Origin of the sequence: Pseudomonas sp. NPDC086112 (assembly GCF_044746425.1) — a bacterium.
In the GTDB taxonomy this organism is placed as follows: domain Bacteria; phylum Pseudomonadota; class Gammaproteobacteria; order Pseudomonadales; family Pseudomonadaceae; genus Aquipseudomonas.
This window is the reverse complement of record NZ_JBIVCD010000020.1, coordinates 35,234-92,904: the sequence shown is the minus strand read 5'-3', so window position 1 is coordinate 92,904 and position 57,671 is coordinate 35,234. Positions and strand designations below refer to the sequence as shown.

The 57,671-nt window shown below is 58.6% G+C and carries 45 protein-coding genes and 1 pseudogene (1 of these 46 cut by a window edge); 17 read left to right on the top strand and 29 right to left on the bottom strand.

Features of this window, described 5'->3' with window-relative positions; translation table 11 throughout:
* Positions 1-12,948: the 5' portion of a hemagglutinin repeat-containing protein gene (locus ACIPLA_RS15975; RefSeq protein ID WP_401174077.1), read on the bottom strand. Its footprint begins 6 nt before the window's first position; 12,948 of the gene's 12,954 nt are visible here — the first part of the coding sequence; it begins with the start codon at positions 12,946-12,948; the stop codon falls past the left edge of the window.
* Between the two features lie 381 nt (positions 12,949-13,329).
* On the opposite strand from ACIPLA_RS15975, the gene ACIPLA_RS15970 reads away from it, so the two are divergent.
* Positions 13,330-13,608 carry a hypothetical protein gene (locus tag ACIPLA_RS15970; RefSeq protein WP_401174074.1) on the top strand — a complete coding sequence of 93 codons (279 nt, stop codon included), beginning with the start codon at positions 13,330-13,332 and terminating at the stop codon, positions 13,606-13,608.
* Positions 13,609-13,743: 135 nt separating this feature from the next.
* On the opposite strand, the gene ACIPLA_RS15965 is transcribed toward ACIPLA_RS15970, so the two are convergent.
* Complete coding sequence (locus tag ACIPLA_RS15965; protein ID WP_008153197.1) at positions 13,744-15,090, bottom strand: DEAD/DEAH box helicase; 1,347 nt, start codon at positions 15,088-15,090, stop codon at positions 13,744-13,746.
* Positions 15,091-15,283: 193 nt separating this feature from the next.
* On the opposite strand from ACIPLA_RS15965, the gene ACIPLA_RS15960 reads away from it, so the two are divergent.
* Positions 15,284-16,582: a mechanosensitive ion channel family protein gene (locus ACIPLA_RS15960; protein ID WP_008069090.1), complete on the top strand. Its 1,299-nt coding sequence runs from the start codon at positions 15,284-15,286 to the stop codon at positions 16,580-16,582.
* A 101-nt stretch (positions 16,583-16,683) separates the two neighbouring features.
* On the opposite strand, the gene ACIPLA_RS15955 is transcribed toward ACIPLA_RS15960, so the two are convergent.
* From ACIPLA_RS15955 to ACIPLA_RS15945, 3 genes are all read right to left on the bottom strand, one after another.
* Complete coding sequence (locus ACIPLA_RS15955) at positions 16,684-17,553, bottom strand: carboxylate/amino acid/amine transporter (RefSeq protein ID WP_401174070.1); 870 nt, start codon at positions 17,551-17,553, stop codon at positions 16,684-16,686.
* Positions 17,554-17,898: 345 nt separating this feature from the next.
* A complete protein-coding gene (locus ACIPLA_RS15950) occupies positions 17,899-18,498 on the bottom strand; it encodes an FMN-dependent NADH-azoreductase (RefSeq protein WP_218397843.1) in 600 nt (199 codons plus the stop codon).
* Positions 18,499-18,727: 229 nt separating this feature from the next.
* Positions 18,728-19,057 carry a 3-phosphoglycerate kinase gene (locus ACIPLA_RS15945; RefSeq protein WP_218397845.1) on the bottom strand — a complete coding sequence of 110 codons (330 nt, stop codon included), beginning with the start codon at positions 19,055-19,057 and terminating at the stop codon, positions 18,728-18,730.
* Between the two features lie 49 nt (positions 19,058-19,106).
* On the opposite strand from ACIPLA_RS15945, the gene ACIPLA_RS15940 reads away from it, so the two are divergent.
* The 4 genes from ACIPLA_RS15940 (at position 19,107) to ACIPLA_RS15925 (ending at position 23,327) form a co-directional block, all read left to right on the top strand.
* Complete coding sequence (locus tag ACIPLA_RS15940; RefSeq protein ID WP_008069097.1) at positions 19,107-20,030, top strand: LysR family transcriptional regulator; 924 nt, start codon at positions 19,107-19,109, stop codon at positions 20,028-20,030.
* A gap of 14 nt (positions 20,031-20,044) precedes the next feature.
* The gene (locus ACIPLA_RS15935) at positions 20,045-20,848 is read left to right on the top strand and encodes an alpha/beta fold hydrolase (protein ID WP_401174065.1); all 804 of its coding nucleotides are present in this window, start codon (positions 20,045-20,047) and stop codon (positions 20,846-20,848) included.
* 3 nt (positions 20,849-20,851) lie between these two features.
* Positions 20,852-21,409, top strand: a complete 558-nt coding sequence (locus ACIPLA_RS15930) for a peptidylprolyl isomerase A (protein ID WP_007902463.1) — start codon at positions 20,852-20,854, stop codon at positions 21,407-21,409.
* Positions 21,410-21,494: 85 nt separating this feature from the next.
* Positions 21,495-23,327, top strand: coding sequence for an ABC transporter ATP-binding protein (locus ACIPLA_RS15925; RefSeq protein WP_401174062.1), 1,833 nt, complete (start codon positions 21,495-21,497; stop codon positions 23,325-23,327).
* A 149-nt stretch (positions 23,328-23,476) separates the two neighbouring features.
* On the opposite strand, the gene ACIPLA_RS15920 is transcribed toward ACIPLA_RS15925, so the two are convergent.
* The 3 genes from ACIPLA_RS15920 to ACIPLA_RS15910 form a co-directional block, all read right to left on the bottom strand.
* Entirely contained in the window at positions 23,477-23,965 is a 489-nt protein-coding gene (locus ACIPLA_RS15920; protein WP_218397853.1) for a GNAT family N-acetyltransferase, read from the bottom strand.
* A gap of 96 nt (positions 23,966-24,061) precedes the next feature.
* A complete protein-coding gene (locus ACIPLA_RS15915; RefSeq protein WP_123501443.1) occupies positions 24,062-24,547 on the bottom strand; it encodes a GyrI-like domain-containing protein in 486 nt (161 codons plus the stop codon).
* A 66-nt stretch (positions 24,548-24,613) separates the two neighbouring features.
* The gene (locus ACIPLA_RS15910) at positions 24,614-25,276 is read right to left on the bottom strand and encodes a LysE family translocator (protein ID WP_401174057.1); all 663 of its coding nucleotides are present in this window, start codon (positions 25,274-25,276) and stop codon (positions 24,614-24,616) included.
* 138 nt (positions 25,277-25,414) lie between these two features.
* Here ACIPLA_RS15910 and alaC point away from each other — a divergent pair, with 138 nt between their 5' ends.
* The gene (gene alaC, locus ACIPLA_RS15905) at positions 25,415-26,635 is read left to right on the top strand and encodes an alanine transaminase (RefSeq protein ID WP_218397859.1); all 1,221 of its coding nucleotides are present in this window, start codon (positions 25,415-25,417) and stop codon (positions 26,633-26,635) included.
* Between the two features lie 75 nt (positions 26,636-26,710).
* On the opposite strand, the gene ACIPLA_RS15900 is transcribed toward alaC, so the two are convergent.
* Positions 26,711-28,063 carry a GntP family permease gene (locus ACIPLA_RS15900; protein WP_218397862.1) on the bottom strand — a complete coding sequence of 451 codons (1,353 nt, stop codon included), beginning with the start codon at positions 28,061-28,063 and terminating at the stop codon, positions 26,711-26,713.
* Positions 28,064-28,146: 83 nt separating this feature from the next.
* Complete coding sequence (locus ACIPLA_RS15895) at positions 28,147-28,680, bottom strand: gluconokinase (RefSeq protein ID WP_007902444.1); 534 nt, start codon at positions 28,678-28,680, stop codon at positions 28,147-28,149.
* A 215-nt stretch (positions 28,681-28,895) separates the two neighbouring features.
* Here ACIPLA_RS15895 and ACIPLA_RS15890 point away from each other — a divergent pair, with 215 nt between their 5' ends.
* The 3 genes from ACIPLA_RS15890 (at position 28,896) to ACIPLA_RS15880 (ending at position 31,414) form a co-directional block, all read left to right on the top strand.
* Positions 28,896-29,927, top strand: coding sequence for a LacI family DNA-binding transcriptional regulator (locus ACIPLA_RS15890; RefSeq protein ID WP_123501447.1), 1,032 nt, complete (start codon positions 28,896-28,898; stop codon positions 29,925-29,927).
* 67 nt (positions 29,928-29,994) lie between these two features.
* Complete coding sequence (locus ACIPLA_RS15885) at positions 29,995-30,627, top strand: glutathione S-transferase family protein (RefSeq protein WP_401174052.1); 633 nt, start codon at positions 29,995-29,997, stop codon at positions 30,625-30,627.
* 43 nt (positions 30,628-30,670) lie between these two features.
* Positions 30,671-31,414: an NAD-dependent epimerase/dehydratase family protein gene (locus ACIPLA_RS15880; protein WP_401174049.1), complete on the top strand. Its 744-nt coding sequence runs from the start codon at positions 30,671-30,673 to the stop codon at positions 31,412-31,414.
* A 251-nt stretch (positions 31,415-31,665) separates the two neighbouring features.
* On the opposite strand, the gene ACIPLA_RS15875 is transcribed toward ACIPLA_RS15880, so the two are convergent.
* From ACIPLA_RS15875 to ACIPLA_RS15860, 4 genes are all read right to left on the bottom strand, one after another.
* A complete protein-coding gene (locus ACIPLA_RS15875; RefSeq protein ID WP_218397867.1) occupies positions 31,666-32,679 on the bottom strand; it encodes an ABC transporter substrate-binding protein in 1,014 nt (337 codons plus the stop codon).
* On the bottom strand, positions 32,676-33,224 hold the full coding sequence (locus tag ACIPLA_RS15870; RefSeq protein ID WP_401174045.1) for a sigma-70 family RNA polymerase sigma factor: 549 nt from the start codon (positions 33,222-33,224) through the stop codon (positions 32,676-32,678). The genes ACIPLA_RS15875 and ACIPLA_RS15870 overlap by 4 nt, the downstream gene beginning before the upstream one ends.
* A gap of 239 nt (positions 33,225-33,463) precedes the next feature.
* Complete coding sequence (locus ACIPLA_RS15865) at positions 33,464-34,255, bottom strand: phosphate/phosphite/phosphonate ABC transporter substrate-binding protein (protein ID WP_218397871.1); 792 nt, start codon at positions 34,253-34,255, stop codon at positions 33,464-33,466.
* Positions 34,256-34,391: 136 nt separating this feature from the next.
* Positions 34,392-35,333 carry a fatty acid desaturase gene (locus tag ACIPLA_RS15860; protein WP_401174042.1) on the bottom strand — a complete coding sequence of 314 codons (942 nt, stop codon included), beginning with the start codon at positions 35,331-35,333 and terminating at the stop codon, positions 34,392-34,394.
* Between the two features lie 342 nt (positions 35,334-35,675).
* Here ACIPLA_RS15860 and ACIPLA_RS15855 point away from each other — a divergent pair, with 342 nt between their 5' ends.
* A complete protein-coding gene (locus tag ACIPLA_RS15855) occupies positions 35,676-36,092 on the top strand; it encodes a GNAT family N-acetyltransferase (RefSeq protein ID WP_218397876.1) in 417 nt (138 codons plus the stop codon).
* Between the two features lie 138 nt (positions 36,093-36,230).
* Here the strand turns inward: ACIPLA_RS15855 and def are convergent, their stop codons facing one another.
* The 3 genes from def to ACIPLA_RS15840 form a co-directional block, all read right to left on the bottom strand.
* Positions 36,231-36,770: a peptide deformylase gene (gene def, locus ACIPLA_RS15850; protein ID WP_008069131.1), complete on the bottom strand. Its 540-nt coding sequence runs from the start codon at positions 36,768-36,770 to the stop codon at positions 36,231-36,233.
* Entirely contained in the window at positions 36,767-37,711 is a 945-nt protein-coding gene (locus tag ACIPLA_RS15845; protein ID WP_218397878.1) for a YihY/virulence factor BrkB family protein, read from the bottom strand. The genes def and ACIPLA_RS15845 overlap by 4 nt, the downstream gene beginning before the upstream one ends.
* Positions 37,712-37,883: 172 nt before the next feature.
* Positions 37,884-38,075 carry a CsbD family protein gene (locus tag ACIPLA_RS15840; RefSeq protein ID WP_192343900.1) on the bottom strand — a complete coding sequence of 64 codons (192 nt, stop codon included), beginning with the start codon at positions 38,073-38,075 and terminating at the stop codon, positions 37,884-37,886.
* 191 nt (positions 38,076-38,266) lie between these two features.
* Between ACIPLA_RS15840 and ACIPLA_RS15835 the strand changes: the two genes are divergently transcribed.
* On the top strand, positions 38,267-38,644 hold the full coding sequence (locus ACIPLA_RS15835) for a hypothetical protein (RefSeq protein ID WP_192343899.1): 378 nt from the start codon (positions 38,267-38,269) through the stop codon (positions 38,642-38,644).
* Positions 38,645-38,815: 171 nt separating this feature from the next.
* On the opposite strand, the gene fadD1 is transcribed toward ACIPLA_RS15835, so the two are convergent.
* Together fadD1 and fadD2 are read right to left on the bottom strand one after the other, a co-directional pair.
* Positions 38,816-40,537 (bottom strand): long-chain-fatty-acid--CoA ligase FadD1, encoded by a 1,722-nt coding sequence (fadD1, locus tag ACIPLA_RS15830; RefSeq protein ID WP_401174035.1) that lies wholly within the window; start codon positions 40,535-40,537, stop codon positions 38,816-38,818.
* Positions 40,538-40,907: 370 nt separating this feature from the next.
* Positions 40,908-42,596 carry a long-chain-fatty-acid--CoA ligase FadD2 gene (gene fadD2 / locus ACIPLA_RS15825; protein WP_401174032.1) on the bottom strand — a complete coding sequence of 563 codons (1,689 nt, stop codon included), beginning with the start codon at positions 42,594-42,596 and terminating at the stop codon, positions 40,908-40,910.
* Positions 42,597-42,855: 259 nt separating this feature from the next.
* Between fadD2 and ACIPLA_RS15820 the strand changes: the two genes are divergently transcribed.
* Together ACIPLA_RS15820 and ACIPLA_RS15815 are read left to right on the top strand one after the other, a co-directional pair.
* Positions 42,856-43,800, top strand: coding sequence for an alpha/beta hydrolase (locus ACIPLA_RS15820; protein ID WP_218397884.1), 945 nt, complete (start codon positions 42,856-42,858; stop codon positions 43,798-43,800).
* A 45-nt stretch (positions 43,801-43,845) separates the two neighbouring features.
* Positions 43,846-44,316, top strand: a complete 471-nt coding sequence (locus tag ACIPLA_RS15815; RefSeq protein WP_071553717.1) for a MaoC family dehydratase — start codon at positions 43,846-43,848, stop codon at positions 44,314-44,316.
* A 200-nt stretch (positions 44,317-44,516) separates the two neighbouring features.
* Here the strand turns inward: ACIPLA_RS15815 and ACIPLA_RS15810 are convergent, their stop codons facing one another.
* From ACIPLA_RS15810 to ACIPLA_RS15795, 4 genes are all read right to left on the bottom strand, one after another.
* Positions 44,517-45,380 carry an HlyD family secretion protein gene (locus ACIPLA_RS15810; RefSeq protein WP_008069141.1) on the bottom strand — a complete coding sequence of 288 codons (864 nt, stop codon included), beginning with the start codon at positions 45,378-45,380 and terminating at the stop codon, positions 44,517-44,519.
* 11 nt (positions 45,381-45,391) lie between these two features.
* Positions 45,392-45,598 (bottom strand): DUF1656 domain-containing protein, encoded by a 207-nt coding sequence (locus ACIPLA_RS15805; RefSeq protein WP_008069143.1) that lies wholly within the window; start codon positions 45,596-45,598, stop codon positions 45,392-45,394.
* Positions 45,585-47,573 (bottom strand): FUSC family protein, encoded by a 1,989-nt coding sequence (locus tag ACIPLA_RS15800; protein ID WP_401174027.1) that lies wholly within the window; start codon positions 47,571-47,573, stop codon positions 45,585-45,587. The genes ACIPLA_RS15805 and ACIPLA_RS15800 overlap by 14 nt, the downstream gene beginning before the upstream one ends.
* 157 nt (positions 47,574-47,730) lie before the next feature.
* Complete coding sequence (locus ACIPLA_RS15795) at positions 47,731-48,198, bottom strand: PA2169 family four-helix-bundle protein (RefSeq protein WP_192343894.1); 468 nt, start codon at positions 48,196-48,198, stop codon at positions 47,731-47,733.
* Positions 48,199-48,402: 204 nt separating this feature from the next.
* Between ACIPLA_RS15795 and ACIPLA_RS15790 the strand changes: the two genes are divergently transcribed.
* Both ACIPLA_RS15790 and ACIPLA_RS15785 read left to right on the top strand, forming a co-directional pair.
* Complete coding sequence (locus ACIPLA_RS15790) at positions 48,403-48,639, top strand: DUF3820 family protein (protein WP_007949456.1); 237 nt, start codon at positions 48,403-48,405, stop codon at positions 48,637-48,639.
* 25 nt (positions 48,640-48,664) lie between these two features.
* Positions 48,665-49,846: an aminotransferase class V-fold PLP-dependent enzyme gene (locus ACIPLA_RS15785; RefSeq protein WP_401174024.1), complete on the top strand. Its 1,182-nt coding sequence runs from the start codon at positions 48,665-48,667 to the stop codon at positions 49,844-49,846.
* A gap of 2 nt (positions 49,847-49,848) precedes the next feature.
* On the opposite strand, the gene ACIPLA_RS15780 is transcribed toward ACIPLA_RS15785, so the two are convergent.
* The 4 genes and pseudogenes from ACIPLA_RS15780 to zwf all read right to left on the bottom strand — a co-directional run bounded on the left by ACIPLA_RS15780 (position 49,849) and on the right by zwf (position 53,734).
* Positions 49,849-50,574, bottom strand: coding sequence for an intradiol ring-cleavage dioxygenase (locus ACIPLA_RS15780; RefSeq protein ID WP_123495450.1), 726 nt, complete (start codon positions 50,572-50,574; stop codon positions 49,849-49,851).
* A gap of 307 nt (positions 50,575-50,881) precedes the next feature.
* Positions 50,882-51,547, bottom strand: a complete 666-nt coding sequence (locus ACIPLA_RS15775) for a bifunctional 4-hydroxy-2-oxoglutarate aldolase/2-dehydro-3-deoxy-phosphogluconate aldolase (RefSeq protein WP_008072964.1) — start codon at positions 51,545-51,547, stop codon at positions 50,882-50,884.
* 17 nt (positions 51,548-51,564) lie between these two features.
* Positions 51,565-52,278 carry a 6-phosphogluconolactonase gene (pgl, locus tag ACIPLA_RS15770; RefSeq protein WP_401174019.1) on the bottom strand — a complete coding sequence of 238 codons (714 nt, stop codon included), beginning with the start codon at positions 52,276-52,278 and terminating at the stop codon, positions 51,565-51,567.
* Positions 52,265-53,734: pseudogene (gene zwf / locus ACIPLA_RS15765) on the bottom strand (glucose-6-phosphate dehydrogenase). The gene pgl and the pseudogene zwf overlap by 14 nt, the downstream one beginning before the upstream one ends.
* Positions 53,735-53,962: 228 nt before the next feature.
* On the opposite strand from zwf, the gene ACIPLA_RS15760 reads away from it, so the two are divergent.
* A complete protein-coding gene (locus ACIPLA_RS15760) occupies positions 53,963-54,823 on the top strand; it encodes a MurR/RpiR family transcriptional regulator (RefSeq protein WP_177319492.1) in 861 nt (286 codons plus the stop codon).
* Positions 54,824-54,983: 160 nt separating this feature from the next.
* Here ACIPLA_RS15760 and ACIPLA_RS15755 read toward each other — a convergent pair whose 3' ends face one another.
* Together ACIPLA_RS15755 and ACIPLA_RS15750 are read right to left on the bottom strand one after the other, a co-directional pair.
* Positions 54,984-55,838, bottom strand: a complete 855-nt coding sequence (locus ACIPLA_RS15755; RefSeq protein ID WP_008009461.1) for a D-hexose-6-phosphate mutarotase — start codon at positions 55,836-55,838, stop codon at positions 54,984-54,986.
* Positions 55,839-56,149: 311 nt separating this feature from the next.
* A complete protein-coding gene (locus ACIPLA_RS15750) occupies positions 56,150-57,496 on the bottom strand; it encodes a carbohydrate porin (RefSeq protein ID WP_218397890.1) in 1,347 nt (448 codons plus the stop codon).
* Positions 57,497-57,671: the final 175 nt, after the last annotated feature.

The following is a 57,671-nucleotide window of genomic DNA, read 5'->3' as shown; positions in this document are numbered from 1 at the left end:
TTTATAGATTGGGTAAACGGTTACCCTTGGTGACGTGTACCCCCTAACCGTAACCCCGGATGGCGTCTTCGATCGCCATATGGTTCCCGTTACAACTTTGTTAGGACTATTCCAGGCGCCGTCAATTTCATCTATCAGTCGTGCCTTGTCCCAAGTAGCCGGGAACATGCTATTTCTCGAATCATTCGTCGTTTTGGTTAACCACTGCCCGGGATTCTTCGGGTCCGGTACCTGAACAGTTGCCTCATAGACACCCGATGCGTCAGGAGCAGTCTGTGTTCCCGGAACAATTCTCACATCCCCATTCAACAATGTATGAGCACCAGTTGGTTTGTCATCCCCATTATAATCGGCGCCGATAATATGATCGTAGTCAACAGGACTACTGAACATGTTACCTGGCGACAGATTCGGATCCACCGCGGGGGAAGTAGTGCTCCATCCTCCGCCGTCTTCGATCGTGCTTCCCCCAGTATTGCTTGGCGATGAAGGCTGGATGGTAAATCCACCGGCACTCACTGGATGCTGAACGTCAGTGTCCTCTATTGGATTGATCAACGTCCCATATTTAGGGTCAAGCAGGTGGATTGGAAATGCCGTGCCGAGAATGCCTTCCCACAACTCAGCGGCCAACTTGAGACGCTCGTAAGATTGCAGACCCGCGTCTTTCGTCGACTCAAGCAGGGCATTCACTGCATTGCGCATATTTTCCTGGTTCTGCGGTGAGTTCGCGACCGTCAGCAACGCCGCCCCTAAGGTGGCCAGAGCACCACCGGCCATCACCAGAGGCAAAAAGTTCGATCGTCCAGGCTGAGGAGTTTGCAAGCGCTTAAGAGCAATCAACAAGCCCAATGCTAAATCAGGATTAGTCGCTGCGATTTCGGTAATGCGTGCGGCGAGCGCTTGTGATTCAGGGGTTGAAGCCCCGCTCATCATCCTATCGATCGCGGTATTGACTGTTTCTTTTCGTGTTGACTCGTTACGCAATAGCTTCAGAAGCACTCGGGTAGCAGTGCGGTTGGCAAGAACATAATTAGCCATACCGACGCCATAGCCTTGCACGAAGGCGTTGGTGGCAAACACGAGATCCGCCAGCTTGTTCAGCGATTCAATGCTGTTCTCACCGTAATTCTCGACACTCTTCACCCACTGATCGAATGTCTTTTCAGGATCCAGGACAGCGCCGAGCGAAGTGCTGCTTACGTACAGATCCGTTCGGTGCTCGTCATCGCGAGTCACCTCATATGCCTTGTTCACATCACGGTTAAGGCCTGCCGTGGAGTCCTGACCTGTCACCTTGTCACGACGAACAACAATCTCGCCCGCGCCGACCGTGGCATTCAGTGTCTGCTCGCGATCCTTGGTGTAGTTGTAACCTTCCACCGCCCAGCTGCTTTTTTCCGGCCCTTCCATGCCCTTGTTCGGTTTGTCGGCCTGAGAGCCCCCGCCTCCGCCACCATAGCTGCCGCTGACGTTGAGGTAATAACCGTGCTCATTGTCCTTGCCGATGATGTTGCGGTAGCCCAGGGTGTCGGTGTCCAGTTTGAGATTGCCGTTGTCGGCGGACACCAGCGCTCCATCCAGCTGAGTGTGATTTTCAGTGCGTATATCGACTTTATTTTTGCCACTGATTACGGTCTGGTTTTCGACCCAGTTAGTTTTGCCATTGGTTTGGCCGTAACCCAAGGAGCCGCTGGCAGTTACACCGAAGCTGACGGCCACGGTGAGGCTGGCATCGAACTCTTTGCCATCAACCTTGCCGGTGTTTGGCACGGACGTCACGGTGAGGTTGCGCCCGACATCACCAATCACTTCGTCACCGCGTAAGGTGGCGCCGGCAATGGTGGTATCACGACCGCTTTTGAAGTTCAGGCTATTACCCGCGTACAGGTAGGCTTGCTGCTGCTGAACGCCCTGTCGTTCAAGGTCACCCAAACCGGCGTTGACGGAGCCGTAGAAGCCGAACCCGTCCTGTCCGGCAATCACACCCCCTTCAGCACCCCAACTGCGACGACTGTTTTCACTGCTCGATGCATTTTGCGCCGCCAGAATATTCAGGTCGTTGCCTGCCTTGAGCTTGATATCACGCTCAGCGACGGCTTGGGTGCCAATCAGCGTCAGGTCGTTTTTCGCGTCCAGATTGATGCTGCCACCAGCATTGAGCTGCGTTGGTGTGGAGTTGCCTTGAGTCGACTCATCCTGGCTTCCGGCATTGCTGATACCGACCCCGAGCTTGAAGCCACCGGTTGTGCCGCCTTTGAGGCCGCCCTTGCTCTGGGTCTGATTTCCGTCACTGCCTTCAGCACCATGGGCAACATCGAGCGTGATGTTGCGACCCGTAATGTTGATGTCTCGCCCGGAATCCAACTGACTCCCGTGCACGCTGACGTTATTACCGGCTTCCAGACTGATGTCATTGGCTGCCGAAAGAGTCGTAGGGCGATTGGTAACAGATGTCTGCGTCCGAGTCTGGCTGGTACTCGAAGCACCCGCGTGTCCATCAAAACTCGGCCCGCTGAAAAACTGACCGAGAGTATCGACCGCCTTCAACACGCTCGACACTTGGCTAACCCCATCCTCACCTTTACCGGTGCCTTTGAGACTATCGATCGTATTACCGATGTTGTAGGCAACAGTGGTTGTAGTGCCGTTACGCTTCACGCTGTCCCAAGTAGTGATTGCACTGGCCTGCTCTGCGGCGTCGATATTGATGTCGCGTTCGGCTTTCAACTTCAGATCGATACCCGACTGCAAGTCCGAGCCCTGCAGATTAACGTCGCGACCAGCGTTGACCTTCAGGTTTTGCCCCGCAGAGATCGAGCTACCTGCTGCGGTATGACCGCTGCTGTCTACCCCGTGCTTGATAGTTTCATTACCAACAAACGTGCTGAACCCATTGTTATCGATCGTTTGCTTGATGCCGTAGCTCTTATCAGTTTCCCAACTGCTGCTGCGCTGCTGATCGGTACTCGCCACTACGTTCACGTCACGGCCCGCGTCAATGTTCGCGTCGTGACCGGCGTTGATGCCGCTGCCGATGATGTTGATATCCCGAGTGGCTTTCAAAATAGCGTCATTGCCGGCATTGATCTGACTGCCGACACTGGTGACGCTGACGACTTCACGCCCTCCTTTGTGGGAAGCATTCAACGTGATGTCGGCGCCGGCGCCCGGTGTGCCTGCGAACAGACCGACAGTGTCTTTGAGCGACAAGCCAAGCTTTTTCTTGAACTCTTCGGCACGGCTGTAGGCTTCGTTGTCTGCAGAGGAGAGATTGATGTCACCGGTTTTATCCAACAGTCCGGCGTGCAGCTCTGCATTGTTGTCAGCGTTGATGACACTGGCATTCAAATTCACATCACGGCCACCAATAATGACCGCATCATTACCGGCATTGAGCTCGCTACCAACTTGGGTAACGTTGGTCTTGAGCTGGCTGCTGCCGCTCGACGACATCCCGAACAACCCTGTTTTGGTTTTTTTGTTGTAGGAGCCGCTTTCTTCGATACCTGAAAGTATCGAGACGTCATTCGTGGCACCCACTACCAAATCATCACCGGCCTTCAGTTGACTGCCGATGATAGTGACATTGCGCCCCCCATTGAGACTGACACTGCCGTCTTCGTCTTTTCTGGTGTTGACGGTCAGATCCTGGCCTGCATCGATGACCGAAGCGACGTTAGTGCTGTCGTAGCTCTCGCTCTGAGTGGTTTTACTGCGCCCGAAGGAACCGTTTTTCTTCTTGTAGTAGTAAGAAGAGCTTTCATCTTTGGCCGAAGCGACAATGATGTCCTGCTCGGCATCGAGACTGATGTCCTCTTGAGCCTTGATTCGGCTGGCAATAATGCCCAAATCATTGCCCGCATAAATCGCAATATCCCGCCCTGAATTCAGCACTGTGGCCTGTTGGCTGATGCTGTGGCTCTCCTGTGCCCTTTTCTTGCTGCGAGACACGTAATCGCTCTCATTGGCTGCAGAGGCCAGGAGAATGTCATTACCCGCGCTCAATTCAACATCGAGTTTGGCATCCAATCGACTGGCAATGGCGGTGATGTCGCGGTCGGCACGGATGGTAAGATCCCGACCCGACGTCACCTCAGCAGCATGCTGGGTAATGGTCTGGTTGAGGAAGTTGCTGCCACGCGCATTGGTGCTGCGATCCTGGACCGAGGTGATGTTGACGTCACGATCGGCGATAAGCTCAAGATCACGCCCGCTCTGTAAAACGCCACCGATGTTGTTGATGTCTCGACCGGCATTAATGCTCAGATCATTGGCCGCCTCGATCCGTGCCGCGTTATCGAGATAGTCGCGATGGAGCAAACTCCCACCCCGGCGGACATCAATGCCGGTCACGTCACGCTGGTTGATGACATCGCCATTGGTGGCAGTCAGCGTCACGTCACGACCGGAAATAATCCCGCCCGATTTGTTGACGATGTTGTTGCCCGCCTTCAGCGTCAGGCGATCACCCGCCTCGATCAGCCCCGAGTTGGTCAGGTCGTTTCCGGCTTCGGCTGACAGATTATTGGTAGCGCGCAAGGTCCCGGCGTTGTTCAGGTCCTGGCCGGCGATCAGGGTCACGTCGCCGCCCTGGATCAATGCGCCATTGGGTGCCAGACGGTTGTTGGCCTGGGCCAGATAAAGCACCGGCACCAGGACTTTTTCACCGTTCACTACGTGCTCTTCGAGCCAGACGATGTCGTGGGTCAGGGCGGCAACTTGCTGGGAGGTCAGCGTCACGCCCATGGACAGGTTCAACTGGTCCTTGCTGGCGATGGCGTTGTTCATCAGGTACTTGAACATCGCCTCGTCGGAAGTCTGGCCGTCGATGAAACGTTGGCCGGTGCGAGCGACGATCGATTGCTGGACCAGACGTTGCTCGAACAAGCCATCGCCCAGGCGCTTGGCGCTGGTGTCCGGGTTGTAGCCGAGGTTCGCCAACAGGTAATCCGAACTCATGAATTGCTTGAGGTTGGTCAGTACCGGGTTGGTTTCGATCAGGTATTTGTGCGGGTTGGAGCGCACGCTGGTGTCAGGCAGCCCCTGCACACGCGGCACATTGAAGGAAGGGTTCCCGGGCAATAGCACACCGACCGGACCGTCACCGGCGGCGGCATTGACGTTGACCTGAGCGGTCTTGTCGTTGAGATTCACCGATGGGCGACTGGCCAGGGCCAGTTCGCGCTTTTTGACCGAGACCGGGTCGTTCTTGTCGAACTGGAGCTCGGTGGCTTGCCTGACAGGCATGCCGTCCGAACGCTGCGTGGTAGCGGCCGTAACGGAGCCAATGGTCCAGCTCTGTCCGGGTACCATCGTTTGCTCGGTGCCGTCTTTACGGCTAAGACGGAACAGGCCGTTATCACCCGTTGGCAGGGTGAAACCGGGAAGTGCTAGCGGGTTGACCTGTTGTTGGGCCAGGTCCGGCGGCAACTGTGAATTGATACTGATGACGGTTGGGGTGACCTGACCGGCGAGTTGCGTGGACCCTACGCGTGGTCCCCGGGTGCCAGGAGCGTAGCCGTCACGAAGCACGGTATTGGTCAGGTTTTTTGTAGCGTTGATGTAGACCTTGCCGCCGGCCTGAACGACAGCATTGGCGGTTGACGACGGGCTGCTTTCGGTAATGGTGTTCTCAAAAAAAACCGCATTCTTGACGAGGGCTGGCGCCTCGGTGCGTACACCATCGTTATAGTGGGGTGCGGGTATGTAGAGCTTACCCGGATCCTCGATCCATACCGGGCCAAATACCACGTAAGGAGTCTGCTCTCCGCCTTGCCTGGTCCCGACCCCCTTGAACGACTCAACACCATTGGTGGTCCACAAACGAATGTTGGGCCGGATAACCCGCTCACCGCCTACATAAGCGAGCTGGCCGGAATCGTAAAGAGGATCATTGGCTGCGTTGTACTCTAGTATCGAGTGCCAAAAACTATAACTCTTGGATGGAATCGCAAAGGACTTCCTGACGCTATACGTACCGACTGACGCACCTTCGCTGGTGAAGTTCTGAAGATTGAGTGTCATGTCGTTTCCGGCAGTGACGGTGGAAACCTTATTGAGGAAAGTCCCGCCGTTTACCAGCATATTTCGTCCAGCAGTGAAAGTCGCCGAAGCAGAGTCCTGAGCAATTTCAGATTGATAGTTTTCCACCCACACCAGATGGCTTGGGTATTGCTGCATGTAATCCTCGAACGAGGAACAGGACTTGCATTGGATACCAATGGCTCCAGAAATCAGCCCACCACCAGCCACTTCGAACACGTCCTTGCGGTTTTCGATGTAACCGGCTGCCATGGTGAGGTCGCCGACACTTTCAATCGTCCCCGAGATGTTGTTGATCGATGAACTCCAGCCACTGCTGTCATCCCGGGCGATGCTGATGTTGCTCATGCCATAGATATCGGCAAAACGGTTGGTCAGTGTGCCCACCCGCAGGTCCATATCGCCGCCGCTGAATATCAGACCGTTCTGGTTGAGCAGCGAATTGCTGCTGATGCGCAACTTGCCGGCGCCACCAAGAGTTCCGTTGTTGGTCAGTGAGGCTGCATTGACAGTCAGACTGTCAGCCGAAGTGATTCGACCAAAGTTGTTCAGACTGCCACGGCTGGTAACCATAGAAGCCGAAGCGCCAGTGATACTCGCCGCGGAGGTCAAATCGATCTGAGAGGCCGTGAGCCCCAAATTCCCGACACTGCTGACCCGCCCATTGCCGCCATACGCTCCGCTCAAGTCGAGACTGAAGGTGCCGTTACTGGCCAGCAGGCCTTCGTTGGACCAATTGACCCCACTGCCGATGAAACTGTCGGAGCCCAGCAACTGGCCGCCTGCGGTTTGCACCAGGTTATTGACATTGACTCGCAACCGCCCCGCCTGAATCACACTGCTGTTAGTCCAGCTATCGGCATTCAGCGTCAGCCCACCACGCGTCACGAGCGAACCGCCAGCGTTCATGACATTGGCCGTCGAGATATCGAACTCACCCACGCCCACATGAGTCACGGTTCCGCCCGCATTCAAGAAGCTCGGCGTCGCGAGGGTCAGGTCGGTATTCGCCGTTTCCACCAGGCCATTGCGGTTATCGAACAGGCTGCCGATCTGGAAATTGGTTTTCCCGCTGATACCCAGCGCGCGCAGTTTGCCCGTCTGGTTATCGAGGCTGGCGGCACGCACTGCGAGGGTACCGGCGCTTTCAATCAAGCCGCCGCGGTTGGTGAGGTTGCTATCGAGAACGACGTCGATACCATCGCCGCTGATCTTGCCGGCATTGTTGTTCAGCGAACCGCCGATAACCTTGACCAGGCCTTTGGCGTAGATTCCGCCGTTGCTGTTATCGATAGTGGCGCTGCCAGCGTTAAGCAGAATGTTGCCGTCTTTGGCGGCGATGCGTCCGCCGTCGCTGTAGATTCCGCCCAAGGCCTGAAGATCGAGGCGGTTGCCTTCGATCTTGCCGCCTTGCCCGTTGCGCAATACACCCGTCAGGCGGGTCTGCAGCAAGCCTTTGAGGCTCGATAGCACGCCGGCGCGGCTGTCCAGGCTGGCGGCGGTGATGTTCAGCTCACCGTTCTGGGCGATGACCTTGCCGCCCTGGTTGTCGATGGCGCCGCCCTTCACGTCCAGGGTCAATGCGCCCAGACTTTGCAGCGCGCCGCCAGCATTGTTGAGGGACGCAGCTTTGACGTTGACGCCTGCGTCGCGACTGGAGATCAGGCCGCCGGCGTCGTTGCGAACACTGCCGATGGCGGTGAGGTCGAGCTGCCCATTGGCAGCCACGGTGCCCTCCAGACTGTTATTCAGGTTTCCAGTCAACAGGCTCAACAACCCTTGACTGAGCAGTTGGCCACCCTGGTTATCGATGCTGCTGGAACGCTTGATCACCAGCGGCCCTGTACTAGCCAACGCACCTTTGGCGTTGGTCAGCGCACCGAGCAGATCAAGGGTGACGCTGTCTGCGCCGACCAGGCTGCCGTTGCTGTTATCCAGGCTTGTACCGGTGAAGGTCAGCGCTTTGTTCGCGGTGACGTTCCCCGACGCGTTGTTCAAGGAGGTTGCGCTGATATCCAGTGTTCCGCTGCTTTCGATCAAGCCACCCGAGGTGTTGTTGATCGCACCTTGAGTCATCGTCAGTGTCTGCTTGCCGCCACTGGTGACGATGCCGTTGCTGTTGTCGAGACTGGCAGCGGTGATGATCACGTCGCCTTTGCCCGCCAGGCCGCCCTTGGCGTTATTGATTAGCGCACCGCTGAGGTCGATGTTCAGATTGCCGAGCAAACTGGAGAGTGTCCCTTCCTGGCTGTTGTCGAGACTACCGCCGGAAACGGTGAGTTTGTTCCAACCGGAAATCAGGCCGCTCTGGTTATTCAGACGGGTAGCGTTGAGGGTCAATTGATCATTGCTGATCAGGTTGCCGCCGTGGTTGTCCAGCGTGTTGCCGGTCAGACTGAAACTGTTGACGCTGGAGATTTCGCCTTTCTGGTTATTCAGGTCACGCAGGTGCGCAATGCTCAACACGCCCTTGGTGTTGATCAGGCCGTTCTGGTTATTGAGGTCGGCAGGTGTTGCACCCAGATCGATGCTCAGGCCTGTGCCGCCCAGCAACGTACCGCCCTGGTTATCCAGCCCGTTGCTGTTGAGGGTGAGTTGTCCGGCCGCTTTGATCAGGCCTTTGTTCTGGTTGGTCAGTAGACCGTCGACGGTCACTTGCAGATCGCCATCGCTGAGCATTGTGCCGGCGCTGTTATCCAGACTGGCGGCGCGAACTTGCAATGCCGCGGCGGCGATTTTGCCTTTGACCGAGGCCAGCGCGTTGTCGATCTGCAGCGTGAGTTTCTGATTGCTGAGCAGTTGACCGCCGCTGTTATCCAGTTGTTTGGCGATCAGGTCGAAGGCTTCCTCGCTGGAGATTTCACCGTTGCGGTTATTTACGTCAGCAAGGTTTTTCAGCAGCAACTGGCCTGGTGCGCTGATGAAACCGTCCTGGTTGTTCAGCGCGCCGCCGTTCACGTCCAGGCTCAAGGTGCCCTTGCTGAACAGTTTGCCGCCTTGCTGATCGAGGCCTCTGACGTTGGCAACCAGCGAGGTGGCCGCGCCGATGCTGCCACCGGTGTTGGTGACCTGGCCGGCGGTCAGATCCAGACGGTCGCCTGCGTAAATACTGGCTTGGCTGTTATTGAGCACGCCGGTGGTGATGTTCGACCCACCTTTGCTGCTAATCGCACCTTTTTGCTGGTTATCCAGACTGGTGCTGGTGAGGGTCAGTGTGGTGTCGGTCAACAGCTTGCCGCCCTGGTTGCTGACCGCGCCCTTGCTATCGACTGTGAGTGCCTTGGCGCTGGAAACCGTGCCGCCGTTGTTGCTCAGGCTCTGGGCATCGATTGCCAGTTCGCCCTCACTGACGAGGCTGCCTGAATTGTTGTCCAGGTCCGAGGTGAGGTTCACCGTGAGGTTGTTCAGCGTGGTCAGGCGACCGCTGTTTTCCAGGGTTTTCCCGGTCAGCGTCAACCCGGCGTCGCCGGACAGCAGCCCTTTGTTGCGGTTGATGACCTTGTCTACGGTCAGTGCAAGGTTGCCACCGGCCAGGATGTATCCGGCGTCGCTGTTGTCGAGTTGTTGGCCGATCAGTGTCACATCCGCCTTGCTCGACAGTTCGCCGTTACGGTTATCGATGTCATCGACGATCAGTTTCAGCGCTTTTGTGGCCCCTACCAAACCCTCCTGGCGGTTATCGAGGCTGGCGGCTTTTACGGTCAGCCCGTCATCGGCAATGACCACACCGGCCTGGTTATCGAAAGCGTCGGTGACCGTCAGATCCACTTCGCCGCGACCACGGATTTCACCACTGGCGTTGTTCAGGCTGGCACTGCGGCTGTCGAGGCCGGCAGAGGCGATCAGCCCTTTGACGTTGCTCAGTGCACGGTCGATAACGAGTGTGAGTTTTTCGTTGCTCAGCAGCTTGCCGCCATTGTTGTTCAGGCTTTGCGCTGTGAGGCTGTAGGCCTTGGCACCGGAGATTTCGCCGCCGCTGTTGTTCACCTCATTGAGGTTTTTCAACAGCAACAGACCCGGTGTATGGAGGTTGCCGCGCTGGTTGTTCAGCAGGCCGTTGTTCAGGTCGAGGGTCAGGTCACTGTTGCTGAACAGCTCGCCGCCGTCTTGATCCAGGCTCGTGACCGAGACATTCAACTGCTGCTGACTGCCAATTTGCCCGGCCGAGTTATCCAGGTGTTTGGCGGTCAGGTCGAGGGTGCCGTCAGTTGCCAGACTGCCGCCCTTGCTGTTGTTGAATTCGCCAGTGGTGACGGTGGATGCCGCCTTGGCGCTGATGATGCCTTTGTCGCTGTTGTCGAGGCTGCCGCTGACCAGCGTCACGCCTTTTTGCGAGGCGATCAAACCACCCTGGTTTTGCAGCGCAGCCGTCGTGGTGAGCGTCATGGCTTCGAGGCTGGACAGTTTGCCCAGTCGGTTGTCCAGAGTGTCGGCGGTGAGCGTCAGCGTTCCTTCACTGCTGATCAGTCCTTGCTGGTTGTCCATGACGTTGTCGAACGTCAACACCAGGCTGTTCTGGCTGACAATTTTGCCGGCGACGTTGTTAAGCTCGATGCCTTTGAGCGTGCTCGCGCCTTTGCTGAAGATCAGGCCGGCGGTCTGATTGATGATCTGATCGACCTTCAGTTCCAGGGTCGTGTCAGACAGCACTTTGCCGCCGTCGCTGTTGTTCAGGTTCGCGCCGCTGACGTGCATGTCGCTCTGGCTGGAGAGAGAACCGCCGCGGTTGTCGACCTGTTCGACGTTGACCGTCAGCGACTTGAGGGACGCGACGAGGCCGTTTTTCTGGTTATCCAGGGTTTTGCCGGTGAGCTTCAGATGACCTTCGGCAACCAGTTCACCGCCCTGTTGACTGAGAGCATCGATATTCGCCTCGACATCGCCCTTGCCGGAGATCCGGCCGGCGTCGTTGGCGACCTCCTTGGCCTTGAGGGTCATCAGGCCGCTGGCCGTCAGCAGCCCCTCGTTGCGGTTGTCCAGTTTGTTGCCGTCAAAGGTCAATGCAGCCTTGCTTTCGAGGCGTCCTTTGTCGCGGTTATCCAACTCGGTGACCAGCAGCTTCAACGCCTGATCGGCACGAATCACGCCGTTGCGGTTGTCTGCGTTGTTGCTGCTGACTGTTAGCGTGTTGAGGCCGGAGATCTTGCCTTCACGGTTGTCCAGGCGCGTGGCCTGCACATCCATCGCGCCGTTGGCCTGGATCAACCCTTTATTTTGATTGTTCAACAGGCCACTGACTCGGGTGGTCAGTTGACCTTCACTACTTAGCTCACCTTGTTGGCTGTTGTCGAGATTTTGTGCGCGGACGGTCAGCCCATTTTTGCCACCGAGGGTGCCCCCGATATTGTTGATCGCGCCACTGGCGGTAATATCCAGCAAACGTCCGGCCATCACCAGACCCGCGACGTTATCCAGCGACGTCATGTTCAGAGTTGCGTTAGCCAGGCTGGTCAACTCGCCATTGCTGTTGTTCAACTGACCAACAGTACCCGTCAAATTCCCCGTGCTATTGATCACCCCGTTGGTGTTGAGGACCTGATTGGCCGTCACGCTCAACGCACCGCTGCTCAGCACTCGGCCACTGTTCTGGTTGTCCAGGGTCCCGGCAGTGATGTTGGCGGTTTGCGCGGCGCTCAGTGTGCCGTTCTGGTTGCTCAGGGTCTGGCTGGTATTGACCGTCAGATTACGGCTGGCCACCACACTTTTGCCGGTGTTGTTGAAGTTCTGCGTGCTCAGACTCACATCACCGTTGGCATTGCGGCTGGTGTCGGTGTTGACCCCGGCCTCGATGACGCCGTTGTTGGTCAGAACACCACCGGCACTCAGGGTGATGCTGTCGCGGGCCGCGAGGGTTTGCTGGTTGGTCAGGTTGCCTTGGGTTTGCACGTTCAGCGCCGTACCGGCATAGACCGGGCCGCGCGCATCGAGGCTGGCGGCTTTGACGTTGACTGCGCCGTTCGTGGCCGAGGTGTCGACCAGGCTCAAGTGGCCGTTGGCATCGAGCTGGATGTCGCCACCGCTGGCGATCAGTTTGCCGTCGAGTTTCACCCCGACCCCGGCCTCGGTGCCCACCAGCTTGATCGCCCCGGCGTACATGCCACCGAGGGCCGAGGAGTCGATGGCCAACCCTGGTTTGGTGCTGCCGTCATCGGCACGGGCGGTGGCGTTGAGGCTGTCGGCGTTGACGTCGTAGCGGCCGGCGACGATGGTCAGGTTTTTCGCCTGAATCTCGGCGTTGATCCTGGCGCTGCGGGTGATGATTTCGAAGCGGTCGACGTTGCTGGCGTTCAGCCCGGCGCCGTCGATGGCAACGCTGCCCTGATCGACCTGGAAGCGATCCAGCCGACCGTTGTCCAGCACCGGTTTGCCGGTGGTCAGGGTCACGCGCGGGGTGTTGATGAAGCCGCAACCGTTGCAACTGATACCGTAGGGGTTGGCGACGATCACCCGCGCCGACTGCCCTGCCACTTCGGTGTACCCGCGCAACTGGCTGGGGCTGCCGCCGACCACTTCGTTGAGGATGGTTTGTGCGGCGACCCGATTGGTGAGATTCGGGTTGCCAACGATGATGCCGCCCAGTTGCGTCGCGCCAGTCTGGTTGGCGACGTTGTTGAGGATCACGCCCTGGGTGCCGACGTTGTAATCGTGGAACTGGTTATGCGACAGGCCCGTGCCATTGGGCGTGGCGATTTGAACAATCGGCACCCCATTACCCGCCTGGCCGAGACTGGTGCCCGGCGAGGCCACCACAATCCCGTCCGCCTGGGCCCACATCGGCTGCCAGAACATGACGTTGGCCAACAGGAACGCCAACCCGCGCTTGGGCATGCCCCAGAAGTGCTCGCGGTTTTTGACCGCAGCAGAAGGCTGGCCAGCGAGGAAGGCGTAATGGCGAACGTCCATGTCAAAAGGTCTCGTTTCGATCAGCAAGAGTGGAATGAACAATTCACAGACACAGCCGTCCCGACACGGCAAATGCTGGGGGGCGTTTGCAGAGCGAATACGTCAAAGGGGATAAATGCGCGCTTGGGTCAGAAGGTCCCAGGCGTGGCACAAACGACCATTGCATCAGCGAGCGGATGGTCTGTTCGGTCCCTCGAAACGGCGAAGTGATATCAATGTGATAGCACAATGTTAAGTTGCCATCATTCTGGCGTCAATAAGCCGTTCCGAGTGTTTTCGACAAACGCTCTAGCTCGCGGGTTTTGGTTCATGACCTGAACTTTCCGGGTGGAAAAACCCTCCACTCAATAACGCCGTGACATTGATAAATGGGGCTCACTCATGAAAAACACCCTGCTGAAACTGACCCTTGCCGCCAGCCTCGCCTGTGCCCTCCCCGTTTGGGCCTGCCCTCCCGACGAAGCCACCGCCAAGCGTGAACAACTGGCCAAGGAGGTCGCCAAGATCACGGAGCAGAACCCGGCCAAGGCCAAGGAGATCAATGATGAGTTGCAGAAGATGGACCTGGAGACGGCCAGCAAGGATCTGCCGGATAAGTGCCAGTTGATTGATCAGCGTCTCAAGGAGTTGCAGTCGGCAGAGAAAAAGGCTGAGAGCTAACGGGCAAGATCAAAGATCGCAGCCTTCGGCAGCTCCTACACGAGTTTGAGCGTGCAGCTGTAAGAGCTGATGCGATTTTTTGACGTAAAAAAACCCGGACACTGTCCGGGTTTTTTATGGGAACGCTACAGCGCCTTATTCAGCAGCCGGCGCTTCCGGCTTGCGGCGCTTGAGCGGGGCCATGCCGTCCTTGCTGACCAGCGACAGGGCGTCGGTCTTCGGGCGGTTGGCGATCTTGCGCTTGGTCGGGGCCTTGGCGCCGGTTTTCTTTTTGTCGCCTTTGGCGTCGACCTTTTTCTTCTTCACGCCAACGGCTTTGCCCGAGGCCTTGACCTTTTTCGGTCCGCCGTAGGTGCCTTTGACTTCCTTGATGGTGCGGCGCTCGAAGCTCTGCTTGAGGTAGCGCTCGACGCTCGACATCAGGTTCCAGTCGCCGTGGCAGATCAGCGAGATGGCCAGGCCATCATTGCCGGCGCGGCCGGTGCGACCGATGCGGTGAACGTATTCGTCGCCGCTGCGCGGCATGTCGAAGTTGATCACCAGGTCCAGGCCTTCCACGTCCAGGCCACGGGCGGCGACGTCGGTGGCCACGAGGATTTTCACGCCGCCCTGCTTCAGACGGTCGATGGCCAGTTTGCGGTCTTTCTGGTCTTTGTCACCGTGCAGCACGAACGCTTTGTATTCCTGCGCCACCAGACGGCCGTAAATACGGTCGGCCATGGCACGGGTGTTGGTGAACACGATGGCCTTCTGATAGGTCTCGTTGGCCAGCAGCCAGTTCACGATCTGTTCTTTGTGCTGATTGTGGTCGGCGGTGATGATCTGTTGACGAGTGGTGGCGTTCAGATCGCTGACGTTGTTCAGCTGCAAGTGTTCAGGGTTGTTCAGAACCTTGGCGACCATCTCGCGCAGGCCCGAACCGCCGGTGGTGGCGGAGAACAGCATGGTCTGTTGACGGTTGGTGCACTCTTCCACCAGACGCTGCACGTCTTCGGCAAAGCCCATGTCGAGCATGCGGTCGGCTTCGTCGAGCACCAGCACTTCGACTTCCTTGAGGTCGAGGTTACCGGCGTTCAGTTGCTCGATCATCCGGCCCGGCGTACCGATCAGGATGTCCGGCACCTTGCGCAGCATGGCGGCCTGGACCTTGAAGTCTTCACCGCCGGTGATCAGGCCGGACTTGATGAAGGTGAACTGAGCGAAGCGCTCGACTTCCTTGATGGTCTGCTGGGCCAGCTCGCGGGTCGGCAGCAGGATCAGGGTCTTGATGCTGACGCGGACTTTGGCCGGGCCGATCAAGCGGTTGAGGATCGGCAAAACGAATGCAGCGGTTTTGCCGCTACCGGTTTGCGCCGTCACCCGCAGGTCACGCCCTTGGAGCGCCAGCGGAATAGCCGCTGCTTGCACAGGCGTTGGCTCGACAAATTTAAGCTCGGCCACGGCTTTGAGCAGGCGTTCGTGCAGGGCGAATTGGGAAAACACGGGTGCTACCTCGAAGAAATACAAAAAAACAGCTGCATAGGGTAACGGTTTCGAGCGCGAAGGCCGAGTTTCTTTATACAAACGGCTGCAAACAGTGGTTTTTTTGTTGCCTGTTTTGTCTCAAAACGTCATCCGGAACGTCTTAAATGCTCTAATCGCCCCGTCGCGTCCTACAGAAGAACCGTTTTCACCCATGGATATCAAACAGCTCTGGCTCAACGCCCAAGACCTCTGGGGTGCTCTCGATCAGCACCCGCTCCTGCATTCCACGCTCGCGCTGATGTTGCTGCTGGTGGTGGCGCTGGTGCTCGGACGAGTGGCGCGTTACCTCATTCTTCACGCGACCAAAATCCTCGGTCGCCAGCCGTCGCTGCACTGGATCACCGATTTTCGCCACAACAAAGTGTTTCATCGCCTGGCGCAGATGACGCCCTCGCTGGTGATCCAGTTCGGTCTGCACCTGGTGCCGGAGCTGAGCAAAACCGCCCTTAACTTCCTTGGCAATGTGGCGCTGTCGTTCACCATTCTGTTCCTGGTGCTGGCCGTCAGCGCATTGCTCAATGCCCTGCTGGACATCTATGCCCGCACCGAACATGCCCGCACCCGCTCGATCAAAGGCTACGTGCAACTGGCGAAAATGGTGCTGTTCGTGTTTGGCGCGATCATCATCGTCGCCACGCTGATCGACCGGTCGCCGCTGTTGCTGCTGTCGGGTCTGGGCGCCATGTCGGCGGTGATCCTGTTGGTCTACAAAGACACCCTGCTGTCGTTCGTCGCCAGCGTGCAACTGACCAGCAACGACATGCTGCGGGTCGGCGACTGGATCGAGATGCCACAAGTCGGTGCCGACGGTGACGTGGTGGACATCACCTTGCACACGGTCAAGGTGCAGAATTTCGACAAGACCATCGTTTCGATTCCAACCTGGCGCCTGATGTCCGAGTCGTTCAAGAACTGGCGCGGCATGCAGCAGTCCGGTGGCCGCCGGATCAAGCGCAGCTTGTTCATCGACGCCAGCGGCGTGCGGTTCATTCGCGATGACGAAGAGCTGAAGCTGTCCCAGGTGCATCTGCTGACCGACTACATCAACCGCAAACAGGCCGAACTCAAGGCCTGGAACGAAGCTCAGGGCAACGTCGCAGCGATGTCGGCCAACCGTCGACGGATGACCAACATCGGCACCTTTCGCGCCTATGCGCTGGCCTATCTGAAGAGTCACACGGAAATCCAGCCGAACATGACCTGCATGGTTCGCCAGATGCAAACCACCGCCCAGGGCATCCCGCTGGAGATCTACTGCTTCACCCGCACCACCGTGTGGGCCGATTACGAGCGGATTCAGGGGGATATTTTCGATTACCTGCTGGCGGTATTGCCGGAGTTTGGCTTGAGCCTTTATCAGCAGCCGAGTGGCGGGGACTTGCGGTCGGGGTTGCTCCCGGCGGTGTTGGGCGCGAGCCACATTCCCGAGCCGGAAAAACACATTATGTAACCCCGCATATCCCCTGTAGGAGCGAGGCTCGCCCGCGAAGGCGGTGTGTCAGGCAACATTGATGTCGGCTGATACACCGCCTTCGCGGGCAAGCCTCGCTCCTACGAAGAGCGGATTGCGGTTGGCCTGACACCCAACCGACTAATCCACACCGCCATCAGAATCACCGCCCCACCAAACAACAACCGCCCCAGCTCTTCATGCTGATTCCAGATCAGCAAGTTGATCAGCAACCCCACTGGCACATGCAGGTTGTTCATCACCGCCAGCGTCCCGCCGTTCACCAGGCACGCGCCCTTGTTCCACCAGTACAAACCCAGCGCGGTCGAGACCAGGCCGAGGAATATCAGCACGCCCCATTGCAGCGGCGCTTCGGGCAGGAAGTGCTGTTTGCCGAACAACAGAAACGCCGGCAATGCCACCGCCAATGCGCCCAGGTAGAAGTATCCGAAGCGCCGGTAATGCGGCAGATCACTCGGATGGCGGGCCACCAGATGTTTGTAGAGCACCTGCCCGGCGGCGTAGGTGAAGTTGGCGAGTTGCAGCAGCAGGAAACCCATGAAGAAATCCGGGTTGATCCGGTCAAAGCGAATCACTGCCGCCCCGAGTACCGCCACTAATGCCGCGATCAAGGCCCACGGATTGAAGCGGCGGTTCAGCGCATCTTCGATCAGGGTCACGTGCAGCGGTGTGAGGATGGTGAACAGCAACACCTCCGGCACCGTTAGCACCCGGAAGCTCAAATACAAACAGACGTAAGTCACGCCGAACTGCAACGCGCCGATCAGCAACATCCCACGCATGAACGCGGGCTCGACCTGACGCCAGCGCGTCAGCGGAATGAACACCAGCCCCGCCAGCAACACCCGCACCAGCACCGCGAAGTAACTGTCGACATGACCGGCCAGGTATTCGCCGATCAAGCTGAAGGAAAACGCCTGGATCAGCGTGACAAAAAGTAGATAGCCCATGGTCGCCTCATTTCGAATGGCGCGACGATAGCGGGTTTTGCCCGTCATCGCGACAGTCAGCCAACACACAAAACCCTGTGGGAGCGGGCTTGCTCGCGAATGCGGTGGGTCAGGCAACATTAATGTCGACTGACACGCCCTCTTCGCGAGCAAGCCCGCTTCCACAGGGAGTTGTGTGCCCGCTTATCAAATCGCAGGCAAAAAAAAGCCCGATCTCGCTAATGCGTTCAATCGGGCTAGAGCACTCAGGAGCAACAAGTGCAAAGGGAGGTTCGATGCGCGTGCAGGCTTGAAGGGTTGCGCCAGGTCACTAGACCATCCAGCGATTATCTGGCGATTAACGGCTCAGGCGACCTGGGAAAGCTTGGCGTTGGCCTGGTTCAGGCCTTTCTCCTGGAAGTCACCGCCCAGGTTCATGCCTTCGGCGTGAATGAATGTGACGTCGTGGATGCCGATGAAGGCCATGACCTGGCGCAGGTACGGTTCCTGGTGATCGGCGGTGCTGCCGGCGTAGATCCCGCCGCGAGCGGTGAGTACATAAGCGCGCTTGCCGCTGAGCAAACCTTGTGGGCCGGTTTCGGTGTACTTGAAGGTCACACCGGCACGCAGCACGTGGTCGAGCCAGGCTTTGAGGGTGCTCGGAATGGCGAAGTTGTACATGGGAGCCGCCATCACCAGCACGTCGGCGGCCAGCAGCTCGTCGGTCAGCAGGTTGGAGCGCTCCAGCGAGGCCTGCTCGATGTCGTTGCGTTGTTCGGCAGGTTTCATCCAGCCGCCCAGCAGATTGATGTCCAGGTGCGGCACCGGGGTGGTGGCCAGGTCACGGACGGTGATCTGGTCGGCCGGGTGTGCGGCTTTCCATTGGCTGATGAAGGTCTGGGTCAGCTGGCGGGAAACCGAGTCTTGCTGACGGGCGCTGCTTTCGATGATCAGAACGCGGGACATGGGATGTAGCCTCCATCTGAGAATGCTGTAGGTCGATGGAGTGAAGGTTAAACAGAGTCATATCGATGAAAAAGCGCAAATAACTGCTATAAAGCATCGATAAATTCGTTTATAAGCGGAGCATGTCCTGTGGGAGCGGGCTTGCTCGCGAAGGCATTGTGTCAGTCGAAACCACTGTTGGCTGACACAATGCCTTCGCGAGCAAGCCCGCTCCCACAGGATTGCAAAGTCATTTCGGGGTGCAGGTCAGGTTGATACGCATCTTGATGATGGTGCGGGTGAACTTGGCGGTGGCGTTTTTGTGTTTACCGGCAGGCACTTCGATTGTGCGGTTACGCGGCGCTTCCGGGCCATTGTTGAAAACCACCTTGCAGATCGCATCGGTGCTGCCGTAGTTGTTCACCTGAATGGAGGCGATATCGGCATCTGTATCAAAGGCGTTGTAATCGATGCTCAAGCCGTTCAATTGCTTTTGAACGTCGATCGGATAGGCAAACGCCGTCAGCGGCAACATCGCCAACGCCGCACAACCCGCCATCACACAACAAAGTTTTTTCATTCAGCAGCCTCCAATAAGGACTGCCAGCTTAGGACAAGAGGAGCTCAACATGAAAGCGCCCCGCGTGACCCTTGATCAATGGCGAACATTGCAGGCCGTGGTCGATCACGGCGGTTTCGCCCAGGCCGCCGAAGCGCTGCACCGCTCGCAATCGTCGGTCAGCTACACCGTAGCGCGCATGCAGGACCAGCTCGGTGTGCCATTGCTACGCATCGACGGCCGCAAAGCGGTGCTCACCGAGGCCGGCGGCGTGTTGTTACGCCGTTCCCGACAACTGGTGAAACAGGCCAGCCAACTGGAAGACCTGGCCCATCACATGGAGCAAGGCTGGGAAGCGGAAGTGCGGCTGGTGGTCGACGCAGCCTACCCCAGCGCCCGCCTCGTCCGCGCACTGACCGCGTTCATGCCGCAAAGCCGTGGCTGCCGGGTGCGTCTGCGCGAAGAAGTATTGTCGGGTGTCGAGGAAGTGTTGCTTGAAGGCGTGGCCGATCTGGCCATCACCGGGTTCAGTATTCCTGGGTATCTGGGCGCAGAACTGAGCGACGTCGAATTTATCGCGGTCGCCCACCCCGAGCATTCCTTGCATCGCTTGAACCGCGAACTGAACTTCCAGGACCTGGAAAGCCAGATGCAAGTGGTGATCCGCGACTCCGGCCGCCAGCAACCACGAGACGTCGGCTGGCTCGGCGCCGAGCAGCGCTGGACCGTCGGCAGCCTGGCCACCGCCGCGACTTTCGTCAGCAGCGGCCTGGGTTTCGCCTGGCTGCCCCGGCACATGATCGAGCGCGAACTCAAGGAAGGTACGCTCAAAGTGCTACCGTTGGACCAGGGTGGCAGCCGCAACCCGAGCTTCTATCTGTATTCAAACAAGGACAAACCCTTGGGCCCGGCGACGCAGATTCTCATCGAACTGCTGCGCACCTTTGATACCGCGCCGCTGGATGCACCTTTCGCCGCCCCTGAACAAGCCTGACATGGAGTGTACGTATGGCCTATTTCGAACATGAAGGTTGCAACCTGCACTATGAGGAATATGGCCACGGCACGCCGTTGCTGCTGGTTCACGGGCTGGGTTCCAGCACCCTGGACTGGGAAATGCAGATCCCGGCGCTGTCAGCCCGCTACCGGGTGATCGTCCCGGACGTACGCGGCCACGGGCGTTCCGACAAACCCCGTGAGCGTTACAGCATCGCCGGATTCAGCGCCGACCTGATCGCTCTCATTGAACACTTGCACCTCGGCCCGACACATTATGTAGGGCTTTCCATGGGTGGCATAATCGGCTTTCAACTGGCGGTGGATCAGCCGCAATTGCTCAAAAGTCTGTGCATCGTCAATAGCCAGCCGCAAGTCAAAATGCAAAAGCCCAGTGACTACTGGTGGCTAATCAAACGCTGGAGCATGGCCCGACTGCTGAGCATGGAAACAATCGGCAAAGCCTTGGGGCGCATACTGTTTCCCAAACCCGACCAAGCCGATTTGCGGCAAAAAATTGCCGTGCGCTGGGCAAAGAACCACAAACATGCTTATCTCGCCAGCTTCGATGCCCTCATAGGTTGGGGGGTTCAGGAACGACTTTCGCGAGTCACCTGTCCAACCCTCATCGTTAGCGCAGACCACGATTACACACCGGTCTCGGTGAAGGAAACTTACGTAAAACTGCTGCCCGATGCGCGGCTGGTGGTGATCGCCGACTCGCGCCACGCCACCCCGCTGGATCAACCGGAACGCTTCAACCAAACGCTGCTCGAATTTCTCACCGCAGTCGACACCACTACTCAGGATCACTGACTTATGCTGAAAAAAATCGCCCTCGTCGCCGGCTCCGTTCTGTTTGCCGCCAACCTGATGGCCGCCACGCCCGCCAAGGCGCCGCACGTGCTGCTGGAAACCACCAACGGCCAGATCGAAATCGAACTGGACCCGGTCAAGGCACCGATCAGTACCAAGAACTTCCTTGAGTACGTCGACAGCGGCTTTTACAACAACACGATTTTTCACCGTGTGATTCCGGGCTTCATGGTCCAGGGCGGCGGTTTCACTCAGCAGATGCAGCAAAAAGAAACCAAGGCGCCGATCAAGAACGAATCCAAGAACGGCCTGCATAACGTGCGTGGCACGCTGTCCATGGCTCGTACGTCCGTCCCGGATTCGGCCACCAGCCAGTTCTTCATCAACGTCAAAGACAACGACTTTCTCGACCAGGGCGACGGCTATGCCGTGTTCGGTAAAGTCGTTAAAGGGATGGACGTCGTCGATGTCATCGTCAACTCCCAGACCACCACCAAAAGTGGGATGAAAGACGTGCCGGCCGACCCGGTCTTCATCAAGTCGGCCAAACGCATAGACTAATCTGCACAGGAGTGCTTGAGCGGCTGTCGGTCTCCGGCGCCGCTCATATCGTTTAAAGGAGAGCCCGTGCGCGGGCGGAGAACTGATGCTTTATCGCCGTTTTGAAAAACTGATCGACATTTTCCGCGATGCACCGACGGCGGCTCCGCCGGATCGGGTTCTCCCCTTCTACACCTATTACCTGAAGCAGGTCTGGCCGAGTTTCGCCGTCCTGCTGATCGTCGGCCTGTTCGGCGCGCTGATCGAAGTGGCGCTGTTCAGCTACCTGAGCCGCATCATCGACCTCGCCCAAGGCACGCCCAACGTCGATTTTTTCAAGGAACACGGCATCGAACTGGCCTGGATGGCAGTGGTGGCGTTGGTCCTGCGCCCGATATTCGTCGGCTTGCATGACTTGCTGGTGCACCAGACCTTGAGCCCCAGCCTGACCAGCCTGATCCGCTGGCAAAACCACAGTTACGTGCTCAAACAGAGCCTCAATTTCTTCCAGAACGACTTCGCCGGGCGCATCGCCCAACGCATCATGCAGACCGGCAACTCGTTGCGCGATTCGGCTGTGCAAGCGGTGGACGCGCTATGGCATGTGCTGATCTACGCGATCAGTTCACTGGTGCTGTTCGCCGAAGCCGACTGGCGCCTGATGATCCCGCTGCTGACCTGGATCGCCGCCTTCATCGGCGCCCTCTACTACTTCGTGCCACGGGTCAAGGAACGCTCGGTGGTGTCGTCCGATGCGCGCTCCAAACTCATGGGACGGATCGTCGATGGCTACACCAACATCACCACCCTGAAGCTGTTCGCCCACACCAACTTCGAACAGCAATACGCCCGCGAAGCGATCAAGGAACAAACCGAAAAAGCCCAACTGGCCGGCCGTGTGGTGACCAGCATGGACGTGGCCATCACCAGCATGAACGGCCTGCTGATCGTCAGCACCACCGGCCTCGCGCTGTGGCTGTGGACGCAGTCGTTGATCTCAGTGGGTGCAATTGCCTTGGCCACGGGCCTGGTGATCCGCATCGTCAACATGTCTGGCTGGATCATGTGGGTGGTGACGGGCATTTTCGAAAACATCGGCATGGTTCAGGACGGTTTGCAGACCATCTCCCAGCCAGTCAGCATCACCGACCGCGAGCAGGCCAAGCCTTTGAAGGTGGCCCGTGGCGAGGTACGTTTCGATCACGTCGATTTCCACTACGGCAAGAAAAGCGGGATCATCAGCGACCTCAACCTGACGATCAAACCCGGCGAGAAAATCGGCTTGATCGGCCCGTCCGGTGCCGGCAAATCGACGTTGGTCAATCTGCTGCTGCGCCTCTATGACGTGCAGGGCGGGCGGATTCTCATTGATGGCCAGAACATCGCCGAAGTCGGCCAGGAAAGCCTGCGTGAACGCATCGGCATGATCACCCAGGACACTTCGCTGCTGCACCGTTCGATCCGCGACAATTTGCTGTACGGCAAACCCGACGCCACCGATGCCGAACTCTGGGAAGCGGTGCACAAGGCCCGGGCCGACGAGTTCATCCCGTTGCTGTCGGACTCTGAAGGTCGCACCGGTTTCGATGCTCATGTCGGTGAACGCGGTGTGAAGCTCTCCGGTGGCCAGCGTCAGCGGATTGCCATCGCCCGGGTGCTGCTCAAGGACGCGCCGATCCTGATCATGGACGAAGCCACCTCGGCACTGGACTCGGAAGTCGAAGCAGCGATCCAGGAAAGCCTCGAAACCCTGATGCAGGGCAAGACCGTGATCGCCATTGCCCACCGCCTCTCGACCATCGCGCGGATGGACCGTTTGGTGGTGCTGGAAAACGGCAAAATTGCCGAAACCGGCAGCCACGCCGAACTGCTGGCCCATGGCGGCTTGTATGCGCGGTTGTGGCAGCACCAGACCGGCGGCTTTGTCGGGATCGATTGAGGTTTGTGATCAACACCGGCCCTGTGGGAGCGGGCTTGCTCGCGAATGCGGTGTGTCAGGCAACATCGATATTGACTGACACTCCCTCTTCGCGAGCAAGTCGAATCGTCGCACCGCCGCTCCCACACTGGATCTCCAGTACCCGCGGGTTACAGCGTCAACACCATCTCATGCCACGCCATCCCGCCATGGTCCGACGTCGAGGGCTTGATGTAGGCAAAACCAAACCCGGCATAGAGCGCAATGTGCCGCTCTTTGCACATCAGGTGGATGCTGGACTTGTTCAGTGCACGCATGCGCTGGATAAACTCACTCATCAAGCGTTTCGCCAGCCCCTGCCCCTGATAGTCCGGATGCACCACCACCGACATGATCACCACGTGCGGGCCGGCCGGGTCGTGGCCGATCAGCTCCTTGAACGCTTCGTCCGACATCTCCACCTGAAATGCCGCACCGGAATTGATGAAACCGGCGACAACGCCATTCACTTCAGCAACGATGAAGCCCTCGGGCCAGGTGGCGATGCGGGTGGCGATTTTCTCGCGGGTAGCGGCTTCATCACCTTCGTAGGCAACGGTTTCGATGGCATAGCAACGGTCCAGGTCAGCGGGGCTGACGTGGCGGATGACGGTGTTCATGGCAGCTCGGAATCGGCGTGGGAAAGGTTGGGATCATAAATCAGCATCAATACGACATCGAGAGGCGAATCACCGATCCGCCGCTCGACCCGCTCATTACGCCTTGAGCGGCAGCCAGATTTCCAGCACGCCGGTATTGAGCTTCGGGTTGAAATCGTCGCTGTAGCGTTCGAACTCCGGAGCGTCCGCCGCTTCATGACCGGACTTCGGCAGCCAGGTTTTCCAGATGTATTGAAAGGTCTGGGGCAAGGCATCCAGAGAGCCCTTGTGTTCGAAGACTGCATACTTCTGAGGCTGAACTTCGATCCAGCGGTACTTCTCGGGCAGGTCGTCGAGCTTGCTGATTTCGACACCGGCGATGTATTCAAAACCACCCTTGCCATCCGGATTGCAGCAGATGCCGTAGGTTACTTCGCTTTTCTGACCGGGAATTTTGCCCATCTCGGGAATGAATTTCTCCCATAGGTCGGGGATCGCTTTGGTCGTCTCCGCCGTAAATCGTCCACCAAGCCCCGCTATGAGCATGAAGTGCCCGTTTTCAAAGCGTGGCTCGACCTTCTCGGCGCTTGTTTGCTCATCCATGACTCAACTCCTGGTACAAAAGGTGGGTTCGGCTGGGAGTATAGAAGCCAAACCTGATTCGCCCAGTTACAGTGCGTGCAACTGTTCGAAAGTGCCCGGACCGATGAACTCGTTGTAACCCGATAGGATCACGTAGACCGCGAAATAGCAGAAGATCGCTGCCGAAGCCATGTAGGAATAACGCAGTAGTTTGTCCCCGAGCAATTTGCCGCCGTGGCTCGCAGCGAAGCACAGACCCACACACCAGAGCACACCGGCGCACAAGAAACCGCCAAGAAACAGCGCCGAGCTGACCGCGCCACCACCACCGGAACGGGCGATCAGTGTTCCGCCTACCGCGGCGAACCAGAGAATGGCGCTGGGGGACGACATGGCGAGGAAAATCCCGCGAAAGAACTCCTTGCGGTGGGAGTTGTGACCGACTTCAGCGGTCTGCGCCAACAGCGCTTCATGGTGAATCGCCGAGTAAATCATCTTCGCCGCGAAATACAGCAGCAGCGCCGATCCGCCAATCCACAACACCCATCGCACGGCTTCGTATTGCAGCAATACGGTCATCCCGGCCAATGCCAGCACGGCGTAAATCAGGTCGCCGACACACGTCCCCAGCCCCAGGGCAAAGCCTTGGAAATAGCCGCGCTGCATCGCCAACGTGATCATCGCGATATTGGCCACACCGATGTCCAGGCACAGCGAAAGGCTCAGCAAAAAGCCGCTGGTAAATTCCATCAACCGATTTCCTTCGCAAAAATTGTTTACATAGACGCTGGACAGTCTGCCACAGCTGCCCTTACATTCCGCCACAGGCCACCGCAGTGGCCAGCGTCGCTCGGACGGTTCCGGGCGCTTACGTTATCCGAGGCAACAATGGCCGAACAAGGTTCGCCGCGCCGCTTTGCGCGCATAGATCGACTCCCCCCTTACGTTTTCAACATCACTGCCGAGCTGAAGATGGCCGCCCGTCGTCGTGGCGAAGACATCATCGACTTGAGCATGGGCAACCCCGACGGCGCCACGCCGCCGCACATTGTCGAAAAACTCGTCACTGTTGCCCAGCGTGAAGACACCCACGGCTACTCCACGTCCAAAGGGATTCCGCGCCTGCGCCGGGCGATTTCCAACTGGTACAAGGATCGCTACGAAGTCGACATCGACCCGGAAACCGAAGCCATTGTCACCATTGGTTCCAAGGAGGGTCTGGCGCATTTGATGCTGGCCACCCTCGATCAGGGCGACACCGTGCTGGTGCCGAACCCCAGCTATCCGATTCACATCTACGGTGCCGTGATTGCCGGTGCCCAAGTGCGGTCGGTGCCGCTGATTCCTGGCGTGGATTTCTTCGCCGAGCTGGAACGGGCGATTCGCGGCTCGATCCCGAAACCGAAGATGATGATCCTCGGCTTCCCGTCCAACCCCACCGCCCAGTGCGTGGAGCTGGATTTCTTCGAGCGGGTGATCGCCCTCGCCAAGCAGTACGACGTTTTGGTGGTGCACGACCTGGCCTACGCCGACATCGTCTACGACGGCTGGAAAGCCCCGTCGATCATGCAAGTGCCCGGCGCCAAGGACATCGCGGTGGAGTTTTTCACCCTGTCCAAGAGCTACAACATGGCCGGCTGGCGTATCGGCTTCATGGTCGGCAACCCGGAATTGGTCAACGCCCTGGCGCGGATCAAGAGCTACCACGATTACGGCACGTTCACCCCGCTGCAGGTCGCGGCCATCGCGGCGCTGGAAGGCGATCAGCAATGCGTCAAAGACATTGCCGATCAGTATCGACAGCGTCGCAACGTGCTGGTCAAAGGCCTGCATGAACTGGGCTGGATGGTCGAAAACCCGAAAGCGTCGATGTATGTCTGGGCCAAGATTCCCGAGGCTTACGCACACATGGGTTCGCTGGAATTCGCCAAGAAACTGCTGGCCGAAGCCAAGGTCTGTGTCTCGCCGGGTGTGGGATTTGGCGAGTATGGGGATGATCATGTGCGCTTCGCGCTGATCGAAAACCAGGACCGGATTCGTCAGGCCGTGCGCGGGATTCGCGGGATGTTTCGGGCGGATGGGTTGGTTCAGAAAACCAGCTCCAGTTAAATCGCCTTCGCGGGCAAGCCTCGCTCCTACAGGTTCATACCATTCCTGTAGGAGCGAGGCTTGCCCGCGAAGCTTTTAAACGAACAACGACAACAGCAGGATGAAGCCCAGGCCCACCACGGACAGGATGGTTTCCATCGCGGTCCAGGTCTTGAAGGTTTCCGCCACGGTCATGTTGAAGTACTGCTTCACCAGCCAGAAACCGGCGTCGTTGACGTGGGACAGGATCAACGAACCGGCACCGGTAGCCAGTACCAGCAGCTCACGGTTCACGCCCGGAATCATCCCCACCACCGGCACCACGATGCCCGCGCCAGTAATGGTCGCCACGGTCGCTGAACCGGTGGCGATGCGAATCACCGCCGCCACCAGCCAGGCCAGCAGGATCGGCGAGATCTGTGCGTTCACCGCCATGTGGCCGATCACATCACCCACACCGCTGGTCACCAGCATCTGCTTGAAGCCACCACCGGCACCGATGATCAGAATGATCGCGGCGGTCGGCGCAAGGCTGGCATCCAGCCATTTCATCATTTGACTGGAACCGATGCCCTGCTTGTAGCCGAAGGTATACAGCGACAGCAGCAATGCCAGCAGCAACGCCGAAATCGGGTGACCGATCAGGTCCATGAAAGCGCGGAAGATGTTGCCATCGGGCAGCACCACGTCGGCAAATGTCTTGAGCAGCATCAGGAACACCGGCAGCAGCACGGTCACCAGAGTGATGCCGAAGCTCGGCAATTCAGCCGAATCCGTTTCGCGCGCCAGTTGATCCACCAGCTCCTGGTTCGGATGACCGGGAATGTGCTTGGCAATGAACGTGCCGTAGATCGGGCCAGCGATGATGGCCGTTGGCAGCGCAACGATCAGGCCGTACAGAATGGTTTTACCGATGTCGGCACCGAACACACCGATGGCCAGCAGCGGACCCGGGTGCGGCGGCACCAGGCCGTGTACCGCGGACAGACCAGCCAGCAGCGGGATACCGATCTTGATGATCGACACGCCAGTGCGACGGGCCACGATGAACACCAGCGGAATCAGCAGCACGAAGCCGATTTCGAAGAACAGCGGAATGCCGACCAGGAACGCGGCGAACATCATGGCCCACTGCACCTTGTCCTTGCCGAAGGCGCGGATCAACGTCTGCGCAATCTGATCCGCACCGCCTGATTCGGCCATCATTTTGCCGAGCATCGTGCCCAGCGCCAGGATGATCCCGACGAAACCGAGTACCCCACCGAAGCCATCCTGGAACGCCTTGATGATGGTGCCGATCGGCATGCCGGACGTCAGCCCGAGGAAGGCGGCGGCGATGATCAGTGCGAGGAATGGGTGCAACTTGAACTTGGTGATCAGGACGATAAGCCCGATCACTGTGACCACTGCGTCTAGCAGCAGGAATGACTCGTGGGACATGCCAAACATGGGGGGTGTCTCCGTTGTTTGTTGTTGTTATGAAAGCAATTATTCAAATGCCGTCAGGACAGCGCTATCTCTTGGAGCAAAACTCAACTGGCGAGTTTCAAGCCATGATCGAGCCACCATGCATGAGCCTGCTTCGCCAATTCATCGACGCTGTGGCTGGACGCATCCAGAGCCAGGGTCAGGGGCTCACCAACGGGCGATTCAAGTGTGGCGAACTGGCTGTCGATCAAGGTCGACGGCATGAAGTGACCCGGCCGATGAGACACACGATCGGCGGCGACTTCGGGGGTCAGCTCAAGAAAAACGAAGCCCAGGCCCGGCAAGGCACTGCGCAAGCGTTCGCGGTAACTGTGTTTGAGGGCCGAACAGGTCAGCACCGGGCGCTCGCCCTTGGCATCGACGCGGCGCAGTTCATCGCACAGGCTGTCGAGCCAGCCGGCACGGTCTTCATCGTTAAGAGGGATACCCGCGCTCATCTTTTCGATATTGGCGGCAGGGTGGAAAGTGTCGCCTTCAATGGCGGTCGCGCCGCTAAGCTGGCACAGGGACTGGCTGACGCAGGTCTTGCCGCAACCGGCAACGCCCATGATGACCAGGGCGGTGATGGGATGATTCATGTAACACCTCAGCGCGCAGACAGCGCTACCTTTGCGACGTAAGACTCAAGTGCAAAAGCAGAAGTTGCCGACGCCTTCTTGTCATTTTTGTGGGTTGCAGCATGTTCGTTCTCGAGGCCAAAAAGCGAGGATCAGGCAAACCTCGTTCACGCATTTGCAGCTGCATCGAGACAGCGCTACCTTAGTGCCTTGAATTTTGTTTGGCAAGCCGTCCGATGAATACCCCTAAAAACGATAAAAATACTCGCACCACTGGCCGCCCTACCCTCAACGAAGTCGCGCGCCTGGCCGGTGTCAGCCCGATTACCGCCTCCCGCGCCCTGCGCGGCGTCAGCACGGTGGCCACCGAACTGGTGGAAAAAGTCCAGAAGGCCGCCCTCGACCTGAACTACGTGGTCAACCCCGCCGCCCGCGCCCTGGCCTCGGCCCAGAGCCATTCCGTGGTGGTTTTGGTGCCGTCATTGTCCAACCTGCTGTTCATCGACACGCTGGAAGCCATTCATCAGGTTTTGCGACCAAAGGGCTTCGAAGTGCTGATCGGCAACTTCCATTACTCGCGTGATGAAGAAGAAAACCTGCTGCGCAATTACATGGCTTATCAGCCTCGCGGCTTGTTGCTGACCGGTTTCGACCGCACCGAAAGTTCGCGGCGGATGATCGAGGCCAGCAACATTCCCTGCGTCTACATGATGGAACTGGACAGCGCGGCCGGGCTCAATTGCGTCGGCTTTTCGCAAGTCGCTGCCGGCGAAACCGCTGCCGGGCATTTGCTGTCACGCGGTCGCAAACGCCTGGCCTACATCGGCGCGCAACTCGATCAACGCACGCTACTGCGTGGCGAAGGTTTCCGTCGCGCGCTGCAAAAGGCCGGTTTGTATGATCCCGCCCTGGAAGTGCTGACACCACGAGCCTCGTCGGTGGGTCTGGGCGGCGAATTGTTCCTGCAACTGCTCGCTGCCCATCCAGACGTCGATGCGATCTTCTTCGGTAACGACGACTTGGCTCAGGGCGCGTTGCTCGAAGCGCTGCGCAATGGAATCAAGATCCCCGAACGCGTGGCGATCCTCGGCTTCAACGACCTGCCGGCATCTGAGCACATGGTTCCGCGCCTGAGCAGCATCAGCACCCCACGAGAAGCCATTGGCCGTCGCTCCGCAGAGCTGATGCTGACCTTGCTGGCCGGCAATTCAGTGACCAAACCAGTGCAGGATATGGGGTTTGAATTGAAGGTGCGCGAGAGCACTTGAAGCGCGACCATTCCCACGCTCCGCGTGCTAGATTCCCGAGACCTGGAACAGCAAACGGAGAAGCTCAATGGGACATACGCTGAAGATTTTGGGTCGGGCCTCATCAATCAACGTCAGAAAAGTCCTGTGGACCTGCGACGAACTGGGCGTTTCCTACGAACGCGAAGACTGGGGCAGCGGTTTCGCATCGACCCAGAGCCCGGAATTTCTCCAGCTCAACCCCAATGCACAAGTGCCGGTCCTCATCGACGAAGCCGGCGTGCTGTGGGAATCCAATACCATTTGCCGGTACCTGGCCGGCAAACACCAAAACACTGACCTGCTGCCCATCGAACCGGCGGCCCGCGCTCGCGTGGAGCAGTGGATGGACTGGCAAGCCACCGAACTCAACCCGTCTTGGGGCTACGCTTTTTTTGCGCTGGTCAGGCAATTGCCGAACTTCCAGGACTCGCAGCGGATTGCCGATGGCGTTCGCGGCTGGAACGCAAAAATGGGCATCCTCGAACAGCAACTCGCGACAACCGATGCGTATGTTGCCGGACCGCAGTTCACACTGGCCGATATCCTCATCGGATTGTCGGTCAACCGCTGGCGGATGACCCCGATGGAACGCCCGGACTATCCCGCCGTCGACGCCTATTGCCAACGACTGGCGTTGCGGTCGGGGTTCATGGAACACGCTTGCAATGGCGTGCCATAACACCAAATCCGCCCCCTCTGCCCTTCCATAAAAAGAGCACCCCATGAACGGACTCAACGTACTGCTGACCGGCGCCTGCGGCAGAATCGGCAGAACCTTTTTCCAAGCTTCGCAGGACCGCTACACCTTCGTGCTGACGGATCGCATCGAGCCCGACTTCAATGTCGATTCACCGCATCGCTTTGTACGCCAGGACCTGTCCGACCTCACCGCCATAAGCGAAGTGCTGAAGGGCATCGACGTCATCGTGCATCTGGCTGGCATCCCTCACGCCACCGCCTCTTTCGATGAGTTACTGCCCAACAATATTCTGGCCACCACTTACCTGTTCGAAGCCGCCGTGGCGGCGGGTTGTAAACGGTTGGTGTTCGCCAGCAGCGCGCAGACCATAGAGGGTTATCCGGTGGACCGGCAGATCACACCGGGCATGCAGGTGATGCCGGCCAATCTGTATGGCGTCAGCAAGTGTTATGGCGAAGCCTTGTGTGCGTTCTACGCTGCCAAACACAACCTCTCGAGCATCGCCATACGCATCGGCGCTTTCGAGTTTGCGGACCGTCACGAATTGACCAACGCTCGCGACCTGAGCGCATGGCTCAGCCCTCGTGATGCGGTGCAGTTACTGCAACTCTCGGTAGAGGTCAAAGGTGTGCAACACCTGATCGCCCACGGTATTTCCAATAACCGTTTCAAACGCCTGGACCTCAGTGAAACTACCCGGGTGTTGGGTTATAGGCCGGTGGATGATGCGTTTCAGGAGTTCGACATTCCCATCGGGTTTCCTTGACTGTGCTTTTTCAGAATCCGGACAACGTGGTTCTTGCGCTGGGGGAACGGACTTGCTCCCAGCGGTGTTCCAACGAAAGCGGTGTATTAGACGACATCAATGTTGATTGTGCCGCCGTCTTCGCGAGCAAGCCCGCTCCCACATTTTGATTGTCGGTGTTCACCAATAGTGTGTTCACAACAAATTTACTGTGGGAGCGGGCTTGCTCGCGAAGGCGGCAGTTCAAACACTACAGAAACATAAGACAAAAACTACAAACTCTCACTCACCTTCGTAGCCACCTCCCCCGGCACCCAGGCCTTCCACACCTGCGGCTGATCGCGCAAAAACGCTTCGGCGACCTGACGCGGTGGCTGGCGTTTTTCGCTCATCTGCCCGAGGGTCTGGTTCAGCAGATTGATCGGCAAATCGACCTTTTCGAAGAACGCCACCAGGTCCGGGTACTGCGCCTTGAACGGTGCCGACACACCGATAGCCAGGCTGGCCGGCATCGAACGTGTGCCCTTGGGGTTCGGGTTGTTGGCATCGGCCAGGGTCTTCCAGGCTTGCGCATCGAACGGCGGCTCTTCGAGTTTCACCAGTTTGAATCGACCCAGCAGTGGCGTCGGCGACCAGTAGTAAAACAGTACCGGTTTGCCACGGCGGATCGATGAAGCGACCTCGGCATCCAGCGCCGCGCCGGAACCGGTGCGGAAGTTGACGTAGCTCGCAGTCAGGTCATAGGCCTTGAGTTTCTGGCTGTTGACGATCTCCGACGTCCAGCCGGTCGGGCTGTTGAGGAAGCGTCCGCGGCTTGGGTCTTCGGGGTCGCGGAACACGTCCTTGTAGCGCGCCAGGTCGGCGACGGATTTCAGCTCCGGCGCCAAAGGTTTAATGCCGCGTTCCGGGTCGCCCTTGATCACGTATTCCGGCACCCACCAACCTTCGGTGGCGCCTTTGACCGTGTCGCCCAAACCAAACACTTTGCCCTCCGATGCCGCCTTGACCCAGGCCGGACTGCGCCCGGCCCACTCTTCGCCGATCACTTGAATGTCGTTCCTCGCCAAGGCTGCTTCGAGGCTGACAGTACTGCCCGGCAAGGTGTCAGTCGGGTAGCCATAACCTTTCTCGACGATCAACCGCAGGATCTCGGTGATCAGGCTGCCACTTTCCCAGGTGATGTCACCGAAGTGGATGGGCGTGGTTTTTTCTGCAGCCGGAACGTGTCCAGCCACAAGGCTCAGGGCCAGCAGCGAACTGCCGAGCAGGGTTTTGATCGATCTCATGCGGACCTCTGGGTCAGGGGTGGTCGGTTCAAGGGTTCGTTGGCGCTGTGCTGGGTGCACAATGCCTGGGAGCGGGTCATGTAGACGCTGACCGAGCGCAGGGAAATGCCCAGTTCGGCGGCGATTTGGGGGTAGGTCAGGCCGTAGATTCGCGACAACAGAAACGTTGCCCTGACCTTGCCCGGCAGGCGGTCGAGGGTCCGTTCAAGGCGCGTCAGGGTCTGGGAAAACTGCGCCAGATCTTCAGGCGATGGTCCGCCGAACGGGTAAATCGGCGATAGCTGATCGAGGTGCTGGCGTTCCAGATCGCGACGACGCCACAGCTGATAAATCAACCGATGGGCAATGGTGGTGAGTAAGGCGCGAGGTTCGCGAATTGGCGTCAGACCTGGCGATTCGAGCAACTGCACGAAGGTCTCGGCGGCGATGTCTTCGACGCTGGGACTGGCCCCCAGGTAATGGCGTAGCCGTGTGCACAGCCAGGCATAGTGGGCGCGGAACAATCCGCCCACGTCGTTGCGATGAGAAAGGTCGGCGCCGGACATAGAGGCTCCATGAGTTAGGGGTCGCTGAATGTCCGGTGATCCGGTGGCGCGATCCTAGCAAGGAGCCTTATTCATTAATAATATTTAAAATGAATTTTTATATTCCATAAATGAATTTAAATAAGCGGCGCCTGATACATCGCTATCGCGGGCAAGCCACGCTCCCACAAGTCCACCGAAATCCAGTGGGAGCGTGGCTTGCCCGCGATTGACGGAACTGTCGGCACAAGCCTCAAGCCTCATCGCAACCGCCCGTACCCCAGCGCTTCGGCCTCCTGCTGATAATCGAGAATGACTTGATAGTCGCTTTCGGTGGTCGGCAGCACTTCCTGCAGGCCGAGGATTTCCGCGACTTCGGGCAGTTCCTTCAACGTCTGATTCATCACCCATCGAAGCTGTTCAGCCTGCTCATCGGTGGTGCCAGCGGCCGCGATGTAGGGCAACGTCGGACTAAACGCCGTGCGCGCCAACACGCGTAGGCCTTCGACTTCTGCCTGGGCATGCTGCGCCAGATAGGCGAAGGTCACGCTGTCGATGGCGGCCAGGTCTGCCAGGTCATCACGCAGCCAACGCAGGCTTTCGCGGTGGCTGCCGCTAATGGCCACACTGGCAAAAAACTGCCCGTCGCGGTGCAGTGGCGCCAATCGGTGACGCAACAGGTTCATGCCACTGTTAGAGTCTTCGCCGTTGATCACACCGCGACTGCCCCGCAAGGCTGACAAGGTCCATCGAGGATCGTCGGCGCGAGTCAATAACAGGCTGCAATGGTTACCGCCATTGCTGTCTGGAAGTTCGTAACGAGGACGACCGATAACCCGGACACGACCGCGTAAAGCCGTCATCAAGGGATAGCCGCAAGTCTGGGTCAACAGCAGGTGCGGGGACAGCCAGAGGTCCATCAGCGACAGCCCTTCGGCATCGAGGCGAGTGCTGCCGAGTTGTTCGACGATCTGCGCCAGCCAACGCTCATTCGCTCGGCGGATCGGCTCGGGGGCGACGTACATCAGTAGTTCAGCGAGGTGTTGTGTCATTGAATCTTCCCATGCAACAAAAATCCCCTGTGGGAGCGGGCTTGCTCGCGAAGGGGTCATGTCAGTCAATATTGATGTTGCATGACACACCGCCTTCGCGAGCAAGCCCGCTCCCACAGGGGGAACTCATTCGCAATCAGTGAAACGGATGCCGCGGGCTGTCGATCGCCCTCACCCCATGCTCGCGTATCAACTGAACATAACCCTGCACCAGAAACCCGCCACTACGCGTCAGCCATTGCTCGCGACGCGTGCGATAGGCCCGCGGCAGGTCGTACCAGGGCAGGCTGGGCAAATCGTGATGCACCAGGTGCAGGTTGAGGTTCAGGAACAGCCAGCGCCACGGCCATGCCGCTTCATTGATGACGGTGCGTTGCTCGGGTTGCACGTGGGGACGGTGTTCATAGTAAGAGCGGATCATCGCAATCGACAGCGCCGGCACGCTGATCAGCAACAGGTAATGCCAGACCGGCAGCACGCTATAGCGGGCGATGAACGTCAGCATCAGCAGCGTCAGCGCACCGTGGGTAAGCCACATCAACCAGGCTTGGCGCTCACCCGCTTTTAGCCGTTGCAACTCTTCCCGGGCCAGCGCGAGCAAGGCCAGTGGCGCACCGAGGACAAAGCGCCCGAGCACGGTTTTGTTCAGCCAGAGCAGGCCTTGTTCGAATGGTGAACGGCGCTGCCATTGTTCTGCGCTCAGGTAACGGCTTTCCGGATCGCGACCGGGGACGGTCAGGTCTTCATCGCGGTGATGCAGCAAATGACTGTCGCGGTACAGGGTGTAGGGATACCAGACCGCGAACGGCGCATAACCGAGGACTTTGTTCAGCGTTTGCCAACAGGTGGGATGGCCGTGCAGCAATTCATGCTGCACCGACAACCACAACACCATCAGTGGAATCAGCAACAAGGTGCTCCACCAAAGCCCCAATCGGGCGCTGCCCAGGACAATGCTGAACCAGCCGACGTATACGCCGATCAACAGCAGCCAGGTCGGCCACTCGGTGCGAGCGGTCAGGCGTTGGCGCAGGGTTTCGATTTCTTCACGGTGGGCAGCATCGAAGTAATGGGGCATGGCTTTGCTCAGAACGGGAACCAGTCCCCCTCTGTGCAACGGCGCAGGGATTTCTTGCAGATTATCTGGTTATTTCGATAGGCCTGAAAAACAAGGAGCCCGAGGACTCGGGCTCCGTTGACGCGGGATCAGTGGCCGAACACGCCCACCTTCTTGGCCTTCTTGTCCGCACGTTTTTCATCGGCGGTTTTAGCCGGTTTCTTCTTTGCCGCTTTCTTTGAATCCATGCCTTTGGCCATGATACATACTCCACTCATACGGGACGTGAGATCAGGTATACACCTATCGCGGCGCCCGCGTTCTTTTATAATCACCCGCTTTGCGCACTGACAGTCCAGGCCCATGCCCAACACCCAGTACACCTTGCTCGACGAGCCGTTATGGCCGTTGATGAACAAGTTTTACCGCGCCCACCAATCGTCGATGAAAGCAGTCCGCGACGCTCGCCTGTGGGTCGCGAAACGCGATGAGATCATTGCGGCGTTATGTTTGCGGCCGGTGGCCGGCGGGCATTGGCTGACCGGGTTGTTCGTCGACCCGCGCTGTCGCGAGCAAGGGATCGCCGCGACGTTGATCGCCCACGCCATCAAGCACCTCGAAGAACCCGTCTGGTTGTTCTGCCATCCGGATTTGCGTGGCTTTTATGAGCGCCGCGGCTTTACCTTCGACCCACCCATGCCCTATGCCATGGCTGAACGGTTGAGCCGTTATGCGCGGAGCAAACCGATGATTGCGATGGGGCTGGAACCGAAGCACTAGAGACTTGTAAAGATTAAATGTGGGAGCGGGCTTGCTCGCGAAAGCGGTGTGTCAGTCGACAGAGATGTCGGATGTGCCGGCCCCTTCGCGAGCAAGCCCGCTCCCACATTGATTTTGTGTTGGATTCGAAGGACGATCTCAGTCGTCCGCCGCTGGGTCCAGATCCGGGAACATCACCTCGGTAAAGCCGAATTTGCTGAAATCACTGATGCGCGACGGGTATAACCGGCCGATCAGGTGATCGCATTCATGCTGCACCACCCGCGCATGAAATCCCGAGGCAATGCGCACGATCGGCTCGCCCTTGGGATCGAAGCCTTCATAACGAATCTGCTGATAACGATCCACCGCCCCACGCAGGCCCGGCACCGACAGGCAGCCTTCGAAACCCTCTTCAAGGGTCGGGCTCAATGGCGTGATCAGCGGATTGATCAGAATCGTCTGCGGCACCGCTTCGGCGTCCGGGTAGCGTTCGCTGTGTTCGAAACCAAAGATCACCAGTTGCAGGTCGACACCGATCTGCGGCGCGGCCAGGCCGACTCCGCCGACGCTTTCCATGGTCTGGAACATGTCGTCGATCAATTGCCACAACTCAGGGCTGTCGAACATTTCTGTCGGCACCGGTGGGGCAATGCGCAGCAGGCGTTCATCGCCCATTTTCAGAATTTCACGGATCATTTCAGGGCTTCGTCAGTGGTCGGCTTGATTGAGTGGTCCCGTCCCAGTCCCGAAACGTGGTGTTTGGGTTCGTCGGGCACGTTTTCGCCGTGTTTCTTGCTTTCGGATGACATGTGCTCGATCACCGCGTTCATTTCCGCGCCGAGCAACAGCACGGCAGCGGAAATATAGAAGTACAGCAGCAACACGATGATCGCGCCGATACTGCCATACATGGCGTTGTAATTGGCGAAGGTTTTGACATAGAGACCAAAGCCCAGCGAAGCGATGATCCAGACCACCACGGACAACACCGCACCCGGGGTGATGAAGCGAAACTCTTGTTTGACGTCGGGCATGACGTAGTAAATCAGCGCCACCGCCATCATCAACAGAACCACGATCACCGGCCAGCGAACGATGGTCCACAGGGTCACGATAAAATCTTCGAGGCCCACTTGCGAGGCAATCCAACCCATCACCTGCGGCCCGAGCACCATCAGGGCGGCAGCAATCAGCAACATGCCGGCGATGCCGATGGTGTAGAAAATCGACAGTGGAAAACGTTTCCAGACCGGACGGCCTTCAACCACGTCATACGCGGCGTTCATCGCGCTCATCATCAGCCGCACACCGGCGGACGCGGTCCACAGGGCGATCACGATACCCACCGAGAGCAAGCCGCCCTTGGATTGCTGGAGCTGGTCGATCACCGGGTTCACCTGCTCCAGCGCCTGGGGTGGCAGAACCAGCTCTGATTGCAGGCGCAGCCAGGAAAAGAAGTCCGGCAAATGCAGAAAACCGATCAGGGCGATCAGAAACAGGATAAAAGGGAACAGCGAGAACAGCATTTGATAGGCCAGCGCCGAGGCATAGGTCGACATCTCGTCGTCGACGAATTCGGTGACCGTACGCATCATCACCCGATGCAGGGGCAAACCTTTCATGGTCGGAAAAAACATTAGCGTCTCCTTTCGCCGCAAAAAGGTTGAAGTCATGGCGACTCAGGGGCCGTTTTCTACAACAAAGTAGCCTACTTGGCGACTTTGAAACAATCACAGGGTATATCTCGCCTATCCAACACAAAAACGGCCATCTTCGGATGGCCGTTTCTGTTACTCGTCAAATGCCGGATTACGCCTTATCGATGCCTTTTTTGAGAGCATCCTTGGCTTTGCCGATCGCTTGCTGGGTTTCGCCTTTCCTCTCCTGCGCCACGCCTTCGGAGCGCAGTTTTTCGTTGCCGGTGGCCTTGCCGACGCCTTGCTTGACGTTGCCGGCCGCTTCGTTTGCCATGCCTTTAACTTTATCGCCAGTGCTGCCCATGGTATTTCTCCTGCGAACATTTCAATGGGGAAAGTAGTTACACAAGGATTGACCGGGGGCCTTTGCCCGGAGTTTCATTTATTTATTAACCGGACATTTCGCAGGTTGGGCTTTATGTTTGCAGCCTTTGCCCCGAGAATGCGCAACGTATTCAGGCCATGGCGCTGAAGATCCAATCCCGTAGGAACGTTATGAAACTCGATAAAAAGCAGGCCATTGCCCGCAGAAACCAGGAACTCGGCGGTGCTGTGCTTGGCGTCAACAACTGCCATTTCACCGAATTGAACCGCAACCGCAATATCTTCTGGTTCGATATTCCGGTCGCGCGCCTGGCCGTTGGTCAGTACGAATGGATTCACTTGCTGATGCACACCCCGGATACCGACGAACTGCTGCACCTTAAAGTGCCGACGGTGTTCCTGCGCGAGAAACTCGAAGGCCTGGTGGTGCGCAACCAAGGCAAGCGCAAGGCAGCCCTGAGCCTGGAACTGAGCGCCGACAAGGACTCCTACCTGCAGGACATGCGCCCGGCCGGTACCAACGTTGATTTCGCGCAGTTCCGCCAGTAACAGCAAAAGCTAAAAGCTTCGCGAGCAAGCCCGCTCCCACATTTAACCGAGTTCCTTCAGAAGGAATGCGATCAAATGTGGGAGCGGGCTTGCTCGCGAAGGCGGCCTGACAGGCGCTGAAAATGTCCCGGCCAGAACAAGAAGCCCCGCATCTGCGGGGCTTTTGTCTGACTAGGCGCTGACTTTCTTCACGCCCAGCTTCTTCAGCTCTTCGTCGCGCAGCTCGCGGCGCAGGATCTTGCCGACGTTGGTGGTCGGCAGCGCATCACGGAATTCCACGGCTTTCGGCACTTTGTAGCCGGTGACGTTGGCGCGCATGTGCTCCATCACCTGGTCCTTGGTCAGGGTCACACCCGGTTTGGCGACGATAAAGATCTTGATCGCCTCGCCCGACTTCTCGTCCGGCACACCAATGGCCGCGCATTGCAGCACGCCCGGCAGAGTCGCCAGCACGTCTTCAAGCTCATTGGGATACACGTTGAAACCAGACACCAGGATCATGTCTTTCTTGCGATCGACAATGCGCATGTAACCATCGGGCTGGATCAGCGCGATGTCACCGGTCTTCAACCAGCCTTCGCTGTCGAGTATTTCATCGGTGGCGTCCTGACGCTGCCAGTAGCCCTTCATGACTTGCGGACCTTTCACACACAGTTCACCGATGGCGCCCAACGGCTGTTCAACACCGGCATCGTCGATGACTTTGCACAGCGTCGATGGCACCGGAATACCGATGGTGCCGATCTGGATGTTCTGGCTCGGGTTCACCGTGGCCACCGGGCTGGTTTCGGTCATGCCATAACCTTCGCAGATCGGGCAACCGGTAACCTCTTTCCAGCGTTCGGCCGCGGCCAGTTGCAAGGCCATGCCGCCGGACAGGGTGATTTTCAGGCTGGAGAAATCCAGCTTGCGGAACGCTTCGTTGTTGCACAGCGCGACGAACAGCGTGTTCAGGCCGACGAAGCCGCTGAACTTCCACTTCGACAGTTCCTTGACCATCGCCGTCAGGTCGCGCGGGTTGCTGATCAGGATGTTGTGGTTGCCGATCAGGACGCAGCGCGTGCCGATCAGCATCATCGCCATGCAATGAAAGGTGAACGCATAGATGTGGTACAGCGGCAGCGGGGTGATCAGGATCTCGCAACCTTCATTGAGGTTGGAACCCATCAGCGCTTTGCACTGCAGCATGTTCGCCACCAGATTGCGATGGGTCAGCATCGCACCCTTGGCCACGCCGGTAGTGCCACCGGTGTATTGCAGCACGGCAACGTCGCTGCTGGCCGGGTTGGCTTCCGCCACTGGCTGGCCATGGCCCTTGCGCAGCACGTCATTGAATTTGATGGCCTTGGGCAAGTGATACGCCGGAACCATCTTCTTCACGTACTTGATGACGCTGTTGACCAGCAGACGCTTGAGCGGCGGCAGCAGGTCGGCCACTTCAGTGACGATCACATGCTTGACGCCGGTTTTCGGCACGACGGTCTGGGCCAGATGCGCCATGTTGGCCAGGCAGACCAGGGCTTTGGCACCGGAATCGTTGAATTGGTGTTCCATTTCCCGCGCGGTGTACAACGGGTTGGTATTAACCACGATCAGCCCGGCACGGATGGCACCGAAAACGGCGACCGGGTACTGGAGCACGTTGGGGAGTTGCACGGCGATTCGATCGCCTGGTTGCAAATCGGTATGCTGTTGCAGGTAAGCGGCAAAGGCACCGGACAATTCGTACAGCTCACCGTAGGTGATTGTCTTGCCCAGATTGCTGAATGCCGGTTTGTCAGCGAAGCGTTGGCAGGATTGCTTCAACACTGCCTGAATATTCGGATACTCGTCTGGATTGATCTCGGCAGCAATTCCAGCTGGGTACTTATCCTTCCAAAAGTCTTCGATCATGGAAGCCCACTCCTCAGCAACGCGAATTCAAATACCGCATTTGATGCGATTATTATTGGTGTTTGATTATTGGTGAGTCTGGCTTTTAACAAGGCCGAGAAGTCACAAAGCGCGCCGAGAGTAGCAGCTTTGCCAAGGGCCGACTAGAGCCAAAAACGGCCTCCATAGTCACATTTCTGACTCTTGACTAATCAATAGTCACTTTTAGAGCAAAAATTCTATAGCACCTTGAAAGCCTTTGAAATAGGGGCTTCAGCCCCTTAAAAGCTTCGCGGGCAAGCCTCGCTCCTACAGGGTTCGTGTCGTTCAGACCATTGAACCTGTAGGAGCGAGGCTTGCCCGCGAACGCGCGAAGCGCTCCATTCAACGATCAGGCGATCTCTCGCAACTCCCGCCGCAGAATCTTGCCCACCGGCGTCATCGGCAACGACTCTCGCAAGACGATGTGCTTGGGGACTTTGTACGCCGTGAAGTTTTCCTTGCAGTAGGCCTTCAGCTCTTCAAGGCTGACACCTGATTCACGGGCCACCACAAACAACTTCACCGCCTCCCCCGAACGCTCGTCCGGCACGCCGATCACCGCACAGTTGGCGACTTTCGGGTGAGCCATCACCACGTCTTCGATCTCGTTCGGGTACACGTTGAAGCCCGAGACGATGATCATGTCTTTCTTGCGATCGACGATGCGCACGAAACCGTCCGGGTCGATCACCGCAATGTCGCCGGACTTGAACCAGCCGTCGGCGTCCAGCACTTCGGCGGTGGCTTCGGGTTTCTGCCAGTAACCCTTCATGATCTGCGGGCCCTTGATGCACAGTTCGCCACGCTCGCCCAGCGATTGCTCGACGCCTTCATCGTTGATCACTTTCAGGGTTGTGCCTGGCACCGGCAGGCCGACCGTGCCGATGCGCGACTTGTCGCCATAAGGGTTGGTGCAGGCCACCGGCGAGGTTTCGGTCAGGCCGTAACCTTCGGTGATGCGGCAACCGGTGAGCTGCTCCCAGCGCTCGGCCGTGGCCTTGACCAGCGCGGTGCCGCCGGAGTTGGTGAGCTTGAGGCTGGAGAAATCCAGGGTCTTGAAGTCGGGGTGGTCCATCAGCGCGACGAACAGCGTGTTGAGCCCCAGCAGCGCCGAAAACCGCCAGTTCTTCAGTTCCTTGATGAAGTTACCAATGTCCCGTGGATTGGTGATCAGCACGTTGTGGTTGCCGGTCACCATCATGCACATGCAGTTCGCCGTGAAGGCATAGATATGGTACAGCGGCAGCGGCGCAATCATCACTTCCTGCCCTTCGCGCAGCAGCGGCTGACCGTCGGCGCCGAATTGCCCCAGACACGCCCGCGCCTGCTGCATGTTCGCCACCAGGTTGCCGTGGCTCAGCATGGCGCCCTTGGCCAGCCCGGTGGTGCCGCCGGTGTATTGCAGCACGGCGATGTCGTCGAGGCCGACCTTCAGCGGTTTGATGCCCAAGCCCCGGCCCAGACGCAGCGCGCTCTTGAAGGAAATGGCCTGCGGCAAGGAATAGTTCGGGACCATTTTCTTGACTTTGCTCACCAGGGTATTGACCAGCCAACCCTTGGCGGTGGGCATCAAGTCGCCCATCTTCGCTTCGATCAGGTACTGAATGTCGGTGTCGGGCAGCACTTCCTGGACCTTCTGTCCGAACACGTTCAGGTAAACCAGCGCCCGGGCACCGGAGTCCTTGAACTGATGACGCATCTCCCGCGCGGTGTACAACGGGTTGGTATTGACCACGATCAGCCCGGCGCGCAAGGCGCCGAACACGGCAATCGGGTAATGCAGGATGTTGGGCATCTGCACCGCGATGCGATCCCCCGGCACCAGGTCGGTGTGGGCTTGCAGGTACCCGGCAAACGCGGCGCTGTAGCGTTCCAGTTCAGCGTAGGTCAGGGTCACGCCCATGTTGCTGAACGCCGGGCGGTCGGCAAATTTCTTGCAGGAACGCTCGAACACCTCGATCACCGACTTATAGGCTCCAAGATCAATATCCAGGGGCACGCCGGCCGGGCGCTTGTCATTCCAGAAATCAGGTTGCATTGTTCTTGTCCTCTTTACCTGAGCCTATCCGGGGCCGCTTTGCGTCCTTTCTCAAAAACAGAAAGCGAAAAAGCGGTGCTTCCCGGACACTAGCAGCTATAACGAATCAGGCAAATATGCGCACGGTCGTCATTGATCGCGTGAATCTTGCTGCCCAGCCGAGGCCTGATCAGACGGTAGGCGACAGGATGCGCTATACAATGCATCGAGGCTGTTTTCCACCCGACAGCCTCATGCAGCCCAACGCAAAGGAATCGCCATGATCCACGACACTTTCTGGCTGACCGCGAGTGACCGCAGCCGCCTCTTCGTCAACCAGTGGCTGCCGGCCGCGCCGCTCAAGGCGGTGATCCTGCTGGCCCACGGCATGGCGGAACACAGCGGCCGTTACGCCCGTCTGGCGCAAGCATGCTGTGATCAGGATTACGGCGTTTATGCGCCCGACCTGCGTGGACATGGCAAAACTGCCGAAAACGGCACCTTGGGCCATTTCGCCGATGATGATGGCTGGTGCAAAGTGGTCGGCGACCTGGCCAGCCTTAACCAACATATCGGCCAACAGCATCCCGGCGTGCCGATCGTGTTGCTCGGCCACAGCATGGGCAGCTACATCGCCCAGGCCTATTTGCTGCACCACAGCGCCAGCCTGCACGGGGCGATTCTCAGCGGCTCGAACTTCCAGCCCGTAACGCTCTATCGCGCAGCGCGACAGATTGCTCGCCTCGAACGCCTGCGCCAAGGGCCCAAGGGGCTCAGTGCGCTGATCGAATGGCTGTCGTTCGGCTCATTCAACAAGAAATTCAAACCGGCGCGCACGCCGTTCGACTGGCTGAGCCGCGACCCGACTGAAGTCGACAAATACGCCAATGACCCACTCTGCGGCTTTCGCTGCACCAATCAACTGTGGATCGATTTGCTCGGCGGCTTGCAGCAAATCAGCAAAGCGTCCAATCTCGCCCAGATCGATCCGGGCCTGCCGCTGCTGGTGATCGGCGGCGAATGTGATCCGGTGAGCGAAGGCAAACGTCTGAAAGATCTGGCCCACGCCCTGCGCGACGCTGGCTGCCAGAACCTGCAGCTGACTATTTACCCGCAGGCCCGGCATGAACTGTTCAATGAAATCAATCGCGATGAAGTGACTGCCGATGTGCTGAACTGGATCGCCCAGGACTTGAGCGCTCGCCGGCCACCCAGAACCGAATAGTTTTTTTGTGGATTTTTTTTTAATTCGTCACAGGAATCGAGACAGATGACCCAGGTTACCAACACGCCTTACGAAGCCCTTGAAGTCGGCCAGACCGCCAGCTACAGCAAGACCGTCGAAGAGCGCGACATTCAGTTGTTCGCCGCGATGTCCGGCGACCACAACCCGGTGCACCTGGACGCCGAGTTCGCCGCCGCCAGCATGTTCAAGGAGCGTATCGCCCACGGCATGTTCAGCGGCGCGTTGATCAGCGCGGCGGTGGCTTGCGAATTGCCTGGGCCGGGGACTATTTATATCGGTCAGCAGATGAGCTTTCAGAAGCCGGTGAAAATTGGCGACACGCTGACTGTGCGCCTGGAAATTCTCGAGAAACTGCCGAAGTTTCGTGTACGTATCGCCACTCGGGTGTTCAACCAGCGCGATGAGTTGGTCGTGGATGGCGAGGCAGAGATTCTGGCGCCGCGCAAGCAACAGACCGTGACGTTGCCGACGTTGCCGGCGATCAGCATCGGCTGACCTCACCGCTCATCTGCGGCCCGGATGGGCTTTCTGCGGGGGCTTCTTGTGGCGAGGGAGCTTGCTCCCGTTCAGCTGCGAAGCAGTCGTAAAATAGCTGCCACTGCGCCTGATCAGGTGCGTCGAGGCGTCCGATTTGGGGGCGCTTCGCCCCCCAGCGGGAGCAAGCTCCCTCGCCACAGTGGACCGCAGCGCTGCGATTATTGATGCCCCTCCTGCACCTGCACACTCGCCGTCATCCCCGCGCTCAAACTGATCCCTTCAGGCAACGTGTCGAGCTTGATCCGCACCGGAATCCGCTGCGCCAGGCGTACCCAGTTAAACGTCGGTTCCACCTCGGCCAGCAACTGCCCATCGGGCGTGGTATTGCGGTCGGTAATCCCGCGACTGATGCTTTCGACGTGCCCCTGCAACGCCTCCCCGGCGCTCATGAGCCAGACTTTGACCGGATCGCCGACGCGAATTCGCGGCAGTTTGGTTTCTTCGAAATAGGCCTGCACATAAAAGGTCGAATCGTCGATCAACGCCATCACCGGTTGCCCGGCATTCACGTAATTACCCTGGGCCAGACGCAGGTTGGTGACGTGACCGCTGCGCGGCGCATGCACCTCGCTGCGGGTCAGGTTGAGTTGCGCGACCTTGGCTTCAGCCTGAGCCTCGCGCAGTTCGCCCCGGGCGATGCCGGCATTGATTTGCGCGTTCTCGCGCAGTTCGGCGCTGATCGCCTGCGGCCCGAGACTGGCACGGCGGCTGGCTTCGTGTTCACGCAAACCGAGTTGCTGCTGACGGGTCTGCACCACCGCTTGCGCCTTCTCCAGCGCGGCTTCGAAACGATCACGGTCGATACTCAGCAACACATCGCCAGCCTTGACCTGTTGGTTATCGAAAGCCTTGAGCTCTCGCACCCAGCCAGACACGTCGGGGGCGATGACTACGACGTCGGCGCGGATCCGCGCGTCGCGAGTCCAGGGCGTCAACATGTAGTACTGCCACAGATGGAAGCCGGCAAAAATCGCCAGCGCCGTCAGGCTCAGGGTTATCGCGACACGTACGGATGTACGCATATTCAACTCCTTTATAAAGGCCCGAGTACGACGGTGATCAGAGTCAATACACAGACGTACAAGGCGCAATCAAACAATGCTTCGTGCCAGATCCAGCGGCCGACCGGGGTCAGGCGCAAGACCATGCGCAACGCTCCGGTCACCAGCAACGCCAGCAACACATCAATCAGAAACGGACTGAGCAGCACACCGCCCACCGACCACTCACGCAAGCCCATGGCTTTGCTCCTGTTGGTGACACCAGGCACGCCAGCTGCTTTGCAATTGCAGCACAGCGCCCTGGGCGAGTTTCACCGCGTCGCTGGGCGGCAACGCGTACAAGGTTTTCAATAACGCTTCGCTGGGTTGCGCCAGCGCCTCGGCGCGACTGCCGGCCGGGCCTTGCCCGAGGACTTTTTCCAGTTGCTCGAGATAACGCCGCTGGGGCGCACTGACCGGCACCTGTGCGGCCGCCAGGCTCAAGCGCAAATGCAGCAACTCATCGCCGATGTCCAGGCCGAGCAAGCCGTCATCCCAGCGGCTGCGCGCCGGCTCCGGCAACTCGGGATAATGCCGCGCCAGTTGCAGCAAACGGTCGGCCATGCGCCCGCCGAACCAGCTTTCGGCGCCGCGCAGATTGCGTCGGGTGAGGCGCACCAGATCGGCGAGGGTCGCCGCCAGCAAGCGTCGGCCATGCCATGTCGGGTTACGCATGATCAGCAAGCGAAACGCCAATACGGCAGCGCCGACACCGATCAGCATGGCCTGAGCGCTATTGAAGAAATTCGCGACATCGAACTTCATCGTGTTCAGCGGCGAAACCAGCACAATAAAGTGCAGACAGAAGGACGTGGCCGTGGCGCCGATCTGCGGTTTGGCCATGCCCAGCGCGCCGAGAAACAGCGGCACGCCCATGCCCATGCACAGCAGCGCAAACCCGCTCCATTGCGGCAGCAGAATCTGCCCGACGATAAACGCCGATGGAATCGCCAGCAGGATGCCGCGCAGAAAGCTCATGCCGATTTGCGCCCCATTCTCGCGGCTGGCAAACAGACTGCACACCACACACGTCAGCACCAGAGCGCCCGACGCCGCAGGCCATGCCGTCGCCAGCCAGAAACCCGACACCACCAGAAACGCCAGCGCACTGCGCGCGCCAAAGACCAGCGCCAATGACAGGTCGCGATGCGGCGTAAGGGTTCTCGGCGGGTCGGCCGTTTCACGCCCCTCCTGCACCGCTTTCAATGCGGTACAGGCCGCCATGGCGGTATCGAGCAACAAAGTGAAACGGGCCAGACAGTAACTTTGCGCAGCACTGATGTGTGCATCGTGAGAGGCGTCGAGCAATCTCGGGCGCAAGGCTTGCAACTGGGCGGTATCACAAGCGCCAATCGCTTCTTGAACCTCGGTCATCCATGGCATCAGTTGCTCGGCTTCGAGCAGTTCCAATTGATTCCATTGACGGCGCACCGAACGGGCGATGCGCAACAGCATCAACAGCTTCTGACTCAAACCGCTGATGGCCCGCGCTCGTTGCCGACCGAGGCTACCTTCAAACCAGGCATGTTCGCGCTGGGCATCGACCGCGACGATTTTCCCGAGTATTTCCAGCAAGCCTTTACGCGCCTGAGCGTCGCCGGCCAACGTCGCACGCGCGGCATTCATGCCGCTTTGCCAGGCTGCCCGGGCCTGGTCCGCCAGTTGCCGTTCGACCCGCAATGGCCAGAGCAACGCACTGGCAGCGGTGGCGCAGAGAATGCCCAGGCAGATTTCCGTGCAGCGCGCCACGGCTTGATCGAACACCGTCAGCGGATGGGTAATGGCCGGCAATGCGATGATCGCCACCGTGTAACCGGCCAACACGAAGGAATAGGACCAGGCGCTGCGCAGCAAGGTCGAACTCGCCGTACACAGCCCGAGCCACAACGCCAACGCCAGCAAAAACAGCCAGGGCGTCTGAGCGAACAGGCCCATGAACACCACCGACATGATCGTCCCGACCAGCGTACCCAACAGCCGTGCCAACCCCTTGTGCACCACCATCCCGGACAACGGTTGGGCGACGATAAATGCCGTCATCAACGCCCACGACGGTTGCTCCAGCCCCCAGCGCAACGCCAGCCACAGTGCCAGGCCGCCGCCGATCAAAGTCTTGATCGCGAACTGCAAGGCGCGGCGGTCAGGCGCGAACAAAGCCTGCAAAGTGATAGGCACGGAGGACACTCTTGAAAGGACGGTTTAACGATAGCCCGGTTAGGCGAGATGATTTGAATGACAAATTATTAGCTAGCTATCTATATCCCGTCCAGTATTAAATCCCGAACATAAAAAAACGCCAGACTGGCTGGCGTTTTTGACAGATAACGAACGCTTATGAGCGTGCGCGAGCCTGGTTACGCAGGGCTTTCACCTGATCGTGGTTGCGTTGCACGCCGTGATACTGGCGTTCAACGATGTCACGAATGCTCACCAGGTTGTCTTTGTTGATTTTTTCCAGTGCTTCCTTGTAAGCCTTCAGCGCGTGGTCTTCACCGCGTTCGGCTTCGTTCAGCACCGCCTCTTCATCCTTGCCGGTAAACATCGCCTTCACGTCGACCCAGCGACGGTGAAGGTCGCCGCTGACACTGGTGGAGGTTTCCGGATCACCGCCCAGGGAACGCACGGCAGCCTGCAGCTCGGCAGCGGCAGCAGCGCAGTCGGCGGAGCGCTGTATGAACAGGTTTTTAAGTTCTGGATGCTTGATGTCTTCAGCGCAAGTCTTGAACCCTTCCTGACCGTCTTTACTGGTTTCAATCAGGTCGTTGAGTACAGAGATCGCTTCTTTATTAATGTCGGTCATTTTTCAATTCCTTGCGGTTGATGAAAGATGCAATAAGTAGTTGCAGCCTGCATGCCAGCTTTGAATTGATAACTTTTTACTTATATTTCAATTTGTTAGGTTTTAACGAGGAATCTGTATCCGCTTTTTTTGCATGATCTGTCATTTGGCCTGCATGCAGAATGCCTGTATTTTCCAGACTGCCTTGAATCAAGATGACTGATGATGAATCCCGAAAAGCTCGAACTGCTGATTACCCGCGAAATGCCCTTCGGCAAATACAAGGGCCGCATCATCGCTGACCTGCCCGGTCAGTACCTGAACTGGTTCGCTCGCGAAGGTTTCCCCCACGGTGAACTGGGCGGTTTGCTGGCTTTGATGCAGGAAATCGACCACAACGGCTTGTCGGAACTGCTCGAACCCTTGCGCGCCAAACACGGCAAACCCGCGCCTCGCCACTGACCCGCCCTACCTCACCGAGTTGCTCATGCCCGAGAACACCCGCCGTACCCGCGATGAAGCCTTTTGGCAGACCTTTGCCGACCGTTACGCGGTCGAACCCGGCCCCTTGAACCTGGAAAACGGTTATTTCGGGCGCATGTCGCGCACCGTGGTCGAGGAGTATCAGCGCAACATCGAACTCATCAACCGCGGCAACTCGGTGCATGTGCGACAGCGCTTCGAACAGGGCGAAAGCGTCAAGATTCGCGAGCAACTGGCCGAGCTGATCGGCGCCTGCGCCGAAGCCGTTGCCTTCACCCGCAACGCTTCGGATGGCCTGCAATCGCTGATCCGCAACTACAATCGCCTGGCACCGGGCGATCAGGTGCTGATAGGCGATCTGGAGTACGACACAGTCAAGGGCGCAATGCGTTGGCTGGCACGTTATCGAGGCGTGGAAGTGATCGAGATCGAACACCGCCACCCCGCCAGTTTCGACAGTTTACTCACCACTTACCGCGAAGCTTTCGTGCGTTATCCGCGACTGAAGCTGATGGCGCTGACCCACGTCACCCATCGCACCGGACTGGTCATGCCGGTGCAGGCGATTGCCGCTGCCGCCAGGGAACACGGGATCGATGTGATCCTCGACGGCGCCCATGCCCTCGGACAGATCGAGTTCGATCTCGAGAAACTGGGCATCGCTTTTGCTGGCTACAACTTGCACAAATGGATCGGTGCGCCGCTGACTCTGGGCTTTATCTACATCGCCCCCGAGCGCCTGGCCGATATTGACCCGGACATGGGCGAGATGCATTTCCCGGTCACCGACATTCGCGCCCGCACGCCCTACAGCACGCCCAATATTCCGGCCCTGCTGACCCTGCCGTTGGTGTTCGAAGAACATCACGCCATGGGCGGTTCCGTCGCCAAGGGCATGCGGCTCAATTACCTGCGCAACCGATGGGTCGATGCCGTTCGGGGGTTACCGGGGATCGAAATCATGACCCCCGATGACCCGCGCCTGTATTGCGCCATCACCTCGATGCGCTTTACCCGGCATGCCGATCAGCAGGCGATGGTCGAGCGCCTGCTCAACGACTACAACCTGTTTACCGTGACGCGCAGCGGTGCGGCGTGTGGCCCGTGCATCCGCATTACGCCGGGCCTCACCACCACCGCAGCCGACATGGATCGGTTGGCACGGGCGCTGACTGAATTGCGCTGAGGTCACACGGTGTATTTGTCGAAGTCCTCGGGCTTGATTTGCGATGACACTGCAAACGTGTCGACGCCAATGGTCATGTGCCCGAAAAAGCCGTCGTCATTAGAGTCTCGACCGATGGCATGGACATTCAAGGTCGAGGCTTCGCCGCCTCGGTGTTTGTAGTGAAAATCTTCATCGTTTGTCAGCGCTGATACCGTGCGCCCGCCGTATTCTCTGGCACTAAGCACCGATCTCGACGCTACGTCCGGGAAGTAGAGTTGGCCAACCCAGGCGACATGGCGTTCTTCGAGATAGTTGTTGCCGGCTGTGATGCGTACCGCGACATGTATGTGCAGCGCTCGGCCGGCATAAAACCCCGGATAGATCGTGGTAAACCGGACGATGCCGTTTTTGTCCGTGAATTGCCCACCACGCAGGTAGGTATCATCATCGGTACGCGGGATCGACCCGATATCACCGACGCTGACTTTCTTGTCCGGGTTGATCTTGCTCCACCCCGAATACGCCCCGCGCGCGTTGCAATGCCAGATATCGACCACCGCCCCGGTGACCGGTTGACCGGTCATCGCATCGACGATCGTCAGCCGCAGCACCAAGGGGATGCCGTCCACGCCTTCGCTGATGTTGCGTCTGATCAGTTTCGGGTTTCGAAAATACGGGCCGGCGATCTGTTCGGGTGACAGTTGGCAAGCCGGAGGTGGGGATGTAATTGCAGTATTGTCGTCCATGACGTTCTCTCTTCCATAAGATGAACGCAGGGTAACGCTGGACGAGCGACGAGATGCGGTAACTATGTATCGCTTTTTTTCTTGTAGGAGCGAGGCTTGCCCGCGAAGGCGTCGGCACATTCAATATTGATGTGGCTGGAAGATCGCCTTCGCGGGCAAGCCTCGCTCCTACAGGTTTTTTTGGCAAAAAAAGGGGTTGCAGCTGCCATAAGGGGTTTATTTCAGGCAAAAAAAAAACGGTGCACCGACCAAGCGCACCGTAAAGCCGTAGAACACACAACGAAGTGTTTGGTAAAAATCCGGTAAATCAGTCCAGCAGGGCCAACGCCTCGGCGGTGCACTCCTGGATGCGGGCCCAGTCGCCGTTCTTGATCCACTCGGGGTCAAGCATCCAGCTACCGCCCACGCACATCACGTTTTTCAACGCCATGTAGCTCTTGATGTTGGCCGGGCTGACGCCGCCGGTCGGGCAGAATTTTACTTCGCCGAACGGACCGCCCAGGGCCTTGATGGCCGCGACGCCGCCGCTGACTTCCGCCGGGAACAGCTTGAAGCGGCGATAACCCAGGCTATAGCCTTCCATGATGCCGGAGGCATTGCTGATGCCCGGCAACAGCGGGATCGGGCTGCCGACACTGGCTTCAAGCAAGTCACGGGTGATGCCCGGTGTGACGATGAATTGCGAACCGGCCGCTTCGGCAGCAGCCAGCATGCTGCGATCAAGCACGGTGCCGGCACCGGTCACCAGTTCCGGACGCTGCTCGCGCAGGATCTGGATCGCTTTGAGGCCGAACTGCGAACGCAGGGTCACTTCCAGCGCCGTCAGGCCACCGGCCGCCAGGGCGTCGGCCAACGGCAGTACGTCCTGTTCACGGGCGATGGTGATCACCGGCAGAATCCGCGCCTTGGCGCAAAGGCTGTCGATCAGGGCAACTTTGTCCGCCATGGAAACGGTCGGGGATGTGTTTGTCATAGCGGCTGATCCTTGGTTCATGGGCACCAGTAAATCTCTAACGTAGGTTGCAGAAACGCCCGAATCGGCATGGCGGCGACATCGTCACCGGCCAGGGCGGCATTCAGGGTGGTCAGCTTGGACTGACCGGAAATCGATAGAACGGTGTGCTTCGCCGAAGCCAGCAGCGCGCGACTCATGGTCAGGCGTTGATGGGGCACGGTCGGCGCCAGCATCGGCCAGCAACGACGGGTGCCGTCGACTTTCAAGGCATCGGCCAGGTTCGGGCTGTTGGGGAACAGCGACGCGGTATGACCGTCGTCGCCCATGCCCAGCACCAGCACGTCAATCGCTGGCAATTCGGCGAGCAAGCGATCAGCCTGCTCGGCGGCCTGTTCCAGGTTGGCGGTGGCACTGTAGAGGCTCAGGAACTGAGCCTTGGCCGCCGGGCCTTGCAACAGGTAACGCTTGAGCAGACCGGCATTGCTGTCGGCATGTTCCACCGGCACCCAGCGCTCGTCAGCCAGGCTGACCACCACTTTCGACCAGTCCAGCTTCTGCTTGGCCAGGTGCTGGAAAAACGCCACCGGGCTGCGCCCGCCAGACACCACCAGTGTCGCGGCGCCTTGTGCGGCAATGGCGTCGCTCAGTTGCCTGGCCACCGTCAATGCCAGGCCTTCGGCCAGCAGCACCGGGCTCTTGAACTCATGGGCGCTAACGCCCTTAGGCAGTTTCAATTCAGATATCGCCATACCACGACCTCCCGTCCCGCGTAATCAGTGCAATGGAGCTCATCGGCCCCCACGACCCTGCCGCGTACGGCTTGGGCGCATCGCCGGATTTTTTCCACCCGGCGATCAACTGGTCACACCACTTCCACGCGGCTTCGATTTCATCTTTACGGACAAACAAATTCTGATTGCCGCGCATCACTTCCAGTAACAACCGCTCGTAGGCGTCGGGAATCCGCGCGCTGCGATAGGTGTCGGAAAAATTCAGCTGCAACGGACCGCTGCGCAGCTGCATGCCCTTGTCCAGGCCTTGTTCTTTGGTCATCACGCGCAAGGAAATGCCTTCGTCCGGTTGCAGGCGGATGATCAGTTTGTTGCTGATCTGCAAGCGCTGCTCGGGGGCAAAGATGTAGTGCGACGGTTCCTTGAAGTGGATGACGATCTGCGACAACTTTTGCGGCATGCGCTTGCCGGTCCGCAGGTAAAACGGCACACCGGCCCAGCGCCAGTTACGAATGTCGGCACGCAGGGCGACGAAGGTTTCGGTGTCGCTCTGGGTGTTGGAATTAGGCTCTTCCAGATACCCGGGTACCGATTTGCCTTCGCTGTGGCCGGCGATGTACTGGCCGCGCACCACTTGAGTGGTCAGGCCTTCCGGGCTGATCGGCGCCAGTGCCTTGAGGACTTTGACTTTCTCATCGCGAATGCTGTCGGCGGACAGGTCGGCCGGCGGGTCCATGGCGATCAGGCAGAGCAATTGCAGCAGGTGATTCTGGATCATGTCCCGCAGCTGCCCGGCCTTGTCGAAATAGCCCCAACGGCCTTCGATCCCGACCTTCTCGGCCACGGTGATTTCCACGTGGGAGATGTAATTCTGGTTCCACTGGGTTTCGAACAGACTGTTGGCGAAACGCAGGGCGATCAGGTTTTCTACGGTCTATTTGCCCAGCTACTGGTCGAAGCCGAAGGTGCGGTTCTCCGGGAAGAACTGCGCCACGGCGTCGTTGACCTTGCGCGAGGATTCCAGGTCCGAACCGATGGGTTTTTCCAGCACCACGCGGGTGTTTTCGGTCAGGCCGACCTTCGACAGGTTCTCGCAAATAGCGCCATACACCGCCGCCGGGGTGGCGAAGTAGGCAATCACCCGCTGGGCACTGCCGGCCTGCTCGGCCAGGGCGACGTAATCGTCAGCCTTGAGGAAGTCGACGTGCAGGTAGCTCAAACGGGCCAGGAAGCGCTCGACCACCGCTTCATCCAGCTCTTTGGCGCCCACGTAGCGGCGCAGTTCAGTGGCGATGAATGCCAGATGCTGCTGCTCGCTGCCGGGTTCACGGGCCAGCGCGATAATGCGCGTATCCTCATGAAGCAGGCCGGCGCCATCGAGTTGATAAAGGGCAGGAAACAGCTTGCGCAGGGCCAGATCGCCGAGAGCGCCGAACAAGGCAAAGGTGCAAGGTTCAACCGTAATCGAAGGCATGATGTTTGTTCTTTTATCAAGTTAAGCTACAAATACCTTTTTTCAAGGCATCACTCAAGGGAAAATGTAGTAATAACCACAACATTTTCGCAAAATACAGATTCCGAGTGGTGGTCAGTCGGAGCCATCAGTAGGATAGGCCACCGTTATGGGCTGTATCAAAGGCCCAATTTGCATTAGTCGAACGCTTATTTGCGCTGCTGACCTAAGGAACATGAAATGGATCGCGTGCGAAATTTACTGGAACAGATCCAGAATCGCCTTGAAGACCTGAACAAGGCTGAACGCAAAGTCGCCGAAGTGATTCTGCTCAACCCGGAGCAGGCCACCCGGTTCAGCATTGCCGCCCTCGCCCAGGCCTCGAAGGTCAGCGAGCCGACGGTCAACCGTTTCTGCCGCTCGTTCGGCGTCAGCGGCTACCCGGAACTGAAACTGCAGCTGGCCCAGAGCCTGGCCAGTGGCGCGGCGTATGTCAGCCGGGCGGTTGAAGCCGATGACAATCCGGAAGCGTATACAAAAAAGATTTTCGGCAGCGCCATCGCCTCTTTGGACAGTGCGTTACAGGCGCTTGACCCGAGCCTGATCAGCCGTGCCGTTGACTTGTTGATCCAGGCCCGGCAGATCCACTTCTTCGGCCTCGGCGCCTCGGCCCCGGTGGCGCTGGATGCCCAGCACAAGTTCTTCCGCTTCAACCTGGCGGTGACCGCCCATGCCGACGTGCTGATGCAACGCATGATTGCCTCGGTGGCCCACACCGGTGAGTTGTTCGTGATCATTTCCTACACCGGCCGCACCCGGGAACTGGTGGAAGTGGCGCGCATCGCCCGGGAAAACGGTGCTTCGGTGCTGGGCCTGACGGCCGAGGGTTCGCCGCTGGCCAAGGCCAGCACCTTGAGCCTGAACATCCCGTTGCCGGAAGACACCGACATCTACATGCCGATGACGTCACGGATCATTCAGCTGACCGTGCTCGATGTGCTCGCCACCGGCATGACCCTGCGCCGGGGCGTGGATTTCCAGCCGCATTTGCGCAAGATCAAGGAAAGCCTGAATGCCAGTCGGTATCCGATTGGGGATGAGTTCAATTAGTCCGATCTGAGTTCTTTTTGTCGCCTGACAAGCCGCCTTCGCGAGCAAGCCCGCTCCCACAGTAGATTTTCAGTGGACACAGCATTTGTGTTCAAAACAGATCCACTGTGGGAGCGGGCTTGCTCGCGAAGGCGATACCCGCAACACCATGGATCTTGAGCTAAGCCCCAACCCGCGCCTGCAAACTCAAATGCGCCCGCTCACCCGGTGCCAGGCTCAAGCTGTCGGTCCCGCCGCTGGCCGCTTCCACACACACAAACTCTAAAATCTCGTTCCAGCTCACGCCCAGCAACGGCCGCGAGCCCGGATGCCAGACCACCGTGTCTGCATGGTCACCGGTGTCGATGCACAATTGCCGCTGCCAGGCGTGATCCTTGAGCTGCAATTCGCCGTCATGCTGGAACACTCGCTGACAACCGCCGTCGACCCGCAACTCGCCTTCCTGCTGACAAACCTGGCGGCTCAACTGGTCGTAACCTTGCGCGCCATCGAGCCCAGACAGCGCTACCTCACCCACGTCACCAATACGCCAATAGGCGTGCAACGCCTGGCTCAACTGGCACGGCATGTCGTCCTGATGCTCGGTGCTCAGGTGCAAATCCATGCGTTCGCCCAGATGCGCGTGCAAGTCCACTTGCCAGTCGCACAGCTGTAACTGCCAGTGCAGGTGCACGCCATCGTCATCACTGCTGCTGTCGAGCAGTTTCCAGTCGAGCAAACGCGCCCAGCCATGGGACGGCCAGGCGTTTTCGCTCGGATGACGGCCGTACCACGGCCAGCACACCGGCACACCGCCGCGAATCGCACCGACATGCGGCCACTTCGCCGCGCACCACAGCCACGGTTTCTGCCCCTTTGGCTGGAAGTGCAGTAACTGCGCGCCCTGCCGACTGAACACCGCCTGACACAGCGGATGGTCGATCACCAGCACATCGCGCATCTGATAGCGCTCCCACGCAAACACCGGACGTTCGCGCAAGGATTTGAAGAAGCGTTGTAGCGGATGCTCAAGCATGTGCCGCGGTCCTGAAAATCATGGGTGTACTCACCATCTCTGAAAACAACAGCGCTTTTGTAGCCAGTGAATGTCTCTGTGGCGAGGGAGCTTGCTCCCGCTGGGCTGCGAAGCTGCCCTAAAACCATTCACTGCGGTGCTTCAGGCAAACCGCATTCGCCGCGTTTACGACTGCTTCGCAGCCGAGCGGGAGCAAGCTCCCTCGCCACGATGCTTTCGCCAGCCGCCTGGTGGATCAGCCCCAAAAAAAAGCGGACAGCCATGGCCGTCCGCAAAAATGCGCACATAGAGAGGAGCTTATCGCAACAGCGTTAGAACACCGACTGAATTTTCAGACCAGCCACCAGAGCGTTGTCGACTTCATCCACACCGCCCGGGTGAGTGATGTATTGCAGGTTAGGACGGACGGTCAGCCAGTTGGTAACGTGGAAGCCGTAGTTGATCTCGTAGTTGTACTCGGTGGAACGCAACGGCGAAAACAGCGGGTCTTCGTAGTCGGTGACACCATTGGCGGCGTTGACCAACTCGGCGTTTTTCTTCACGTCATCGTTGACATGGATACGGGCGAAACCGATTCCGACGTCGTCTTTAGGACGCGCATCGAACGGCCCCTTGTACACAAACATCAGCGACTGGTAGTTGTCGACGAAGTTGGTGTCCTTGTCGTGGAAGGTGGCGTTGGCCGCGATGTTCAGACCGCGCGAAGCGTCACCGTTGTGGGTGGTGAGTTGTTGCTGCGCCACAAACCAGTAGCCGTGCTTGCTATCGTGACTGCGATAGGCGTTGCCGCTGGTCGCGGCATCGTCGCCGTTGTCGTCTTTACGCACGTCATCGGCGTTGGCAGTGCTCTTGTAGTAACCGACACGGTATTCGCCCGGCAGGTTGTTGACCTTCGGCGACCAGACCAACTCAACCGGCAAGACCGTGCCCTCGGTACCACTGCCGCTGAGCTTGAAGCCGTTACCGTGCTCAAGTTGCGACGGGTTCTGGTTGTACGCGCCGATCTGCGCATAGAACTCGGGCGTGATGTTGTACTTCACGCGAACCGCTGCCTGCATGACCGGCCAGTTGTACCAGATGTTGGTCGCCCAGTTACCCGCTTGTGAACCGCAGAATGCCAGGTTCTGGAACTCGCAAGGGAAGGTGTTGAAGTCTTCGCCTTCACCGAAGTAACCGGCCTTGACGTCCAGTTTACCGTCGAGAAACTGGTGCTTGATCCACAACTGGGTCAGACGGACCATGTGGCCACGGCCGTAGACTTCCTGGGAGGAACTCAAAGTGCCGGCACGCGGGTCGCCGACACGGTCATTGGAGATGTTCTGACCGTTACGGTTGGTGAGCTGGATCTTCGCCTGGGTGTTATCCCAGCCCCACAGTTTTTCCAGGTCCAGCGCCACGCCCAAGCCAAACTGGTCGGCGTAACGCGCCGTCTTGTCGTCGTTGTAGCCGCCATGCAGGTTGGCGCCCACTTCACCGACGTAGTCGGCCTTGATGTCGATACCTTGTTCGATCAGCCTGGTCCGCTCGCCGCCCCAATCCCCGGTCATCCACTGCGAGTCGGCACTGAACGCGTCAGCCGCGTGTGCGCTACCGGCCATAGTCATCATCGCAAGAGCTGACAATTGGCAGATAAGCTGAGCGTTGTTCTTCTTCTTCATCCCTACATCCTCGTCTTTATTGTTATTAACTGTTTTTATCTAACGCGGTTTACATCGATTGCGACGGATGTCCCCACCCGCCGCAGATCCCCCTGTGGGAGCGGGCTTGCTCGCGAAGGCGGTGTATCAGTCGACATCACTGTTGAATGTCAGACCGCTTTCGCGAGCAAGCCCG

Coding starts and splice junctions, on each gene's coding strand:
- ACIPLA_RS15970 (WP_401174074.1), top strand. CDS start 13,330: ATGAAAAACACCCTGCTGAAACTGACCCTTGCCGCCAGCCTCGCCTGT.
- ACIPLA_RS15960 (WP_008069090.1), top strand. CDS start 15,284: ATGGATATCAAACAGCTCTGGCTCAACGCCCAAGACCTCTGGGGTGCT.
- ACIPLA_RS15955 (WP_401174070.1), bottom strand. CDS start 17,553: ATGGGCTATCTACTTTTTGTCACGCTGATCCAGGCGTTTTCCTTCAGC.
- ACIPLA_RS15950 (WP_218397843.1), bottom strand. CDS start 18,498: ATGTCCCGCGTTCTGATCATCGAAAGCAGCGCCCGTCAGCAAGACTCG.
- ACIPLA_RS15945 (WP_218397845.1), bottom strand. CDS start 19,057: ATGAAAAAACTTTGTTGTGTGATGGCGGGTTGTGCGGCGTTGGCGATG.
- ACIPLA_RS15940 (WP_008069097.1), top strand. CDS start 19,107: ATGAAAGCGCCCCGCGTGACCCTTGATCAATGGCGAACATTGCAGGCC.
- ACIPLA_RS15935 (WP_401174065.1), top strand. CDS start 20,045: ATGGCCTATTTCGAACATGAAGGTTGCAACCTGCACTATGAGGAATAT.
- ACIPLA_RS15930 (WP_007902463.1), top strand. CDS start 20,852: ATGCTGAAAAAAATCGCCCTCGTCGCCGGCTCCGTTCTGTTTGCCGCC.
- ACIPLA_RS15925 (WP_401174062.1), top strand. CDS start 21,495: ATGCTTTATCGCCGTTTTGAAAAACTGATCGACATTTTCCGCGATGCA.
- ACIPLA_RS15920 (WP_218397853.1), bottom strand. CDS start 23,965: ATGAACACCGTCATCCGCCACGTCAGCCCCGCTGACCTGGACCGTTGC.
- ACIPLA_RS15915 (WP_123501443.1), bottom strand. CDS start 24,547: ATGGATGAGCAAACAAGCGCCGAGAAGGTCGAGCCACGCTTTGAAAAC.
- ACIPLA_RS15910 (WP_401174057.1), bottom strand. CDS start 25,276: ATGGAATTTACCAGCGGCTTTTTGCTGAGCCTTTCGCTGTGCCTGGAC.
- alaC (WP_218397859.1), top strand. CDS start 25,415: ATGGCCGAACAAGGTTCGCCGCGCCGCTTTGCGCGCATAGATCGACTC.
- ACIPLA_RS15900 (WP_218397862.1), bottom strand. CDS start 28,063: ATGTTTGGCATGTCCCACGAGTCATTCCTGCTGCTAGACGCAGTGGTC.
- ACIPLA_RS15895 (WP_007902444.1), bottom strand. CDS start 28,680: ATGAATCATCCCATCACCGCCCTGGTCATCATGGGCGTTGCCGGTTGC.
- ACIPLA_RS15890 (WP_123501447.1), top strand. CDS start 28,896: ATGAATACCCCTAAAAACGATAAAAATACTCGCACCACTGGCCGCCCT.
- ACIPLA_RS15885 (WP_401174052.1), top strand. CDS start 29,995: ATGGGACATACGCTGAAGATTTTGGGTCGGGCCTCATCAATCAACGTC.
- ACIPLA_RS15880 (WP_401174049.1), top strand. CDS start 30,671: ATGAACGGACTCAACGTACTGCTGACCGGCGCCTGCGGCAGAATCGGC.
- ACIPLA_RS15875 (WP_218397867.1), bottom strand. CDS start 32,679: ATGAGATCGATCAAAACCCTGCTCGGCAGTTCGCTGCTGGCCCTGAGC.
- ACIPLA_RS15870 (WP_401174045.1), bottom strand. CDS start 33,224: ATGTCCGGCGCCGACCTTTCTCATCGCAACGACGTGGGCGGATTGTTC.
- ACIPLA_RS15865 (WP_218397871.1), bottom strand. CDS start 34,255: ATGACACAACACCTCGCTGAACTACTGATGTACGTCGCCCCCGAGCCG.
- ACIPLA_RS15860 (WP_401174042.1), bottom strand. CDS start 35,333: ATGCCCCATTACTTCGATGCTGCCCACCGTGAAGAAATCGAAACCCTG.
- ACIPLA_RS15855 (WP_218397876.1), top strand. CDS start 35,676: ATGCCCAACACCCAGTACACCTTGCTCGACGAGCCGTTATGGCCGTTG.
- def (WP_008069131.1), bottom strand. CDS start 36,770: ATGATCCGTGAAATTCTGAAAATGGGCGATGAACGCCTGCTGCGCATT.
- ACIPLA_RS15845 (WP_218397878.1), bottom strand. CDS start 37,711: ATGTTTTTTCCGACCATGAAAGGTTTGCCCCTGCATCGGGTGATGATG.
- ACIPLA_RS15840 (WP_192343900.1), bottom strand. CDS start 38,075: ATGGGCAGCACTGGCGATAAAGTTAAAGGCATGGCAAACGAAGCGGCC.
- ACIPLA_RS15835 (WP_192343899.1), top strand. CDS start 38,267: ATGAAACTCGATAAAAAGCAGGCCATTGCCCGCAGAAACCAGGAACTC.
- fadD1 (WP_401174035.1), bottom strand. CDS start 40,537: ATGATCGAAGACTTTTGGAAGGATAAGTACCCAGCTGGAATTGCTGCC.
- fadD2 (WP_401174032.1), bottom strand. CDS start 42,596: ATGCAACCTGATTTCTGGAATGACAAGCGCCCGGCCGGCGTGCCCCTG.
- ACIPLA_RS15820 (WP_218397884.1), top strand. CDS start 42,856: ATGATCCACGACACTTTCTGGCTGACCGCGAGTGACCGCAGCCGCCTC.
- ACIPLA_RS15815 (WP_071553717.1), top strand. CDS start 43,846: ATGACCCAGGTTACCAACACGCCTTACGAAGCCCTTGAAGTCGGCCAG.
- ACIPLA_RS15810 (WP_008069141.1), bottom strand. CDS start 45,380: ATGCGTACATCCGTACGTGTCGCGATAACCCTGAGCCTGACGGCGCTG.
- ACIPLA_RS15805 (WP_008069143.1), bottom strand. CDS start 45,598: ATGGGCTTGCGTGAGTGGTCGGTGGGCGGTGTGCTGCTCAGTCCGTTT.
- ACIPLA_RS15795 (WP_192343894.1), bottom strand. CDS start 48,198: ATGACCGACATTAATAAAGAAGCGATCTCTGTACTCAACGACCTGATT.
- ACIPLA_RS15790 (WP_007949456.1), top strand. CDS start 48,403: ATGAATCCCGAAAAGCTCGAACTGCTGATTACCCGCGAAATGCCCTTC.
- ACIPLA_RS15785 (WP_401174024.1), top strand. CDS start 48,665: ATGCCCGAGAACACCCGCCGTACCCGCGATGAAGCCTTTTGGCAGACC.
- ACIPLA_RS15780 (WP_123495450.1), bottom strand. CDS start 50,574: ATGGACGACAATACTGCAATTACATCCCCACCTCCGGCTTGCCAACTG.
- ACIPLA_RS15775 (WP_008072964.1), bottom strand. CDS start 51,547: ATGACAAACACATCCCCGACCGTTTCCATGGCGGACAAAGTTGCCCTG.
- pgl (WP_401174019.1), bottom strand. CDS start 52,278: ATGGCGATATCTGAATTGAAACTGCCTAAGGGCGTTAGCGCCCATGAG.
- ACIPLA_RS15755 (WP_008009461.1), bottom strand. CDS start 55,838: ATGCTTGAGCATCCGCTACAACGCTTCTTCAAATCCTTGCGCGAACGT.
- ACIPLA_RS15750 (WP_218397890.1), bottom strand. CDS start 57,496: ATGAAGAAGAAGAACAACGCTCAGCTTATCTGCCAATTGTCAGCTCTT.